At 37.2% G+C, this 57,671-nt stretch carries 61 protein-coding genes, 2 tRNA genes and 1 pseudogene; 22 read left to right on the top strand and 42 right to left on the bottom strand.

The window, feature by feature from the left end:
* Positions 1-418 precede the first annotated feature (418 nt).
* The 4 genes from BQ4443_RS09000 to BQ4443_RS08985 form a co-directional block, all read right to left on the bottom strand.
* Entirely contained in the window at positions 419-736 is a 318-nt protein-coding gene (locus BQ4443_RS09000; RefSeq protein ID WP_023948863.1) for a type II toxin-antitoxin system HicB family antitoxin, read from the bottom strand.
* A complete protein-coding gene (locus tag BQ4443_RS08995) occupies positions 736-954 on the bottom strand; it encodes a toxin HicA (protein ID WP_218118042.1) in 219 nt (72 codons plus the stop codon). Before BQ4443_RS08995 ends, BQ4443_RS09000 begins: the two co-directional genes overlap by 1 nt.
* Before the next feature lie 410 nt (positions 955-1,364).
* Entirely contained in the window at positions 1,365-1,667 is a 303-nt protein-coding gene (locus BQ4443_RS08990; protein ID WP_023948859.1) for a HigA family addiction module antitoxin, read from the bottom strand.
* Positions 1,668-1,678: 11 nt separating this feature from the next.
* The gene (locus BQ4443_RS08985; RefSeq protein ID WP_023948857.1) at positions 1,679-1,957 is read right to left on the bottom strand and encodes a type II toxin-antitoxin system RelE/ParE family toxin; all 279 of its coding nucleotides are present in this window, start codon (positions 1,955-1,957) and stop codon (positions 1,679-1,681) included.
* A gap of 686 nt (positions 1,958-2,643) precedes the next feature.
* Between BQ4443_RS08985 and BQ4443_RS08980 the strand changes: the two genes are divergently transcribed.
* The 5 genes from BQ4443_RS08980 (at position 2,644) to BQ4443_RS08960 (ending at position 4,740) form a co-directional block, all read left to right on the top strand.
* Positions 2,644-3,060 carry a T6SS effector amidase Tae4 family protein gene (locus tag BQ4443_RS08980; protein ID WP_256330967.1) on the top strand — a complete coding sequence of 139 codons (417 nt, stop codon included), beginning with the start codon at positions 2,644-2,646 and terminating at the stop codon, positions 3,058-3,060.
* A gap of 99 nt (positions 3,061-3,159) precedes the next feature.
* The gene (locus tag BQ4443_RS08975) at positions 3,160-3,582 is read left to right on the top strand and encodes a hypothetical protein (RefSeq protein ID WP_023953405.1); all 423 of its coding nucleotides are present in this window, start codon (positions 3,160-3,162) and stop codon (positions 3,580-3,582) included.
* A gap of 282 nt (positions 3,583-3,864) precedes the next feature.
* Positions 3,865-4,107 (top strand): type II toxin-antitoxin system prevent-host-death family antitoxin, encoded by a 243-nt coding sequence (locus BQ4443_RS08970; protein ID WP_023953407.1) that lies wholly within the window; start codon positions 3,865-3,867, stop codon positions 4,105-4,107.
* The gene (locus BQ4443_RS08965; protein WP_023953409.1) at positions 4,097-4,363 is read left to right on the top strand and encodes a type II toxin-antitoxin system RelE family toxin; all 267 of its coding nucleotides are present in this window, start codon (positions 4,097-4,099) and stop codon (positions 4,361-4,363) included. Before BQ4443_RS08970 ends, BQ4443_RS08965 begins: the two co-directional genes overlap by 11 nt.
* A 131-nt stretch (positions 4,364-4,494) precedes the next feature.
* Positions 4,495-4,740, top strand: coding sequence for a type II toxin-antitoxin system RelB/DinJ family antitoxin (locus tag BQ4443_RS08960; protein WP_256330966.1), 246 nt, complete (start codon positions 4,495-4,497; stop codon positions 4,738-4,740).
* 175 nt (positions 4,741-4,915) lie between these two features.
* Here the strand turns inward: BQ4443_RS08960 and BQ4443_RS08955 are convergent, their stop codons facing one another.
* From BQ4443_RS08955 to BQ4443_RS08940, 4 genes are all read right to left on the bottom strand, one after another.
* Positions 4,916-5,977, bottom strand: coding sequence for a restriction endonuclease subunit S (locus tag BQ4443_RS08955; RefSeq protein ID WP_071058602.1), 1,062 nt, complete (start codon positions 5,975-5,977; stop codon positions 4,916-4,918).
* Positions 5,970-7,754, bottom strand: coding sequence for an HsdM family class I SAM-dependent methyltransferase (locus BQ4443_RS08950; RefSeq protein WP_071058601.1), 1,785 nt, complete (start codon positions 7,752-7,754; stop codon positions 5,970-5,972). Before BQ4443_RS08950 ends, BQ4443_RS08955 begins: the two co-directional genes overlap by 8 nt.
* 160 nt (positions 7,755-7,914) lie before the next feature.
* A complete protein-coding gene (locus BQ4443_RS08945; protein ID WP_071058600.1) occupies positions 7,915-8,094 on the bottom strand; it encodes a hypothetical protein in 180 nt (59 codons plus the stop codon).
* Between the two features lie 29 nt (positions 8,095-8,123).
* Complete coding sequence (locus tag BQ4443_RS08940) at positions 8,124-8,480, bottom strand: hypothetical protein (protein WP_023953419.1); 357 nt, start codon at positions 8,478-8,480, stop codon at positions 8,124-8,126.
* Positions 8,481-9,210: 730 nt separating this feature from the next.
* Between BQ4443_RS08940 and BQ4443_RS08935 the strand changes: the two genes are divergently transcribed.
* Entirely contained in the window at positions 9,211-9,465 is a 255-nt protein-coding gene (locus BQ4443_RS08935; RefSeq protein ID WP_023953422.1) for a type II toxin-antitoxin system prevent-host-death family antitoxin, read from the top strand.
* Complete coding sequence (locus BQ4443_RS08930) at positions 9,462-9,716, top strand: Txe/YoeB family addiction module toxin (protein WP_023953423.1); 255 nt, start codon at positions 9,462-9,464, stop codon at positions 9,714-9,716. The genes BQ4443_RS08935 and BQ4443_RS08930 overlap by 4 nt, the downstream gene beginning before the upstream one ends.
* Positions 9,717-9,775: 59 nt before the next feature.
* Here the strand turns inward: BQ4443_RS08930 and BQ4443_RS08925 are convergent, their stop codons facing one another.
* The 3 genes and pseudogenes from BQ4443_RS08925 to BQ4443_RS08920 all read right to left on the bottom strand — a co-directional run bounded on the left by BQ4443_RS08925 (position 9,776) and on the right by BQ4443_RS08920 (position 11,504).
* Entirely contained in the window at positions 9,776-9,958 is a 183-nt protein-coding gene (locus BQ4443_RS08925) for a hypothetical protein (RefSeq protein WP_023953425.1), read from the bottom strand.
* Positions 9,959-10,059: 101 nt separating this feature from the next.
* Positions 10,060-10,359: pseudogene (locus BQ4443_RS12785) on the bottom strand (nucleotidyl transferase AbiEii/AbiGii toxin family protein); the annotation flags it as partial.
* 30 nt (positions 10,360-10,389) lie between these two features.
* Positions 10,390-11,504 (bottom strand): IS3 family transposase gene (locus BQ4443_RS08920; protein ID WP_143000581.1). Its coding sequence is split into 2 segments (ribosomal slippage): positions 10,390-11,252 and positions 11,252-11,504, totalling 1,116 coding nucleotides; the frame shifts between segments, so codons are not numbered across the junction.
* 37 nt (positions 11,505-11,541) lie between these two features.
* On the opposite strand from BQ4443_RS08920, the gene BQ4443_RS08910 reads away from it, so the two are divergent.
* Complete coding sequence (locus BQ4443_RS08910; RefSeq protein ID WP_023950569.1) at positions 11,542-12,114, top strand: PAS and helix-turn-helix domain-containing protein; 573 nt, start codon at positions 11,542-11,544, stop codon at positions 12,112-12,114.
* Positions 12,115-12,426: 312 nt separating this feature from the next.
* Here the strand turns inward: BQ4443_RS08910 and BQ4443_RS08905 are convergent, their stop codons facing one another.
* Together BQ4443_RS08905 and BQ4443_RS08900 are read right to left on the bottom strand one after the other, a co-directional pair.
* Positions 12,427-13,932 carry an aldehyde dehydrogenase family protein gene (locus BQ4443_RS08905; protein WP_023950567.1) on the bottom strand — a complete coding sequence of 502 codons (1,506 nt, stop codon included), beginning with the start codon at positions 13,930-13,932 and terminating at the stop codon, positions 12,427-12,429.
* The gene (locus tag BQ4443_RS08900) at positions 13,929-14,810 is read right to left on the bottom strand and encodes an NAD(P)-dependent oxidoreductase (protein ID WP_023950565.1); all 882 of its coding nucleotides are present in this window, start codon (positions 14,808-14,810) and stop codon (positions 13,929-13,931) included. The genes BQ4443_RS08905 and BQ4443_RS08900 overlap by 4 nt, the downstream gene beginning before the upstream one ends.
* 119 nt (positions 14,811-14,929) lie before the next feature.
* On the opposite strand from BQ4443_RS08900, the gene BQ4443_RS08895 reads away from it, so the two are divergent.
* Positions 14,930-15,823 (top strand): LysR family transcriptional regulator, encoded by an 894-nt coding sequence (locus BQ4443_RS08895; RefSeq protein ID WP_023950563.1) that lies wholly within the window; start codon positions 14,930-14,932, stop codon positions 15,821-15,823.
* On the opposite strand, the gene BQ4443_RS08890 is transcribed toward BQ4443_RS08895, so the two are convergent.
* A complete protein-coding gene (locus BQ4443_RS08890) occupies positions 15,801-17,111 on the bottom strand; it encodes a DUF3100 domain-containing protein (protein WP_071058597.1) in 1,311 nt (436 codons plus the stop codon). The two genes, BQ4443_RS08895 and BQ4443_RS08890, sit on opposite strands and share 23 nt — an antisense overlap.
* Before the next feature lie 305 nt (positions 17,112-17,416).
* Between BQ4443_RS08890 and BQ4443_RS08885 the strand changes: the two genes are divergently transcribed.
* Complete coding sequence (locus BQ4443_RS08885) at positions 17,417-17,860, top strand: hypothetical protein (protein ID WP_023949320.1); 444 nt, start codon at positions 17,417-17,419, stop codon at positions 17,858-17,860.
* Positions 17,861-17,936: 76 nt separating this feature from the next.
* Here the strand turns inward: BQ4443_RS08885 and tehB are convergent, their stop codons facing one another.
* Positions 17,937-18,542, bottom strand: a complete 606-nt coding sequence (gene tehB / locus BQ4443_RS08880; protein WP_218118041.1) for a tellurite resistance methyltransferase TehB — start codon at positions 18,540-18,542, stop codon at positions 17,937-17,939.
* A 381-nt stretch (positions 18,543-18,923) separates the two neighbouring features.
* Between tehB and BQ4443_RS08875 the strand changes: the two genes are divergently transcribed.
* The 4 genes from BQ4443_RS08875 (at position 18,924) to BQ4443_RS08860 (ending at position 22,066) form a co-directional block, all read left to right on the top strand.
* Positions 18,924-19,001: transfer RNA gene (locus tag BQ4443_RS08875), tRNA-Arg, on the top strand.
* A gap of 36 nt (positions 19,002-19,037) precedes the next feature.
* A tRNA-Arg gene (locus tag BQ4443_RS08870) sits at positions 19,038-19,115 on the top strand.
* A gap of 359 nt (positions 19,116-19,474) precedes the next feature.
* Positions 19,475-21,145, top strand: coding sequence for an AMP-binding protein (locus BQ4443_RS08865; RefSeq protein WP_023949603.1), 1,671 nt, complete (start codon positions 19,475-19,477; stop codon positions 21,143-21,145).
* Positions 21,146-21,439: 294 nt separating this feature from the next.
* The gene (locus BQ4443_RS08860; protein WP_371128786.1) at positions 21,440-22,066 is read left to right on the top strand and encodes an IS66 family transposase; all 627 of its coding nucleotides are present in this window, start codon (positions 21,440-21,442) and stop codon (positions 22,064-22,066) included.
* Positions 22,067-22,664: 598 nt separating this feature from the next.
* Here BQ4443_RS08860 and BQ4443_RS08855 read toward each other — a convergent pair.
* Genes BQ4443_RS08855 through BQ4443_RS08835 form a run of 5 tightly spaced genes read right to left on the bottom strand, consistent with a single transcriptional unit; the run spans position 22,665 to position 27,588 of the window.
* Positions 22,665-23,978 (bottom strand): ABC transporter substrate-binding protein, encoded by a 1,314-nt coding sequence (locus BQ4443_RS08855; RefSeq protein ID WP_023952028.1) that lies wholly within the window; start codon positions 23,976-23,978, stop codon positions 22,665-22,667.
* Between the two features lie 4 nt (positions 23,979-23,982).
* Positions 23,983-25,062 carry an ABC transporter ATP-binding protein gene (locus BQ4443_RS08850; RefSeq protein WP_023952026.1) on the bottom strand — a complete coding sequence of 360 codons (1,080 nt, stop codon included), beginning with the start codon at positions 25,060-25,062 and terminating at the stop codon, positions 23,983-23,985.
* Between the two features lie 9 nt (positions 25,063-25,071).
* Positions 25,072-25,887, bottom strand: coding sequence for a phosphodiesterase (locus BQ4443_RS08845; RefSeq protein ID WP_023952024.1), 816 nt, complete (start codon positions 25,885-25,887; stop codon positions 25,072-25,074).
* A gap of 17 nt (positions 25,888-25,904) precedes the next feature.
* Complete coding sequence (locus BQ4443_RS08840; RefSeq protein WP_023952022.1) at positions 25,905-26,732, bottom strand: carbohydrate ABC transporter permease; 828 nt, start codon at positions 26,730-26,732, stop codon at positions 25,905-25,907.
* Positions 26,722-27,588, bottom strand: a complete 867-nt coding sequence (locus BQ4443_RS08835) for a carbohydrate ABC transporter permease (RefSeq protein WP_023952020.1) — start codon at positions 27,586-27,588, stop codon at positions 26,722-26,724. The genes BQ4443_RS08840 and BQ4443_RS08835 overlap by 11 nt, the downstream gene beginning before the upstream one ends.
* 379 nt (positions 27,589-27,967) lie before the next feature.
* Here BQ4443_RS08835 and BQ4443_RS08830 point away from each other — a divergent pair, with 379 nt between their 5' ends.
* Positions 27,968-28,885, top strand: coding sequence for a DMT family transporter (locus tag BQ4443_RS08830; RefSeq protein ID WP_023952018.1), 918 nt, complete (start codon positions 27,968-27,970; stop codon positions 28,883-28,885).
* 105 nt (positions 28,886-28,990) lie between these two features.
* Here the strand turns inward: BQ4443_RS08830 and BQ4443_RS08825 are convergent, their stop codons facing one another.
* The 5 genes from BQ4443_RS08825 to cysS are packed head-to-tail and all read right to left on the bottom strand — an operon-like array spanning position 28,991 to position 33,501.
* A complete protein-coding gene (locus BQ4443_RS08825; RefSeq protein WP_023952016.1) occupies positions 28,991-29,323 on the bottom strand; it encodes a zinc ribbon domain-containing protein YjdM in 333 nt (110 codons plus the stop codon).
* A gap of 44 nt (positions 29,324-29,367) precedes the next feature.
* Positions 29,368-30,417, bottom strand: a complete 1,050-nt coding sequence (tilS, locus tag BQ4443_RS08820; protein WP_071058595.1) for a tRNA lysidine(34) synthetase TilS — start codon at positions 30,415-30,417, stop codon at positions 29,368-29,370.
* Positions 30,392-31,354, bottom strand: coding sequence for an acetyl-CoA carboxylase carboxyltransferase subunit alpha (locus tag BQ4443_RS08815; RefSeq protein ID WP_071058594.1), 963 nt, complete (start codon positions 31,352-31,354; stop codon positions 30,392-30,394). Before BQ4443_RS08815 ends, tilS begins: the two co-directional genes overlap by 26 nt.
* A 49-nt stretch (positions 31,355-31,403) precedes the next feature.
* Complete coding sequence (locus BQ4443_RS08810) at positions 31,404-32,045, bottom strand: DNA-3-methyladenine glycosylase family protein (RefSeq protein ID WP_023952012.1); 642 nt, start codon at positions 32,043-32,045, stop codon at positions 31,404-31,406.
* A 7-nt stretch (positions 32,046-32,052) separates the two neighbouring features.
* The gene (cysS, locus tag BQ4443_RS08805) at positions 32,053-33,501 is read right to left on the bottom strand and encodes a cysteine--tRNA ligase (protein ID WP_143000580.1); all 1,449 of its coding nucleotides are present in this window, start codon (positions 33,499-33,501) and stop codon (positions 32,053-32,055) included.
* A 169-nt stretch (positions 33,502-33,670) separates the two neighbouring features.
* Between cysS and BQ4443_RS08800 the strand changes: the two genes are divergently transcribed.
* From BQ4443_RS08800 to BQ4443_RS08790, 3 genes are all read left to right on the top strand, one after another.
* Complete coding sequence (locus tag BQ4443_RS08800) at positions 33,671-34,384, top strand: tetratricopeptide repeat protein (RefSeq protein WP_023952007.1); 714 nt, start codon at positions 33,671-33,673, stop codon at positions 34,382-34,384.
* A 104-nt stretch (positions 34,385-34,488) separates the two neighbouring features.
* Positions 34,489-34,995 (top strand): peptidylprolyl isomerase, encoded by a 507-nt coding sequence (locus BQ4443_RS08795; RefSeq protein WP_245587032.1) that lies wholly within the window; start codon positions 34,489-34,491, stop codon positions 34,993-34,995.
* A gap of 18 nt (positions 34,996-35,013) precedes the next feature.
* Positions 35,014-35,814, top strand: coding sequence for a UDP-2,3-diacylglucosamine diphosphatase (locus tag BQ4443_RS08790; RefSeq protein ID WP_071058592.1), 801 nt, complete (start codon positions 35,014-35,016; stop codon positions 35,812-35,814).
* Here BQ4443_RS08790 and dnaB read toward each other — a convergent pair.
* The 5 genes from dnaB to rpsF all read right to left on the bottom strand — a co-directional run bounded on the left by dnaB (position 35,804) and on the right by rpsF (position 39,072).
* Positions 35,804-37,216, bottom strand: a complete 1,413-nt coding sequence (gene dnaB / locus BQ4443_RS08785) for a replicative DNA helicase (RefSeq protein WP_023952002.1) — start codon at positions 37,214-37,216, stop codon at positions 35,804-35,806. The genes BQ4443_RS08790 and dnaB overlap by 11 nt on opposite strands.
* Positions 37,217-37,570: 354 nt before the next feature.
* Positions 37,571-38,023, bottom strand: coding sequence for a 50S ribosomal protein L9 (gene rplI / locus BQ4443_RS08780; protein WP_023952000.1), 453 nt, complete (start codon positions 38,021-38,023; stop codon positions 37,571-37,573).
* A gap of 11 nt (positions 38,024-38,034) precedes the next feature.
* Positions 38,035-38,310: a 30S ribosomal protein S18 gene (gene rpsR, locus BQ4443_RS08775; RefSeq protein WP_023951997.1), complete on the bottom strand. Its 276-nt coding sequence runs from the start codon at positions 38,308-38,310 to the stop codon at positions 38,035-38,037.
* A 49-nt stretch (positions 38,311-38,359) separates the two neighbouring features.
* Positions 38,360-38,677 (bottom strand): primosomal replication protein N, encoded by a 318-nt coding sequence (gene priB, locus BQ4443_RS08770; RefSeq protein ID WP_023951996.1) that lies wholly within the window; start codon positions 38,675-38,677, stop codon positions 38,360-38,362.
* A 14-nt stretch (positions 38,678-38,691) separates the two neighbouring features.
* The gene (gene rpsF, locus BQ4443_RS08765) at positions 38,692-39,072 is read right to left on the bottom strand and encodes a 30S ribosomal protein S6 (RefSeq protein ID WP_023951994.1); all 381 of its coding nucleotides are present in this window, start codon (positions 39,070-39,072) and stop codon (positions 38,692-38,694) included.
* Positions 39,073-39,481: 409 nt separating this feature from the next.
* On the opposite strand from rpsF, the gene BQ4443_RS08760 reads away from it, so the two are divergent.
* Entirely contained in the window at positions 39,482-39,799 is a 318-nt protein-coding gene (locus BQ4443_RS08760) for a c-type cytochrome (protein ID WP_023951992.1), read from the top strand.
* A 98-nt stretch (positions 39,800-39,897) separates the two neighbouring features.
* Here BQ4443_RS08760 and folE2 read toward each other — a convergent pair whose 3' ends face one another.
* The 4 genes from folE2 to BQ4443_RS12780 form a co-directional block, all read right to left on the bottom strand.
* Positions 39,898-40,695, bottom strand: coding sequence for a GTP cyclohydrolase FolE2 (folE2, locus tag BQ4443_RS08755; protein WP_071058591.1), 798 nt, complete (start codon positions 40,693-40,695; stop codon positions 39,898-39,900).
* 139 nt (positions 40,696-40,834) lie between these two features.
* A complete protein-coding gene (dxs, locus tag BQ4443_RS08750; protein WP_023951988.1) occupies positions 40,835-42,691 on the bottom strand; it encodes a 1-deoxy-D-xylulose-5-phosphate synthase in 1,857 nt (618 codons plus the stop codon).
* Positions 42,692-42,700: 9 nt separating this feature from the next.
* The gene (locus BQ4443_RS08745; RefSeq protein WP_023951986.1) at positions 42,701-43,615 is read right to left on the bottom strand and encodes a polyprenyl synthetase family protein; all 915 of its coding nucleotides are present in this window, start codon (positions 43,613-43,615) and stop codon (positions 42,701-42,703) included.
* A 2-nt stretch (positions 43,616-43,617) separates the two neighbouring features.
* Complete coding sequence (locus BQ4443_RS12780; RefSeq protein WP_143000579.1) at positions 43,618-44,025, bottom strand: exodeoxyribonuclease VII small subunit; 408 nt, start codon at positions 44,023-44,025, stop codon at positions 43,618-43,620.
* A 386-nt stretch (positions 44,026-44,411) separates the two neighbouring features.
* Here BQ4443_RS12780 and BQ4443_RS08735 point away from each other — a divergent pair, with 386 nt between their 5' ends.
* Complete coding sequence (locus BQ4443_RS08735; protein WP_023951982.1) at positions 44,412-45,554, top strand: aromatic ring-hydroxylating oxygenase subunit alpha; 1,143 nt, start codon at positions 44,412-44,414, stop codon at positions 45,552-45,554.
* A gap of 121 nt (positions 45,555-45,675) precedes the next feature.
* On the opposite strand, the gene BQ4443_RS08730 is transcribed toward BQ4443_RS08735, so the two are convergent.
* The 4 genes from BQ4443_RS08730 to BQ4443_RS08715 all read right to left on the bottom strand — a co-directional run bounded on the left by BQ4443_RS08730 (position 45,676) and on the right by BQ4443_RS08715 (position 50,087).
* Complete coding sequence (locus tag BQ4443_RS08730) at positions 45,676-46,638, bottom strand: metallophosphoesterase (protein WP_218118040.1); 963 nt, start codon at positions 46,636-46,638, stop codon at positions 45,676-45,678.
* Between the two features lie 167 nt (positions 46,639-46,805).
* Positions 46,806-48,284: an aminotransferase class V-fold PLP-dependent enzyme gene (locus BQ4443_RS08725; protein ID WP_071058590.1), complete on the bottom strand. Its 1,479-nt coding sequence runs from the start codon at positions 48,282-48,284 to the stop codon at positions 46,806-46,808.
* Between the two features lie 82 nt (positions 48,285-48,366).
* Complete coding sequence (locus tag BQ4443_RS08720; RefSeq protein WP_023951974.1) at positions 48,367-49,203, bottom strand: sulfurtransferase; 837 nt, start codon at positions 49,201-49,203, stop codon at positions 48,367-48,369.
* Positions 49,203-50,087, bottom strand: a complete 885-nt coding sequence (locus tag BQ4443_RS08715) for a DMT family transporter (RefSeq protein ID WP_023951972.1) — start codon at positions 50,085-50,087, stop codon at positions 49,203-49,205. Before BQ4443_RS08715 ends, BQ4443_RS08720 begins: the two co-directional genes overlap by 1 nt.
* Positions 50,088-50,338: 251 nt before the next feature.
* Between BQ4443_RS08715 and htpX the strand changes: the two genes are divergently transcribed.
* The gene (htpX, locus tag BQ4443_RS08710) at positions 50,339-51,229 is read left to right on the top strand and encodes a protease HtpX (RefSeq protein ID WP_023951970.1); all 891 of its coding nucleotides are present in this window, start codon (positions 50,339-50,341) and stop codon (positions 51,227-51,229) included.
* A gap of 633 nt (positions 51,230-51,862) precedes the next feature.
* On the opposite strand, the gene polA is transcribed toward htpX, so the two are convergent.
* Positions 51,863-54,586 carry a DNA polymerase I gene (gene polA / locus BQ4443_RS08705; RefSeq protein WP_023951968.1) on the bottom strand — a complete coding sequence of 908 codons (2,724 nt, stop codon included), beginning with the start codon at positions 54,584-54,586 and terminating at the stop codon, positions 51,863-51,865.
* Between polA and BQ4443_RS08700 the strand changes: the two genes are divergently transcribed.
* Positions 54,585-55,253, top strand: coding sequence for an LOG family protein (locus BQ4443_RS08700; protein WP_071058589.1), 669 nt, complete (start codon positions 54,585-54,587; stop codon positions 55,251-55,253). The genes polA and BQ4443_RS08700 overlap by 2 nt on opposite strands.
* Before the next feature lie 3 nt (positions 55,254-55,256).
* On the opposite strand, the gene BQ4443_RS08695 is transcribed toward BQ4443_RS08700, so the two are convergent.
* The 3 genes from BQ4443_RS08695 to BQ4443_RS08685 are packed head-to-tail and all read right to left on the bottom strand — an operon-like array spanning position 55,257 to position 57,657.
* On the bottom strand, positions 55,257-55,589 hold the full coding sequence (locus BQ4443_RS08695; RefSeq protein WP_023951966.1) for a hypothetical protein: 333 nt from the start codon (positions 55,587-55,589) through the stop codon (positions 55,257-55,259).
* Between the two features lie 17 nt (positions 55,590-55,606).
* The gene (ptsP, locus tag BQ4443_RS08690; RefSeq protein ID WP_023951964.1) at positions 55,607-57,364 is read right to left on the bottom strand and encodes a phosphoenolpyruvate--protein phosphotransferase; all 1,758 of its coding nucleotides are present in this window, start codon (positions 57,362-57,364) and stop codon (positions 55,607-55,609) included.
* Between the two features lie 23 nt (positions 57,365-57,387).
* Complete coding sequence (locus BQ4443_RS08685) at positions 57,388-57,657, bottom strand: HPr family phosphocarrier protein (RefSeq protein WP_023951962.1); 270 nt, start codon at positions 57,655-57,657, stop codon at positions 57,388-57,390.
* Positions 57,658-57,671: the final 14 nt, after the last annotated feature.

The raw sequence follows: 57,671 nt of genomic DNA, 5'->3' as shown, positions 1-57,671 counted from the left end.
GTAACATTTGCTCGGCAAGACAGTATACAAGACAATATATTTATGAAGAGGAAGTATTCTTTTTTTTTAATTTAATATGTTTTCTTTTTTTTAGTTATTCATTTACTTTTTATCTTTATTATTAAGTCACTTTTATTCAATAGAGAGCCACCTTCTTCTTCATAAAAAAAATACGTGATTTTTATTGAATGCTTGAATTAGAAATTTTTTCAAAAAAAAATAGAATTTAAGTTTTTAGTTTTTAATTGAATTAATGCGTTGAAATTTATTTAAAATCTGTTCATTAAAAGCATTTATAGCCTCACTATTGAATTTTTTAAGTGAATTTATAGGAAAGGGGTTTAAAATTGGATTTAAAATTGAATAGAGGGCTTATTTTAGAGTAATAGCAAATATTGGTTGAGTTTTTTTAAGATTATTAAACAGATAATTTTGAGGCTACATACCTATTCATACTAACGCCTTGCTCAGCAGCCGCAATAGCAAGATTACGATGTACCATTGGTGGAATACGTATTCTAAATTCGCCACTATAATTTCGATCGGCAATCGCTTCAGGTATTGATTCATTATTGGCTTTCATATCTTGAACAACTTCATTGACTACTGTCATAATACCAGTTAGTGCGTCAGATGGAGTTTTTGCCAACCAAGATAACGATGGAAACTCAGCACACAGACCAACATATTCTTGATCTTCTACTGACCATGAAATTCTGTAAGTATAGTGTTCCATTACTTAATAACTCCTAATTTTATCAATGCTAGTAAGACTTGCTTAACTTGATAGATTTTAGCCTTACCATTGTCATTCTGAATATTAATTCTCGGATTGCCTTGCCAAGGTGTTTTAAAAATCAGGTGACTTGATCCACTTGAACGAGGATTACCAAAGAATTCAGTACAAACCCTTTTTAATTCAGAAAACCTAATATTAGCAGGTTCATTCTGCATTTTTTCTATTATCTTTTTTGTTGTACCCATGAGATAGTTAATAACTATATAATACCTAAAATGGTATCATTATTGATACCATAAAGCAATATAATTAATTATCTAAAATTAATCTCATTCTTAAAAATAATTAGTTTTCTGAATTTTAATGCGTTGAAATTTATTTAAAATCTGTTCATTAAAAGCATTTATAGCCTTGCTATTGAATTTTTAAGCTAAGGTATTAAAAGGTATCAGTAACACATCAAAAATTGAATAGAAGGCTTATTTTAGAGTAATAGCAAATATTGGTTGAGTTTTTTAAGATTATTAAACAGATAATTTTGAGGCTACATACCTATTCATACTAACGCCTTATAACCGCTTTAGGTGGTTTAATTTAGTTTTTTAAATTTGGACAAGAAAAGCTGTTACGTCATAGTAGGTAACAATGTATTGTGAAAAGGTCGCACTATAGATTTATTATGTTTCTGCTCCGCTTGCCACAAATCATAATCAAGTTGCATTTTAAGCCATGTTTCTGCTTTCGTTGCTCCAAATGCCTCTTCTAACCTAAGAGCCATTTCAGGGGAAATACCAGTCTTTCCATTAACAATCCGTGATAACGCAGAACGAGTAACCCCTAATCCCTTAGCAACCTCTGTCACAGTAAGATTTTCTAAATATTCTTTAAGAAGCAATCCGGGATGAGGTGGATCATACATTCTAGCCATTTTAAAAACTCCTAGTGATAGTCCTGATAATCAACAATATACACATCTTCACCATCAAATTTAAAAGTAATTCTCCAGTTACCATTAACCTTTAATGACCAATGATCTTTTGATTCACCACTCAAAGAATGCAGGTTCCAACTAGGAACATTGGCATCTTCTATATTTTTCATTATATTAAGGATTTGAAGTTGTGTTTTTAATCGTACAGCATGCTTGGCATTAATTCCTTTTATAGAACCTGTATCAAAAAACTTTTGTAATCCTTTGTGTTTAAAAGATTTAATCATAGTTTAAATAATGTGCATCGTTGCTATACACTATACACTATACACTATATACTATTTAATATTAAAAATCAAATAAATCCTAGTCAAATTTAATAGCATATTTAGTAAATTTTCAGACTTAAATCAGCAACTTAAAAATATTAAATCCACGTGAAATCACTCCCGCTTTTACGTGAAATCACTCCCGCAAAAATTTTGGAAAACTCAAATTTTACTAAAAAAATCAAAAGCTTAAAATATAACATTTGCTCGGCAAGACATATTGCAAGACGTATTGCAAGACATAGGTTTATCAGAAAGGAAAGTTGGTTACTTCGCTTTCAATATTTATTATTATTATTTTTTTTTGAATTAATATTTTTTAAAAATTTAGTTTTTATTTAAATAAATTGATGCGTTAAAGTTTTTTAAATATGTTCGCTAAGCCAATTTTTAACCTTGCTATTGAATTTTTAAGTAAATTTATAGAAAGGGTATCAGTAACGCATCAAAAATTAAGTAACGATTGTTTACAAGCTTTTGTTGTCCTACGTCAATGCTGAATTAGTAATTTCGGTGATCATTAAATACTAAATGTAAATAATAATTATTCTTACTCAATAAAATAATACTGAAATACATTAGCGATTACACTAGTAACGTCTATCTAGTTTTTTAGGAGGAATGGCATGAGTAAACCTAATTTTATGAGAATCTGGAATGAGTTTCCAGATCATATGAAATATCCAACGATGAAGGATTTATTTACTTGGCAGGGTGGACAAGCAGAAAGAAATATCTATGCAAAAGGTTTTGGTGCAAACGGTAACACTTGTGCCAGTCGATTGAGTATTGCCTTCAATCGAGGTGGTTGGCCAATTAATGCGGCTGTTGCAGCCTCAGTTGGTGCTCGCACGTTAAAGACAGCTGATGGTTCTCATATTATTTATAACGTAGAAGAACTAGGAAAGTATCTTGCAAAAAGACTTGGAAAATCTAGTAAACCTGATACAACTATACCATTTGACAGTGAGATCAAAGGTAAGCGTGGTATTATTGTGTTCAAAGTAAACTGGAGAAATGCTACTGGTCATATAGCCCTATTTAATGGTCAGACTTATTGAGAGCCGAGTCATGATGATTTTTCACGTTATATCAACTTGGACAATCCTTCAATACGCACTCAAAAAAGCATATTTTTTGAGTTTAACTAGGGAAAAATCATGTTAAAAAAAACTATCATCACGCTAATTTTGAGTCTCCCTTTAAGTGTCTGGGCACAACCTAAGGGAGGAGCTATTGCTCAACAAGAGCTTATTCAAGCACTAAATGCTTTTGCTAATGCCTCTTGCCTTGCTGAACAGAAAGACTCCTATTTGAAGAAGACAGGGGAAGCTTGGGCAAATTCACTTATGGAAGGGAATAGTGAGTTTAATCCTGAAGAAGTGTTGATACCGTTGAGTGAAACAGTTGACAAGGCAATTGCTAATACCACAGCGTATGTTATTCGCTATGAGGCTTCACCTACGGGAGATTTGGAATTACCAATTGCTTATTGTTTTGATGTTATTCATCAACCTAATGTTCAAGCGTTAATTCGAGAGTTAAGCAAAAAATATAGTCGATTAGGTAAAAAACCAAATTAATATAGCGTTAATCAAACTTAACCGCTTTTTTCAGGCGGTTTTTTTTAATGCAAAATCTTGAACTGGTATGGAAATTTTGGACTCCTTGGTGTCCAGAAAATTCATACCAGTTCAAACGAGGATTACCAAAGAATTCAGTACAAACCTTTTTTAATTCAGAAAACCTAATATTAGCAGGTTCATTCTGCATTTTTTCTATTATATTTTTTGTTGTACCCTTTAAAACATCTAATTGTATGTTAAAATTAGAGCATAATTAAATACTAAATATGAGGTTATTTTATGAACTCTATCTATGCTGAACAGTCCATTAGCGTAACCGAATTAAAACGCAATTACGCCTCTATACTAGCTACGGTGGATGCTCCAATAGCTGTACTCAATCACAATAAACCAGAAGCTTATCTTATTCCAGCAGATTATTTTGAAAGAATGATGATTCAATTAGAGGATATGGAGCTAAATATGATTGCAGAGAGACGAAAAGATGACAAATTAATTCAGGTTTCCATTGATGACTTATAAATTATTTTTCACAGAACAAGGCTTAAAGGAATGGAAAAAACTCGATAACAGTGTTGCTTCTTTATTTAAAAAAAAACTAATTGAAGTATTAGAAAATCCGCATATTCCTAAAAATAGACTATCTGGATATACTGGATATCGATATAAAATAAAACTAAAATCTATTGGTTTTAGACTGCTTTATGAAGTCATTGATGATCAAGTAATCGTTAAAGTCATCAGCGTTAATAGACGAGATTCTATCTATAAACGATAAAATATGACTAAGCCTTTATTTCTTATTTTTCAAAAAATAGAATTTAAGTTTTTAGTTTTTTAATTCAACTTGTTTGTAATGCAATATAGCATTACAATATAATTATTGTATTTAAAACTAAAAAGGAGCATATGATGGCAACTCTTAGTATTCGACTTGATGATAAGTTAAAGCAGTCAGCATATCAAGCATTAGAACATTTAAAGATTAGCCCTACCGAAGCCGTGCGTCTTTATTTTCAATACATTGCGGATAATAAGCGTTTACCTATTCAGCAAACAGTCATTTCAGATGATGAGGCTGAGCTATTACAAATAGTTCGTTATCGTTTAGCGAATCCTGAAAAAGCAATTGAGGTAACGTTGGATGACTTATAACCTCTGATTATCCACAGATTTTGTGGATAACTACTCCTAAAACATGACTAAGCCTTTATTTCTTATGAATTTTTAATGATTGCTTAGTATCTATACAACTTCATTTTTAAGAAGTCCATATCTACCTTAGCATGAGATTTAGCTTTATTACTTTCTTAGACCACTTTTCTACCTACTATGCAATAGTATAGATTCTCTCTTTTTCTATAGAGTATAAGTCTTTAACGTAGTTTTCCATATATTCCCAGTCGGGGGTATTGTTGGCGGTTATGGGTAAAAATAGCGATAATTCTGGCAATACCGTGCTTGAAAGTTGGTCATTATAAGCAAAATAACTCATTTGCTTTTTAATAACACTAATCAAAAATAAGGCAATATTGTGGTTTAACTCTGTGTCTTTTAACTTTAAGCAATGAACTTTCATATCAAGGCTGGCTTGATATGGGTGGTAAAAAATCGTTCCAAGAAAAGAGACAGAGATAAAATTTTCATATACTCGGTAATTATCTGATTGGATATTTTTGTAATATCCAACAATTCCGTTATTAAGATTGGTAACGGTAATTCTTGGTACATCACCATCGGTTAAATCTTTGCGTGCAATCAACGCACCTGTTGGCACTTGTCGTTTATTTTTAAAAGACTCAGTTATAAACAACTCACCAATGGCAAACACGCCCCATTTCGCTATATTAACCCTTTTTTCTGTTGCTTGTTCTACATAGCTTGCAACAGCAGAGATACCCTCTCTCTCTCTCGAATATAAGGCTTTGACGTAGTTTTCCATATATTCCCAGTCGGGTTCATCGCTTGCGGTAATGGGTAGTTTTATCTTTTCTTGCCTAATTGAATTAGAACTCCCCATATCGTTATATTCATAAAGTTTGCTTAAAGTTTTTCTTAAAATCACACTTATAAATATGCCGTTTTTTTCATTCATATTATCGTTATATAACAAAATAATTGAACTACCACCACCACCACGGCCAAGAAAATCTACCGCTTGATAAAAACAACTTCCATCAACAGGGCTAATGGTTATACAATTTCCTTTATCCAAAACTTCATCAGCCAATGGCGTTACAAATTTATCAATGCCGTTATTAAAATTGCCTGATGATACAAATGGTACAGAACCATCTTCATATTGTTTAATACTTCTGCTTTCAGGGCGTTTAATCTCAAACAATTCGCCAATAACAAACTCTTTCCAACCCGAAATATCTAATTTATTCATTACTATCCCTTTGTAGATTTAATACCAACTTATCGTTTTCAATCTCGGATTGATACAACACTTTATTAAGCAGGTTGTCGTTAAAAGTTTTCACATCTACACCGTCTTCAAACAGGATATAGTCCAAAATCACTTTTTTAAAATCTTCTTCAAAAATTTCAAATGCTTGCTGTGGTTTTTGATACGACAAACATTCGTTTGGGTCTAGCCATTGGTGCGTTTGGTATTTTGCATCGGTTTTGGTCAATACCACTTCAAGCCAATAGCGTTCAATCTCGCCCCAACGGTTTTTAATATCGTGCCGTCCTTGATTTTTCACACGCTCCAAGCCGTCATCTTCCATATAGCAAGCGAAGATTTTGCGGTTATTTTGGGGTTTGCCTGTTTCAAAGATAAAAATACTGGTAGTAACCCCTGCATCAAATAGGTTTTCAGGCAGCTTAATAATGCTTTCTAGCGTGTGTTTTTTCAGCAGTCCGCCCATTTTGTCTTTTTCTAGCTTTTTATCAGGCAGGATAAAGGCACATTTTGTCCCATTTGGCACATTATTGAGTACATTTTCTACAATTTGCTTACAGCCGTATTTGCGTTCATACGGAGGGTTCATCAGCACTTTGCTGATATTTTTGGCTTTTATCCATTCGCAGGCTGCTTTTTCTCGTGCGTCTAGCTGTTCTAGGTTGGTTTTGCCGTCTTTGTGAATCAGCATATTGGCACAGGCAAGGGCGAAAATTTCTCGGTCAAATTCAATGCCAAAAAGCTGATTTTTCTTGATATTTTCGGCTTCTTGGGTATTGATACCGCCCACTTCTTTGATCATATTCGCCATTGCCTTGACAAGAAAACCGCCACTTCCGCAGGTCGCATCAAGCACTCTGTCATTATGGCTAACACCGATTAAATCGTACATAAACGAGGTAATATGTTCAGGGGTAAAGACTTGTCCGCTTTCAGATTTTTTCTTATAGCGGTTAAATTCGTTAAAGAAAATCCCCATGACATCTTCGCCATTCCAGTTATCTGAATTAACGGAATGGGAAATATCAATCACGCAATCAATAAAGGTATTGATGTCGTCTTGATTTTCTACGATATTCATTTTGATTTCGCTATACACTTCAAGCAAAATCCCAATTTTAAGATTTTGTTGTTTATGCTCTTCTAATGATTTGGCAAGCGTGTTGTAAATTTTGTTTTGGAATGGTGCATAGCCGTTGTTTTTAATCGCTTCCAAATTACCGCCAAAGCGTTCAACCACTAATGCCGAAGCCGTAAAAATCATACGATGATACAGATTTTTAATACCAAATTTGAAATGTAGTAAATCATTGATTTTTTTAGTTAGTGCATAGATTCTGTTTTTATCTATGTGATTGTCTTTGAATAGATCTATATAGTATTGCTTGTTTTGTAAGGTTTTGGCAGTCGCAATCAGGGTTTTGTTTTTATATACCGCCACATCATTGCCATTGTAGAGAATACCAATGTTTTTTTTGTATTTAGTGCTAATAATATCGATATTTTTAAATAATTCATCAATAAATACTTGTTTACCAATATCCTTATCTTCGGCCTTTGTTTCAAGAATAATAGCAACATCATTGACATTATCGGACAAATACCAGCCGTCTGGTTTATCGCTAATGCCTTTAAAGCCTAGCTGATTAAAGGTGGTAATTTGTCCTGCCCCTTGTTTGATACCTTTTTCTTTTTTGTTAAAACCCAAAATGGTTTTGGCATCATCTCGTACTTCGTCTTCTGTTCTAAAATGGATCACATCAACCCCCAATAACTTGCAGGGTTAATAGCGATAGCATTACACTGTCTGTCTGTCTGTCTGTCTGTCTGTCTGTCTGTAAAAGCATGTGTTTTCCTTAAGCCTAAGTCAAGAGTTAATTTCAAAAATCAACTATTTAAAATGTAACAATGAGAGTACTTTAATTAAAAAGGTCATCTGGTATAGCCGTTCCGTGCTTTTTCCAAATTTCTAATGTGTTGATAAAGTATTGCTTATCTTTTACTATAGTTTTTAATTGGTAGAGTTCTTTAATAAACTCTTCCTCATTTTTAATTTTAATATCTGCTACTTTATTCAGCAAATAATAATCAGAATTCATTTCTTGGTATGTGTCATAAGCAAAATAAACTAAATGATATCATCTATATCTGCATCACCAGCCCACGGTGGCGGTACATAGTTGCTCTTTTTACGCTCTGTAGCTGCTTGAGGGTTGGCTTGTTGATGTTTGCTAGTTGATTCTAGTCCTGCTTGACGAGGTTGTGTTTGAGATTTTTCAATTTTCGTATTAGTAAAATGCTTCTTACAAAATACAGTGATTGATTTTAATGAGACATTTACTTTATGGATACTTAAAAACTCTTGAATCTGCTTATAAGTCATTCCAGCCTCTCTTAATTCGGAAATTTCAGCCTTCCACGGAGTGAGTTTACCCTTATGGGATGTTTTTGATTTTGCTTGTTCTATAAATTCTTTTACGTTCATTTGTTCACCAATTTTATACCAATAAATAACCTAAAAAATAAATTTTCTATAACCTATAAATAACCTTTATTATGAACTATTTGTTAACTATTTTATAACATATAAACCAATAACATAACCATAATATACTATTTATAACCTATGTATAACTTATAAATAACCTTTTTAATAATCTAAATTTACCTAAAAAATATCACCACATTTATAAAAACCTATTGCCAACTCATTATCCTTCTTTTCAGACAATGGTTACTTTCTAAAATTTACCAGTATTTACCAATTTTATACCAATAAATAACCTAAAAAATAACAATTTCTATAACCTATAAATAACCTTTATTATGAACTATTTGTTAACTATTTTATAACATATAAACCAATAACATAACCATAATATACTATTTATAACCTATTTATAACTTATAAATAACCTTTTTAATAATCTAAATTTACCTAAAATTGATGAAACAACCCTCAAAAACAAAAAATACGAAGCAAAAACGGTAAAATCAGGGAGAAAAAGCCTAAAAATAGCTAGATGCAGGATAGGCTGTCGCCGTTAAAAGTGGACGCTTTTACGATCGCCAGCCACCTGTTTTTGCAAGCAAAAAAGAAATTCTGCTATCGCAGAAACGCCCTTTGGGCTATTTTTATTCCAGCATAACTGGAAACGCTATCGCTATTCCAAAGTTGTACAATATGTTGTACAATTAAATTTTAGGAGAAAATTATGCGAGCCATTACTTATAGCCAAGCTAGACAACACCTTGCTGATCAAATGCAAACTGTAGTGGATAATCACGAAAGCGTACTCATTACCCGTACTAATGGTGATAATTGTGTTCTCATGTCAGAGGCACTATTTAATTCATTAGAAGAGACGGCATACCTTTTGCGATCTCCAGCAAATGTAAAACATTTACTAGACTCTATTAAAGAATTACAACAAGGGCGTACTGTAGTATTTAAGGAGTTAGAGGATTGAAAACCCTTTTTACTTCCTCGGCATGGGATGACTATATTAATTGGCAAGAGACTGATAAACAGACATTAAAGCGAATTAATAAACTTATCAAAGAAATCCATCGTACCCCTTTTGAAGGTATTGGGAAGCCAGAGCCACTTAAATTTAATCTTTCAGGCTTATGGTCAAGAAGAATTACAGAAGAGCATCGTTTAGTATATGAGATTAAAGACGATACCCTTTTTATTATTTCTTGTCGCTATCATTATTAATAGACATAAAAAAAGCCAGCCCCTTTCGGAGCTGGCTCTTATTGTTTGATGAGATAATATTAAAAATCTATCGAAAAATCTTTATCTATATATTGATTTACCATTTCAGTAGCCATCTGATTTAACTTTAATGAAACTATTTCAACATCCATTACGTGACTTAATAAAGGATCATTTTTAATATCTTCTGCATATCGAATCACTAGGTTAGCTATATCCTCAGAATACTTTTCTAATCTCACAGCTTGTTCATAGGTAAAATAATCAGTGTAATTTTTAGCTAAAAAATGTAAATCAAATAAATCTCTACCCTTACTTCTTATGTTTTCACCATCAAATCCTGCTAATTATCAATAAGCTTGGTTATAGTAAACATAGAAATATTATTTTTAATTTGAATATCAGTTCTTTTTGGAGGATTTCTATATGAAATTTCTAGTTTTAACGAATCCTTATGATTCAGAGATGGAACATGATAATAAATAATATATCTACTAACAGTATCCGTATCTTTTTTTAGATTTATGTTTTGAATAGAAATATCCAAACTGTTAGCATTTTTTATTCTATTAATCAGATTTATTTTCTTTGGAGAATCAAAATCCAAATCTTCTGAAAATCTATTTAGATTGTAACCTAAATAAAGAGCAGTCCCTCGGTAATCACCCCATTTTTAATAGCAGTTGGCAGTAGAATTATTTAATGTATGTTGATGTAATTTTTGCCTCGGTGTGATGCCACCTAATGCCATGTTGGGGCGTTCGTTATTGTAAGTCCAGAGCCAAGCAGTCGCTCCGTGCTGAACTTCTTCTAAACTCTCGAAGAGATTCTGGGTTAACCAGTCATAACGTACCGTCCGATTATAGCGCTCGACATACGCGTTTTGTTGTGGATTACCGGGCTGAGTGTGAATCAACGTGATATGCCGCTTAGCTGCCCACTCTAGGAGTGTTTTACTAATGTATTCCGGCCCATTATCACACCGTAAGCACGCAGGCTTGCCTCGCCACTCGATGATTTGATCCAGCACTCTCGTGACTCGCTCTGCAGGCAAAGAGAAGTCCACCTCTATGCCCAAACCCTCACGGTTAAAGTCATCAATCACGTTAAAGAGACGCAAGCAGCGACCGTCAGCCAGTTGGTCATGCATAAAGTCCATTGACCATACTTGGTTGATCGCAGTGGTTGCACCGAGCGCCTCAGGACGCTCACGTATAATTCGTTTCTTAGGTTTGATATGCAAGTTTAACTCGAGCTCGCGGTAGATTCGATAGACTCGTTTGTGGTTCCATTTAAAGCCCTTAATATTACGTAAATACAGGAAACATAGGCCAAAGCCCCAGTTACGTTGAGCGGTGGTTAATCGAATCAACCAGTCAGCAATGACCTCATTCTCACCGGCTTGTCTAGGCTGGTAGTAATAGCAGCTTTGGCTGATGCTAAATACCTCGCATGCCACTCGTATACTCGCTCTAAATTGCGTGACCGCGCGTTGCGCCATCTCTTTGCGTCGAGATGGCGTTACCACTTTTTTTCAATCGCCTCGCGAGCAATCTCAGCCTTTAGACGTTCTTCGGCATACATCTTTTTAAGGCGCTGATTCTCCGCTTCAAGCTCTTTAAGGCGAGACATCATGGAGGCATCCATGCCACCGTATTTAGCACGCCACTTGTAGAAAGTAGCGCTGCTCATGCCATGCTCTCGGCAGAGCTCTGGCACTGGTGTACCAACTTCGGCTTGTTTAAGAATGGCCATGATTTGGCTGTCGGTATATCGTGATCTTTTCATTGAATTTCCTTTATAAGAAATTCTACTTCTAATTGCTATGGTTTTGTGGGAGGATTACCCCTCTTACTCTGCCGAAGAACTGATTTATTTAGGCTTTAAATATTCTCCTAGCGCTCAACTTATCACTAGCAATCGTTTTATTATTGAATATAATTTGGCATTTGCTGAGCTTTTCGGATATGACTTAAATGAATTAAAGGGGCAGTCCATTTTACGACTATATCCTACCAACTTAGACTTCCAAAAAAAGGGGGAAGTATGGGGAAAGGCATTACAAAAAAATCCTGTTTACCAAGACGAACGCTTTATGTTGCATAAAGACCAGACTGTTTTTTGGGTCAACTTTACTGGTCGAACATTAAATCAAGAGAATCCTTTTGAATTGGTGAGCTGGACAGTTACAAAAATTTCTCATAACAAAGCAAAAATTCTTACTAAGAGAGAACAAGAGATTGCTTCTTATATGGCTAATGGCTTAACAAGCAAAAAAATAGCTAATGAGCTCGGACTTTCTCCTCGCACTGTAGAAATCCACCGGAGTAAAGTCATGAAAAAATTAGATGCTAAAAATATTCAGGAATTAGTTTCTAAATTTATTCAAACCTCATAGTAAATACAGGAAAAATTACTATAAAACCGATTATTTCCTTTGATACACAAGCTCGCTTCCAGCTTAGTTCAGAAAACTATTTTAACTGAGTTAAAATAAATAGTTCATTAACTATAAATGCACTACAAACACTATCTTTACTACACTTTCGCTGAGTGTATTGTCCCAATTAACCCTCATTAAAAATGGACACCCTAATATAAACTAACCTCATATATTAGGGTGTTCTTATCGCAACCTTCTTACTATTATCATCAGTAGGTATATAAATAAGATATTTAAAATTTCCTTTCTTTTTCAGAATAGAGTTACTTATCCGCTATACCCAAACACATTAGACGACTGCTTCGCTGTTTCTACCCAGACGCTTTTGACTTGACTATAAGCTCTTAATGCTTCAATTCCAGATGATCGACCATAGCCACTTTCACCATATCCCCCAAAAGGCGAACTCACATGAATAGTTTTATAGCCATTAATCCAAAATGTGCCTGCGTTTATTTTTTGTGCAATTCTATGTGCTCTTGCTACATTATTTGTCCACACAGCACCAGCTAATCCATACTTGCTATCATTAGCTAATGCTATCGCTTCTTCTTCTGTTTCAAAAGGAATCGCCACAACCACAGGACCAAAAATTTCTTCTTGTGCACATTTCATTTGATTATGCCCAAGTAATACAGTTGGATTCACGATATAACCAGTATTTTGAGGAAGCGGATTAGCATTTTCAGGAGGAACGGTCGCCCCATCTGAAAGTGCCTTTTCAATCATTTTTTTGACATGTTGGTATTGTTTTTCATTATGTATTGGAGCAATCTGGGTAGTTGCTTCAATCGGATTACCCACGATAAATTTCTTAGTTGCCCTTGCTAAATCATTAGTAAACCTTTCGTAAATACTTTTTTGAATAAGTACACGTGAGCCCGATACACAGCTTTGCCCAGTTCCACTGAAAATAGCGCTCTGAGCCCCTTTCAACGCTGCATCATAATCACAATCATCAAAAACAATATTTGCTGATTTTCCCCCCAATTCTAAAATTGAAGGAACGCCTTTCTGTGCAGCAGCAATAGAAATTTTTTTACCCGTCGCTGGAGAACCAACAAAAACGACTTTTTGTATATCACATTCATTAATAATTGCTTGACCAATAGTATGTCCGTAGCCTGCAACAACATTAATCAATCCTCGAGGTATCCTAGCTTGTTCAGAAAGAAATGCTATTAATAATGAAGTAATCGGTGTTAGTTCTGAAGGTTTCAAAATTACACTATTACCTGCCGTAATGGCTGGAGCAATCTGCCAACCCGCCGTAAAAATAGGAGCATTCCAAGGAGTAATTTGAAATACAACGCCTAATGGCTCTAATAATGTGTAATTTAAATGTGTTGTGGGTACAGCAATGACATCACCATGTAATTTATCTGTCCAACCAGCATAATACTCGAACATTTCCGCTACTTTTAATACCTCCACTTTTGCATCACCTAAGGCTTTATTGCTACTAAGTGACTCAATTTCCGCTAACTCAGGAATCCATGAGCGGATAATAGCGCCTAATTTAAAAATCCTACGTCCTCTCTCTGCTGCCGTTAATGATCGCCATTCTGACTGGGCAAGCTTTGTACATTTATTCAAAACAGAAATAATATTTGTATTCGCATCTGAATAAGCAAAAATCTCTTGTTTATCAAATGATGACTTAACCGAAATACGTTCCTGTCCTCCTACTACCCATTCCCCATTAATATAACTAGCAATTTGTTCAAAACTAGGAGCAATTTTTTGAATTAATTCACGCAATTCAACTTTCATTTTTTGTCCTTATTCATCATTGAATTTAAAGTCACTATCTTATTAAAATCTTGTCTATCCTCAAGATAATTCTTACTCAACTCCCATTGACTAACGGCCGCATTGCTTACAGGCAAATCCAAATTTAACTGTGTCAGTAAGTCTTTTGCCAATTGAACATCTTTACGCATTAACCCCATTGTAAAACCTGAATCAAAAGCATTATTTAAAATCCATTTTTCATAATTGACTTGTGACACAGCACTACGACCAGATCCTTTATTAACCCCAAGAATGAGTTTTTCTGGTTTAATGCCTGCTTTTTCTGCCATATGCACTGCTTCAGACATTGTCAATAAATGCATCGCTACTAATAAATTATTTGCTATTTTGACAATATTACCTGCTCCTACCTCTCCCACAAGAATTTGTTCTGCACTCATCAATTTCAACAAAGGCAACACTGCATTAAAATTAGCATCACTGGCACCAATAAACATAGTCATTGTTCCACTACTTGCCCCTAGAGGCCCCCCTGTGACAGGAGCATCAATAAAAGCAATGCTTTTTTCTTCGGCTTGCCGTGAAATTTTTTGACTAACTTCCGCCGTAGATGTACTTGTATCAATAATATAAATTTTGCCTCTCGCAAGGCTAAGAATACCCTCTGCCCCCAAACATACTGTCTCAACATCACCTGCTTTTGGTAAGGATAAAATTAGATAATCATTTTGATTGACTATTTCATCCAATGATGTTGCTATCTGAATCCCTTTTTCTTTAGCTCTTTGCTGTGCTGTAACTGAAACATCCAACCCCATAACCTCAACTTGTTTGGATTGTAAGTGACTAGCCATACCCAGCCCCATATTACCTAAACCAATAACACCAACCTTCATTTTTATTCCTTAATAAAGACAATTACAAAAAAGTTTAAAAAAATAATTGTTGTTATTCAAGCACATGAATTATAATTATTGTTGCCTATTAAGCAACAAATTAGCATGGACGATCTAAGATGTTAAATAATCAACGATTAAGGTATTTTTATAAAACTGTACAATATCAAGGCATTCGCGCTGCCGCTGAGGCACTAAACATTGCCCCCTCAGTCATTAGCAGACAAATTGCACTACTAGAAAAGGAACTAGATATACCTCTTTTAGAACGGGGAATGCGTGGTGCTGTACCTACTGAGGCTGGGGAAAAAGTAGTTACTTTTTATATGAAACAGCAAGAAGCTGAAAACACCTTAAAAGATGATATTTTTTTATTAAAAGGAATGCACACTGGAAAAATTATTCTAGCAACTGGTGTGGGTTACTTACCTATTGTCGAGAAAGTAATCACCTCCTTTTCAAAACAATTCCCCGGGATACATATTAAACTTACCACTGCTAATAGTAACGAGATTATCTCTAAAGTAGCCGACAATAAAGCCCATATAGGCATTATTTTTAATCCACCTTCACATCCTAGCATTAGAGTGCATAAAGAATTTACCCATCCCTTAAAATTATTTTGTAATCGTCAAAGCCCTCTGGTAAATAGTTCTATGGTACCAATTTCATTCAAAGAGCTTATTAATGAACGAGTAGCTCTACCGGATCATGCACACGGTATCCGTCAGATTATTCAACGAGCTGAACAAGAAGAAGAAATTTATTTCCAACCCAGTTTAATATGTAATCATCTCCAATTATTAAAGCAATATACCTTAACTGGAGGTATTACTTTTCTTCCTGCCTTTATGTTAACAGACGAGGATAAGGCACTAATTGATGCACTAGAACTTCAACAATCTTTTTTGAATCAAACAAAAACACAAATAATAAGTCGCAGGGGAAGAAACCTTACACCTGCGACCCAATTACTACTTAAAGAAATTATTAAAGTAATGCCTGAGCAATAATAGCAGAACCTACAAATGTACCTACAAACGTCAATAATGCGACGATAGCAATTTTAAAACCAGCTGCTTTAAACAATCTAATTTCCATTTTAGAAATAGCCAAACCAGCATATGCAAGTACAGGCGTAATCATTGGTAATAGCCCTATCTTTGAGGTATAAGCAATTACTTCTTGACTAAATGGAAATTGTGGAATGGAAAAAATAATAGCCACAATAGAAATCCAAGCCACCGCAGGAACACCAATTTTGACATATTGATAGATAACATAGCCAAGGACGCTACATAACCAGAAAATAGCCATACCAGGTAAACCGTCAATAAAAGAAACCCCTGTACTAACCCAATTAACAATTAATGCAACCACACTGACCATAACTAATGCCATAATTGTCTGAATAGACGAAAATGACACTTCTTTTTCTTCTGTATATTCACTTCCATTAGATGAGGTAAGATCAGCTAACTCTTGATTTGCAGCGCTTGATTCAGAGCCACGAAGTTTTTTCAAAATACGGTAAAAAAATTCTGTAAAAGGTAGCGCAATAAAAGCACTCACAAATAAACCAGTAGCATAAGTTAACAGATTAGATGAAGCAGCAAAAGCAACAATTTCATCTTTTAATGTAGGCAATGTTTCACTCAATGCGGCTGAACAAGCACCCATCATACTACCGCTACCAACACCACAAGCCATGGCTAAAGCACGGTAATCAAAAATATCCCAAGAAGCCAATAAGGCAGCCATAATAGAGAAAAAAATTGTACCAAATAAAGTTCCCATTACGTAAACGCCCATCACACCGACACCTTCAGAACTTTTTAACCCAAACTTATCAGCAACTAAGGCAATATTAGGTTCACGAGCAATAGAGTGTGTAGCACCAATAGCTTCACGCCCCATTTTAAATATTAATACAGCAACAGGAAGCGCAAATAATGCCGTTGCAACATTACCAATCTCTTGTAAGAGTAAAGCAGGTCCCGCTGCAATTAATTTATCCATATTTGGGCCTATCCCTACGCCAAACTTTGCAATAAACGGCATAATGCCTATCAGAACCCATTGACTAGCTGTAGCACTACTATGTTCTCCTAAATGCTGACCTATAGATGGAATAATATTTTCATTAAAAAACAGCGCTAAAATAAAGGCATATAAAAGGGGTAAAAACAAAATTACCCCTATGCCCGTTTTGATTTGCTGAATACCAATTAACTCAGCAATTACAGATATTAAAATTACGACAAAATGAATTTTCCAATTTGTTAATACGCTAGTTTGCATATCAGCCTCCCTTATTTATTTTTCTCAATACTAAGAAATTTTAAAAAATTATAAAAAAACTCCTATATCTCTCACAATACTTAACGAAATGTTTTTTGTTGCTTATTAAGCAACAAAAAAATATAAAACTTAGTCTATTTAATCTATAACATAATAATAAATTACTTCTCACACATGCTATACATTAACCATTTTGAATTTTTCAATAATAAACTCATACTTAAACTTTTAACTATTTTTTCCTAAAAATGATAAACTAAACACATTATTTACATATCTAAACATGTTTTATACATATAATCCATATGATTAATGTTGATGATTTTATTAAACAAAATAATCCTAACCGTTCTGTACTAGCTCGTTTTCATGACGATATTGCTAAGCTGCGTGCGGCAAAGATGTCTTATCAAAAAATTCAGGAATATTTAGAGCTTAATGGCGTAAAGACTCACATGAATAATGTGCGTGGGTATTGCCAACGTCATATTGAAAACAAAGTAGATAACAACGCAATATCCTCTACTGACAAGCTATCTACTCTTGCGAAGCCTAAGAAAAACGTATCATCTACATCAAAATCAGCAAAGTCTTCGAAAACATCCTCTGCTAAAACATCATCTCGTAATGCTACGGCTAAAAGGCCAGCGGCTAAAAAAATAGCCAAAAAACCAGCTATTAAAAAGTCACCTAATAAGAGAACAGATATTAAAAAACTTGAACAAGACAAGCAGACTTCATTGTTTTAAATGAAATCTGCATTTGTTTTAAGCCATAACAAAATAGTTTTGGGACTAAGAATAACGCTTAATAATATGAATCTTATTAAGACATTGGTTTTTGGGCTAGCATAGTGACAAATCTAAGCTGGATTGGATTACCATTAGCATCACGTGCATGCATTGAGCCAATTTCTTCTTTATAGTCAATCAACGTCCAACCAGCATAATAATTTTTTAACTCATTTTCTTTAAACGTAAACGAAAATGGCATATGGCAAGGGTAATCCGCTGTATCCATCGCTGATACGATCAAATTATAACCTCCCGGATTTGTACGCTCTTGCATATTTGCAATAATACTGGGGACTCGCTCTTTCATCAAAAACATAAAAACAACGGTAGCCACCATAAAATCGTAATTCTCACCTATAGCCGCTACGTTCATATCATATGTTTCTGTACGGATAGCTAAATCTTCTGCTTCAGCAATATCCTCAATGACTCGCATCCCACTAGGATTATAATCACTAGCAGTGACATCAAAGCCTTTTAACGCCAAAAACAAGGCATTGCGTCCTTGTCCACACCCTAAATCAATCGCCTTGCATGGTTTTACAGTGTCCATAGCGGCAACAACAGCAGAATGCGTGGCAGTCATACCATATTTTTGCTGAAAATAAGTCGCTGCATTATCCATCGTGTATTTCACCCCTTATCCATAGTGATCTAAATACCCACTATACTAGGCATAATTTTATGATGTGACAATAAAAGCATTATTAGTTTTACGCCTATATTATTCTTAATCAATCATTACTCGCTAAAAGAAAATAGTCAGATATGGTCTCAACAATCAACAAAGAAGCACTTTTAACGCACCAATGGTTATAGCGATGCATAATCATTTATTCTTTCTAGAAGACTAACCTTAAAAAAATTGCCTCGCAAACTTAAGAAATGGTTATAAATAACAAACCAAGAAAAATCAGACTACTCTTATCATTTTTACAACGTTTTTATAGAAAAAAGGATAAAGCATAAGATAATCCTTGCCTATTTTGCCAAAACATATCATAATTACACTCTTAACGCGCCCGTAGCTCAGTTGGATTAGAGTACTTGGCTACGAACCAAGGGGTCGTGGGTTCAAATCCTGCCGGGCGCGCCAGTTATTCATAATAATCTCCTTTATATGATGTTAAGAGCGCCCGTAGCTCAGTTGGATTAGAGTACTTGGCTACGAACCAAGGGGTCGTGGGTTCAAATCCTGCCGGGCGCGCCAAGATTAAACGGACTTAAGTTTTTGACTTAAGTCCGTTTTTCTTTCCCCTATTTCTTTTCATCCTCTTTTGGTGTCAATTCACTTTATTGCTTTACCATTTATTAATCAAAAAAGTCATCTTGCATCTGCTCCTTTTCTTCGATTTTCTTTCTATTTATTACCTTGTTCTTTTCACACCATCCTTGTTAGCTCTCCCCTACTTTTCCTTTCCTACTTTATTCCCTCATATACATGCTTAATATTACTTTGAGACGACTTTCAATTGCATTGTATTAAGTATGAACACTAATAGTTATTCTTACCTTACTGCGACTATAATTAGAAAATTAATAGTAATAAAACAAAAGGAGACATTTGAAATGACCCAACTAAGCTACGTACATGGGGCATCTGATAAACCTTTACTTGGTGAAACCTTAGGCCAAAATTTTGACACTGCTTCTGAACAATATAAAGATTTACTAGCACTTGTTTCTCGCCATCAAAATATTCGCTATACCTATGCTCAACTGCGCGAACAAGTCGATATTGTTGCTTGCAGTTTATTGCGTTTAGGTTTTAAAACAGGTGACCGTTTGGGTCTTTGGGCAACTAACTGTGCCGAATGGACAATTATTCAATATGCCTGCGCTAAGACTGGTATTATTCTTGTCAATATGAATCCGTCTTATCGTCGTACTGAGTTAGAGTACTCTCTTAATAAAGTGGGTTGTACTGGCTTAGTGATTATCTCAACCTTCAAAGATAGTGACTATGTCAAAATGGTTTATGATGTTGTACCAGAGCTCAAAACAGCTGAAATTGGCCGTCTCCGTGCGGATCATGCTCCAACGCTTCGCTATGTGATTAATATTAACGATGATAAAAATCCTGGCATTCTAAATTATTCTGCCCTCTTGCAAACACCTACCACAAAGGAACTAGCACAACTTCAACAGATTAATCAGCAATTGCAATTTGATGACCCTATCAATATCCAATTCACATCAGGTACTACTGGCAACCCTAAAGGCACTGTACTAACACATCACAATATTTTAAATAATGGTTACTTTATTGGTGAAACAATTAAATTAACACCTGATGATGCTGTTTCTATTGCCGTACCATTATTTCATTGCTTTGGCATGGTAATTGGTAATATTGCCTGCATTACTCATGGCTCTACAATGGTGTATCATGACCAAGTGTTTAATCCTTTAGAGAACCTCAAAGCAATTACAGAGGAGAAATGTACCGCTGCTTATGGTGTTCCAACAATGTTTATCAATATGTTGGAACATCCTGACTTTGCTAAATATGATATGAGTAGCCTTCGTACTGGCGTCATGGCTGGGACGATTTGTCCTATGGAAGTCATGAAAAAAGTGATTGATAAAATGAATATGTCAGAGGTCACTATTTGTTATGGTATGACGGAAACTTCACCTGTAAGTATGCAATCACATGTAGATGATCCTTTAGAAAAACGTGTAAGTACTGTTGGTCGTATCCATCCTCATGTAGAAGTCAAGATTATTGATGCAGATGGTCGCATTGTTCCTCGTGGCACACCTGGTGAATTATGTACTCGGGGTTATTCTGTAATGCAAGGCTATTGGCAAGATGCCGTAAAAACGGCTGAAGCAATTGACCAAGCTGGTTGGATGCATACTGGCGATTTGGCAACAATGGATGATGAAGGTTATTGTGCTATTGTAGGACGTATCAAAGATTTGGTAATCCGTGGTGGAGAAAATCTTTTCCCTCGCGAAATTGAAGATTTCCTCTATACCCATCCTGATATTCTTGAGGCTCAAGTCGTTGGTGTTCCAGACGAACGCTATGGTGAAGAGTTATGTGCTTGGATTAAACCACGTGATGGTAGTACATTATCTGAACAAGATATTCGTGATTTCTGCGACGGACAAATTTCTAGACAAAAAATTCCTCGCTATATCCGCATTGTAGAAGAATTCCCAATGACAGCAAGTGGTAAGATTCAGAAATTTAAAATCAGAGAAATGATGAAAGAAGAGCTTGGTAATTAAGTAAGACGTAATTCTCTACTCACTTTCAGTATCTCTTATAACATGCCCTCCAAAGAATTTATTTTCTTGGAGGGCATTCTATCAAGAATAATTCATAATAGACTTTATATGATAGCGACTACGTCTTCCCCTTTGGAGTGTTTGACGTGCAATCTTTCATCCTGAAAGCTTGCACGCCTAAATAAAACACTACAAAATCAAAATCCATTATGAATACCTCATAATGGATTTCTATTGATAGCAACTACTTCTTCCTCTTTGGTTTTTTTGACGTACAATCTTTCATCCTGAAAGATTGCACGCCTAANTTACGCCGGTTATAAAGCCCTCTTTGCCGATGAGCAAGTGATTGAGGGGGGATGTTGGGCGCATGCGCGTCGCAAATTCCACGATATTTACCAAGCCAACGGCAGCTCAGTGGCTGAACAGGCCTTACAACAAATCCAACGACTTTATCACTACGAGGCCGAGGCCAGGAACTTAAGTCCACCGGAGCGATTAGCCCATCGACAACGCCACATGGAGCCGGCACTTAAGCAATTAGAAAGGTGGTTGCGTAGTCAGTTTGAGCTGGTGCCGCCGAACTCGGCGATCGCCAAAGCCATTCGTTACAGCCTGAACAATTGGCTTGCCTTGACGCGCCTCTTGGAAGACGCTCAACTGCCGATGGATAATAATGCGGTAGAGAATTTGATACGTCCACTCGCGATTGGTCGCAAGAATTGGCTCTTTGTAGGTTCAGAGAAAGCGGGTCGACGTGCGGCTGCGGTGATGTCGTTAATTCAATCGGCTAAGCTCAATGGCCATGACCCTTATGCTTACCTTAAGGATGTGTTGGAACGATTGCCGACACAGAAAGCGAAGGACATTACTGAGCTTCTGCCTCATCGTTGGCAAGCGCCAAACGACACCAAGAATTAACACAATGCCCCGACAAAATCGGGGCATTGAACATTTAAAAACGGAAGTCAATCGGAGTTCACCGGACGCTTACCGCCTAAATAAAATCCTACAAAATCAAAATCCATTATGAATACCTCATAATGGATTTCTATTGATAGCAACTGCTTCTACCTCTTTAGTTTTTTGACGTACAATCTTTCATCCTGAAAGATTGCACGCCTAAATAAAATCCTACCTCTTTAGTTTTTTGACGTATTATCTTTCATCCTGAAAGATTGCACGCCTAAATAAAATCCTACAAAATCAAAATCCATTATGAATACCTCATAATGGATTTCTATTGATAGCAACTGCTTCTACCCCTTTAGTTTTTTGACGTACAATCTTTCATCCTGAAAGATTGCACGCCTAAATAAAATCCTACAAAATCAAAATCCATTATGAATACCTCATAATGGATTTCTATTGATAGCAACTGCTTCTACCCCTTTAGTTTTTTGACGTACAATCTTTCATCCTGAAAGATTGCACGCCTAAATAAAATCCTACCTCTTTAGTTTTTTGACGTATTATCTTTCATCCTGAAAGATAATACGCCTAAACACAACAAGAAAAATTACTCCACACTTAAAGCAGTTTTGTCTTGATAAGGTTTCATCAGCTCATCTGCTTTTTTCTGAGCTTCATTAGCCGCATCTTCAACTGATTTTTTCTCATCAGATACAACTTGAGCTAAGGCATTTTCCATTGCTTGACGAACAGGTACTGTTTCATACATCGCATACCATGGATGAGCATATTGCAATTGATCTAATGCTGTTTTTGCAGGTGGATAGCTAGCAATATATTCTTTCATTTCTGGTGTATCATATGATGCCTTACGAGGTGAGAAATATCCAGAGAAACGGCTCCAGCTACCATTCACTTCTGGGCTAACAAGATAGGTTAAAAACTTATAAGCCGCTTTTTTCTGTTCTTCACTAATGCCTTTAAAAGTAACAAGACTTGCACCACCGATAATCACTGCATTACGTACTTTTTTAGGTAAGAATGCTACATCAAAATCAACATCTTTAGCATTTTCTTTCATGAATCCTAGAGAGCCTGTACTTAATAATACAATACCCACTTTATTTGATAAGAAGCCAGCTGTGATTTGTTTTGAGTTTAAAACACCTGAAGGCATTACTTTATGTTTAAACACTAAGTCTTTATAAAATTGTAAAGCACCTTTTGCTGTAGGCGAATTATAGTAAACCTCTCCAGCATAGTCAGGGTTATTAAATTGACCACCATTTGCATGCACTAATGCCGATAAAATCCAACCACCATAGTCATTATTAGTAGATGGCATCATGATACCCCACTGACCTTTTTCTGTATTTGTTAATTTTTTAGCGGCATCTACTAACTCTGCCCATGTTTTCGGTGCCTCCTTAATGCCAGCTTCTTGGAATAATTTTTTGTTGTAATACATAATTGGCGTTGAGTTATGGAATGGAATCGCATAAGTCACACCATTATATTGAGCATTTTTATGCATTGGTTGCCAGAAATTTTTCTCTAGAAAATCATTAGCTGATACTTTATCTTCGCTATATTTAAACAGTTCATCCATAGGAGAAATCATATCGTTAATAGCTAAATCAACAGTATAGTTAGCTGACATGATAACTAACGCAGGAGCCTGACCAGCACGCACTGCCGCCTCAGCTTTCATTTTAGTTGTATCATAATCACCTGTAAAAATTCCTCTTACTTCCACGTCTTGTTGAGACTCATTAAAATGTTTAATCACTTTTGTCATCTCTTGTGTAAATTTACCCTCAACTGGAGAAGGAAACATAAAATCAATGGTTTGCTTTTCAGCAAATGCATTAAAAGATGCGGCCGCTAAGCTAATGCCTAAAACAGTCTTAATGTTAAACACTTGATTACTCCTTAGAAAGATTCTGTTGTGTTTTTGGTGAGAAAAAATGTAAATAGCTTGGTTCAAAATACAGAACGATTTCAGTATTCATGTTGGGAATATTCCCCAGATTAGGGATTCGGCATTGAAGAACACCATAATCGGTTTGTACTTTTAATAAATAATCAGAGCCATAAAGCTCTTTCTGAATTAACCTACCGGAGAGACTTAAGGCCTGTTCTGATAAGCTTGTGTTACTGATATATAAATGCTCAGGTCTAATTCCCAACAAGACATTATGTTCATCATAATCACGGCATGGTAGTGCTATTTTTTGTTCTTCAAGAAGCACATACTGCTGACCATCAACAGGTACATCAATAATATTCATTGTTGGATTGCCAATAAACGTTGCCACAAAAAGATTATCAGGATGCTGATAAAGTTGGGCAGGAGTCCCAATTTGTTGAAGCTTACCTTGATTAAGTACTACGATACGATCTGCCATTGTCATTGCCTCGACTTGATCGTGGGTAACATAAATTGTCGTTGTTCTTAATTTCCTGTGCAAATCCATCACACCATCACGGACTTCAACTCGTAATTTGGCATCCAAATTCGATAATGGCTCATCCATTAAAAATAAAGATGGATTTCTAATAATGGCTCTCGCCATCGCCACACGTTGACGTTGCCCCCCTGACAGTTCTTTGGGTTTACGTTTAAGTAAGGCATTAAGTTGCAATAAATTTGCTACCTCTGCTAATCTACTCGCAAACTGGCTTTTATCTTCCCCTCGAATTTTCATGCCAAATAGAATATTTTGCTCTACGCTCATATGTGGAAATAAAGCATAATTCTGAAAAATTAAGGCAAAATTTCTTTTACCCGCAGGGACATGATTAATACGTTCGCCATTTAACAGAATATCTCCCTCACTAGGCTCTTCTAGCCCAGATAAGATTCTTAATAAGGTACTTTTTCCACAACCAGAAGGACCAACGAGGACTAAAAACTCACCCTTTTCGATGGATAAATCAACTCGTTCCAGAACTTTTGTACTACCAAAATTTTTTTGTATATTGACTAAATCTACTCTCGACATATCCCAACCTTATTTAAAACAACTAATTTGTGGGTTATATAAATAAGAAGGTGATTTGGTCTGTAAATGCACACAATAAGAAACCAAGCCTACATTATCCATATGACGATGCATTAATATAGGTCCAGCTTCTTCTGAATATCTATCAGTTTTATCGGTATAACTATAAGGAACCTGATGAGTAGTCCCTGATACTGAGGCAATAATCGCTTGCTTGTATTGCGCAAACATGACACGATGCACATGTCCACAAAAAATTCGTGTGAAATGCGTGTATTTATCAACAAGTTTAAGAAGCTCAGCGCCATTACGACAGCCTATCTCATCCATTTGAATATTACCGAAGGCAATCGGAGGATGATGAAGAAAAACATAGCTCTCTTTCTCATTTTTTGCCAATTCTTGGTCTAACCATTGCAAGGTTTCTGCGCTCAACTCACCATATGATGCGCCAGGCACAACGCTGTCAATGAAATAAAGTCTCGCCTGTGGGAAATCCACAGAGTAGTGCATTTTGCTAGGGTCATCACCTAAAAGAGGACAAATGTCTTTAAACGCCTCTAAAAAGTATTCTTTATGATCATGATTACCTGGCACAATATAAACTGGCGCATTCAAAAAACCTAAAATGCGTTTTGCTACGATATATTCTTCTTGCATTCCACAATTGACAATATCACCTGTAATCACAATAGCATCTGGTTGTTCTTCTAATGCATTCAGATGGGCAATCACATTGGCATTTTTTTGATTTACATCAATAAAGTCATATAATTTTTGCCCTTGTGGACGAAAATGTAAATCAGAAATATGAGCTAATAACATAATTATTTAACCTTAAACTATTTAATACCTGAAAAGCCAAAACTTTTAAGGAAATGTTTTTGAAAGAAAATAAACATAATGAGAAGTGGCAAACAAATCATAATGGTTCCTGCACTAATAACTCCCCACTGTCCTCCTGACTCTGCCCCGGCTGCAAATGACACAAGACCAACAGTAAGTACCTGCTTGCTTGGATCACTTAATGTCATTAAGGGCCATAAATACTCATTCCAATGGTAAGTAATACTAAATGTCGCAAACGACAATAAGGTCGGCTTAACCATGGGAATTAACACGTGATAAAGCGTCTGATACCATGCACATCCTTCCATGATGGCAGCATCTTCTAATTCTTTTGGGATAGATAAAAAGGCTTGTCGCATTAAGAACACGCCAAATGCTGAAGCAAAATAAGGCAACATAGTTCCTAATAACGAATTCAGTAAACCAAAATCACTTAAGGTCATCATGTTAGGTATCATCAATACCACGGGCACAATCATTAATTGCAACAACAGCAAATAAAACAGAAAAGTCTTGCCTTTAAATTGATGGTAGGCGAATACATACCCTGCTGTGGTAATGGTTAGCATTTGTACAAAGAAAGTACCAAATGCAAAAATAATGGTATTTTTATAGAGATTAATCCAATCTGTACTTTCCCATGCATCTATAAAGTGTTGAAAACTTAACGGAAAACTGGGTACTAATGATGCCATTTCAGGCCCAAACGTTGTGGCACTAACAGACGCTGAAAACATCCAAATTAAAGGAGTACACCACAATAATGCCGCTACAAGTAATAATAGACTTAAGGTAACCCCTGTTCCTTTTCTAGTATTCATAGTGTGTCCCCTTTTCTAGCACTCTAAGATTAATAACTGAGAAAATAAACAGTGCAATGAGCGATACAAATGTTGCTGCCGATGCTTTACCTAAGTCATGTGAATTAAGTGCCAAATCCTGAATATAGTGTAAAAGAACGGAGGTAGAATGATTAGGACCACCATTAGTCATAACGACTACATGATCAATTTGTGTGACACCATAGATAATGGCGGTAATCAAAACAAAATTAATCGTCGGTCTTAATAAAGGTAAGGTAACTTTAAAAAAGATTTGGTACTTGTTTGCCCCTTCCATAACAGCCGCTTCTCTCACATAATCAGGAATAGTTTGTAACCCTGCTAAGAAAAACAGCATATAGTAACCTGCGAACTTCCAGACACCCACAAACGCTAGCGCATATATTGCCGTATCACTAAAACCCAAAAAATTATTGTTCATATTGCCAAAAATTTTTGACAAGTAATAATCTAATAACCCTAAATTAGGCGTAAAGATAAAAATCCAGACTGTAGCAGCACTCACTAAAGGTAGTAAGGTTGGCATAAAAAATATTGAGCGCAGAAAACGATTAATACGTTTATTCTCATTTAAGGCGACAGCCAGCAATAAAGCTAAGACGACACTTGGAATAACCGTCAATAAGATATAAACAATATTGTTAAGTAACGCTTGCCAGAAAATATCATCTGCAAATAAACGCTCAAAATTTTTTAAGCCAACAAATGGTTTTGATTGATCCGTTGTATAGCGGAAATCATAAAAGCTATCTCTTAGGGATCGAAATAGCGGGAAATAGGTAAACAGTGCCAAAAAAACAAACGTTGGCAATAAGATTAAGTAACTTTTTCTCATTGATGCTTCTCTAGTAAAACCAGATTATTCTAGCGATTCATCATGACAAGAAAATTACAAATTGAGTAAAAATATAAGCTAATAGCTTTTATCCAAGCGATTCTTAAATTTAAACTTAAAATAAATTAATTTAATTGTTGTAAAAAATACATAGTACTTTCACTACCACCTTTTACACTTAATTTTTTCTTTTTAGTCAATAACGCAAGCCATTCTTATCTCACTAAAAATCCAATATATTGAGCGACGTTAAATAGCTCATGACTTTTTTCTTTTTAACGATTTATTTTGAAATGTTCAATTCATAAAGAGACACTCTTATAATAGAATACCTATCAGTTTATTAATAATAGTTAGACTTTTTTGCGTAGTTTCTACCATGACACAACAATCCTCTTCTCATATCGGCATTCATTTACGTTTAATTGGTATGGCAATTTTATGGGGGACGTCATGGGCATGGGGACGAGTTGTTGCTCAGCATATGCCTCCTATCACTGGCTCTACATATAGATTTATTATTGCCAGTCTTTCATTGTTAATTTGGCTATACAGCGTTGATCGTTTTAAATCTATCAGAGATTTAACAGCTAAACAGTGGTTAGGATTAATAGGCACAGGTGCTACGGGCATCTTTGCCTATTCCTTGTTTTTTATGACTGCCCTACAGTGGCTTCCCGCAGGGAAAGCCTCAGCAGTCATCGCACTTAATCCTGCATTTACGTTGCTATTAGCTGCATGGCTTTTTAAAGAAAAGCTTAATCTGCAAATTCTTCTCGGTATAGGATTAGCGATTTTTGGCTCTCTCTATGCCATCTCGCAAGGCAACCCTTTAAAATTTCTGTCTGGTAATGTTGGCTTAGGCGAATATTTATTATTAGGTTGCGTCCTTAGTTGGGTCAGCTATACACTCATTGGCAGGGCTGTGATTGGAGGTATTCCTGCCTTAACAGCAACAACAGTAGGTACTTGTGTAGGAGCTATTTTATTATTTATAACTAGTATTTTTGTCGATGGCGCTGAGGGTTGGCAACGCGCTATCCATGCACCTTTTGTTGCACACTTTTCTGCTATCGGTATGGCATTAGGGGCAACTACGCTAGCATTTTCTTGGTTTTTTAATGGGGTAAAAACCTTAGGTGCTGGTAATGCCGCCGCTTATATTGCCCTCGTTCCTGTCTTTGGTATTTTAATTTCTGCTTTATGGCTAGGTGAACCTTTACATTCATCTTTAATCATTGGTGTACCACTCGCCATTACAGGGATGATGATTATGAACAAGGGACAAAAGAAATAAATCGCTGATGGACTCGTTTAGATATTATTTACCATTTGGAACGGATTCCGTAGTGATAAATAATAATACAGCACCATCTTTGCAACAGTAATCAGTAGTTATTATTTAAGACGTCGCTTTTTTTAGAAATTCTGATTTAAGTTGTAATTTACCGCATTCCACATTGTGATCACCAGTTACCAACCGGATATTTTTATATTTTGTACCTTTCTTAAGTATTTCAGATGAACCCTTGAGTTTAAGGTCTTTAATTAAAATCACTGAATCACCATTAACCAATAAATTACCATTGCTATCTTTGACCACTATTTGCTCATCTGCGAGATCATCATTAGCCTGTTCAGACCATTCATGTCCGCAATCAGGACAGATAAATTGTATGGTGTCGTGATAGGTATTTTCGCTTTGGCATACTGGACAATTAGGTAAATTTTGCATATAAATAATCTCTTGATGAAATTTAAATAAAGAATTGTTGTAGTCTATTGTGCAATTTTCTTATTATCACTCAGTATTACTTTCCCTTTTCGTACATAAATAATCCATTGTTCATGCTCCAATTTCACCTCACGATCATAGCCTAACTGATGTACTTCTCTTAATTGCTTTAACCATTGCTGTAAGCGTTTATCCGTTGGCATTTGTAAACCAAGCAATGCCAACCAATAACGCAATACATTGCTCTGCCGATAAGGTGGCAATTCACGCCAAGCTTTTAAACAAAAACTGTGTTGATCTTCACTCACGGATAAATGTTGGAAATCTAGCACTGCCATATCATCCATAATAGCTTGTGCTTCATCCATTAAGCGTGCATGACGTGCTAAGTTTTGTTTCCAACTCGGCCAATATTGATTTAACGCCGGGCTTAATGTTACCCGTAAAGCACCTCGTTTATACTGCGTATCATAATTACTTTCATCTTGTACCGCTTGCCACCCCGTCTGTGCCGCAAACTCTTCTGCTAAATCTAAAATTAGCTGACGCTCACACCCCAACCAAGGACGATGAAATACCAAACCATCTTTTTTAGATATAGATGACATACCTCGCATACCCTTAATACCACTGCCCCGCAATAAGCGTAGTAATAAAGTCTCAGCCTGATCATCCAGATGATGTGCCAATAAAAAATGGCTTATCTGATGTGCTTTTGCATAGTCAGCAAACGCTTGATAACGTGCTTCACGTGCCGCACCTTCAATACCTAAACCACTTTTTTTATCAACTGTGACATAACTAACACTAAATGGGATAGCTAAATGTTCACAGAGCTGCTGACACTGCTCTACCCATTTATCTGCATTACTCATTAATCCATGATGGATATGCAAGGCATATAAACGAATATCATAATCCTTCGCTAATTGACTAGCACATACAGTTAGCATGGCTGAATCAGCACCACCACTAAATCCTATTACCAGAGATTGATGGCGCAAAGTAGCAAATAATTCAGCCAGCGGTTTATACAAACGGCTGGCTTTATCATTTGACCAAAATGTATTAATCTTTTTCAACGATTCGACCATAAGCCATTAGGCGTTCTAAACGACGATCGATTAATTCTTGAGTAGAAAGACCTTCTAACTGGCGAACAGCTTCACTAAGAGCTCGTTTTAACGACTTACTCATTGTGATAGCATCACGATGAGCACCACCAATAGGCTCTGTAACAACCTTATCAATAAGACCTAGCTCTAATAACCGTGGCGCAGTAATTGCTAACGCTTCTGCCGCAATTGGGGCTTTTTCAGCACTTCGCCATAAAATTGACGCACACCCTTCTGGAGAAATCACTGCATAAGTAGAGTATTGCAACATTTGCACGACATCCCCTACTGCAATCGCTAAAGCACCACCAGAACCACCTTCACCAATAATAGTCGCAATAATAGGTACTTTAAGCTCTGCCATTGCATAAAGATTATGACCAATGGCTTCTGATTGACCTCGTTCCTCCGCACCAATACCTGGATAAGCACCCGGTGTATCGACAAACGTAAATACTGGCAACCCAAATTTTTCAGCTAAACGCATTAAGCGTAAGGCTTTACGATAACCTTCTGGCTTAGGCATACCAAAATTACGCTTTGCACGCTCCTTAGTATCACGTCCTTTTTGGTGACCAATAACCATACATGCTTCACCATTAAAACGTGCTAACCCACCAATAATAGATAAGTCATCAGCATACATACGATCACCATGTAACTCGTGAAAGTCAGTAAAAATTTCTTTTACATAATCCATGGTATAAGGACGCTGTGGATGACGAGCAACCAAAGCTGTTTGCCAAGGTGTTAATTTTTCATAAATGGTTTTTGTTTGTGCTTGGCTTTTTTGCTGAAGGCGACTAATCTCCTCTGAAATATCTACAGCTGAGTCAGAAGACACATTACGCAATTGTTCTATTTTTTGTTCTAATTCTTCGATGGACTTTTCAAATTCTAGAAATGTATTTTTCATATGGGTTATGCACCTTACATTTAAAAGCGACTTTTATTTAGACGAGTTATTATACCTGATTAGACTGTAGACTACACCATAAATACCATGTTGCTACTGTACTCCAAGGCTGCCAAGTTCGTGCTAACTCTCTGATTTCAGAGCGAGAGACTGGTTCACCACTAAAATAATGCTGTGATATAGCCTGTATTAAACGGGGATCGTCAATCGGTAATACGTTTGGACGCTGCAAATGAAAAATTAAAAACATATGTGCTGTCCACTCACCAATTCCACGAATAGCCGTAATTTCTTTGACAATTTGTTCATCACTCGCTCTAAACCATGCCTGAGGATTTACTGATTTATCCAAGAAATGTGTCGACATATCTAAGAGGCACTCACTCTTGCGTTTAGTGATACCTACCTGCTTTAATTGTTCAATCGTTAATGTCTGAATAATGGCTGGCGTAACAGTTCCTTGGCACAAGCTAAGCAAAGCTTTCCAAAGTTTCTGAGCGTTATCTGGTTTCATTTGTTGTGAAATCAACGCTCGTGCCAAAGAAACAAAAGCTGTTTGTTTAGATGCCAACCAATCATTCTGATGTAATGGAATAATTTTTCGCAAAATCCTATCCTTAGCGAGTAAATACTCCACCGCTTCGTCCCAAAATTCAGGCTTTGGACTAATCGTAATAAGACTATTATTCATAATTATTCTAGAGCCTGCGCCACTGAGTTAAACCGCCCGGTTTATCCTCAAGCTCTACGCCCACCTCTTTCAATTGCTGACGAATATGATCAGCTTTAGCAAAATCTTTTGATTGTTTCGCTTGTTTACGCTCCTCAATCAAGGCATTAATTTGTTCTTCACTTATCGCACTAGCATCGCTGGTTTGATGACGGGTATAACGCGTAGGTGACTGCAAGTAAGTAGCAGGATTTTGTTGTAATAATCCTAATACCCCTCCTAGTGCACGTAGCTGGCTAGCTAATTTTTTTGATTTTTCTCTATTGGCTGCTGTATTAAGTTCAAACAATACCGATACAGCTAATGATGAATTAAAGTCATCATCCATAGCCTCTGAAAATTCTGCCGCATAGCAACTTGTCCAATCAACCTCTACCTCATCATAACCAACATTATGCAACGTTTGGTAAAGTCTATCGATAGCTGCTTGCGCATCAAATAAATTATCGGGGGTAAAGTTTTGTGCACTTCGATAATGATTACGAACGATAAAGAATCTCAACATTTCAGCTTCTCTAACATTGACGTCATATGTAGCTAAATCTTTACTTGCTGTTTCACTACCAATTGTTTCCCGAATAGTGCGAAAATTACCTAACGATTTAGACATTTTGTCATTATCTACCATTAATGGTCCGCAATGCATCCAAATATTGGCTAATTCCCCACCATAGGCACCTTCAGTTTGCGCTATTTCATTCTCATGATGAGGAAATTTCAAATCAGGACCTCCCCCATGAATATCAAGTGGTAATCCCAATAGTGCTTTACTCATCGCTGAACATTCAATATGCCAACCAGGTCTTCCCCAACCATAAGGAGACTCCCATTTTGTATCTGCAGGTTCATCTACTTTCGCTGATTTCCACAGAACAAAATCTAAAGGGTCCCGCTTACTATCAGAAATGGCAATGCGTTCACCTGCCCTTAAATCATCCAATGAACGTCCTGATAATTTTCCATAGCCTGGGAATAAACGTACCGCATAATTTACGTCTCCGTCTTCACCTTGGTACGCCAGACCTTTTGCTTCAAGATCTTGGATAATTTGTAACATACCAGGCACATGCTGAGTTGCTCTTGGTTCATGTGTCGGTGATTCTACTTGCAATGCTTTTTCATCCGCATGCATAGCATCAGTATAAAAAGCCGTCACCTCTTGTATAGGTTTATTTGTAGCAACGGCCTTTTTAATAATTTTGTCATCAATATCTGTAATATTACGCACGTAAGTGACTTCATAGCCTTTCACTTGCAGCCATCTTTGTACCACATCAAAACTCACTAACATACGGGCATGACCAAGGTGGCAAAAATCATATACCGTCATTCCGCACACATACATACGAACTTTCTTTTCTTCTACTGTTTTTAAGGGATCTTTTTGTCGTGATAATGAGTTGTAAATCAGCATAATGAGTTCTCAACAGAGCGTTTTTTTGTATTTGGTAAAAGATTTCCTCATGGAAACGGATACTTTTACCATATCGCATAAAAACTAAGGATAAAATAATAAAAATTAAGTATAACAATCCGCAAGCAATTATATATGCTTTATGCGGAAGATTGAATGAATTGGAGTATTTGTGAAACGATTAACTTTATCGGTATTCGCCTTATTAGTTAGCCAACAAATAGTAATGGCTCAATTTGTTCCTATTACTGATTTACCAAGCGTTCCAGACTCTATTCCTGCAACAGGATCAGAGTCCGGATTTGGTGCTGCTGATAACAATTATGTGACAGGATTTGAGCCCCCACCAGAAGGAGGCTCCGAGACTGTTGCCAATTTCTTAAAAAAATTAGAGCCTTCTGTTGATACTCGTCTACCTGAAAGTAGCGACCAAGCAACTACAAGGATTAATAGTCTACTAACGGCGGGTAAATTCGATAGTGCTTTAATCGAAATTGCAAAACTCAAAAAGCCTCAGGGGAATATCACTCAACCCACGGTCAATGTACAATTATTGTTTTTAGAAGCTCGTGCTTACGCAGGTAAGGGTGATATTCAAAAAGCGATGAGTATTTACCGAGATATGACTTCTAAATACCCTGAACTTGCCGAACCATGGAATAATATGGCAGCGATTCAGATTAATATTGGCTCTTTGGAAGAAGCACTAGAGTCACTCAAAATGGCTATCGCTATTCGTCCCAATTATCCTATTGCAAATCAAAATATTGGACTTATCTATACGGCACTTGCCAAACAATCTTTTGAAACAGCAGCTCGACAAGGGATAAAAGGTGCTAGTATTCGTGCTCAACAAGCACAAAAAATTATTACTGGTGGCAACTAATGAAATTATTTAAACAATGCATCAGTAGTCTCTTAATCGCAGGTATTTTTGTTCTGCCGATAAGTACTACGCAAGCACAAACTCAAAAAAAGGAATCAATAACTATGACAGCTCCTCGCGTTAAATTAGAAACTAACAAAGGCGTTATCGTTTTAGAACTTAATGCAGAAAAAGCCCCTGTAACTACTGCGAATTTTCTATCTTATGTAAAAGATGGTTTTTATGACGGCGTGATTTTCCACCGTGTTATCAAACGCTTTATGATTCAAGGTGGTGGATTTTTACCAGGTCTAAAACAAAAAGAGACGAAAGAACCAATTAAAAATGAAGCTCAAAATGGTTTAACTAACGACAAATACACTATCGCTATGGCTCGTACTAGCGACCCTCACTCTGCTAGTGCTCAGTTCTTTATCAATACAAATAACAACGACTTTTTAAACCACACTGCACCTAATGCACAAGGCTGGGGTTATGCCGTATTTGGTAAGGTAGTAGAAGGTACTGATGTAGTTGATGCCATCGAAGGTGTACGTACAGGCAATAAAGGCTTCCATCAAGATGTACCAACAGAAGATGTCATTATTGAAAAAGCAACGATTGTTGAATAATTTTCTACTCAACTATTTGTGAAAAAACTACCTACACTTTCTTTGTCAGGTACTTTATATGTGGCCTCAGATATTCATTTGGGGCCATCCATTCCCTTGACTAATCAAGCCTTTTTTGACTTTTTAAAGAAAGCTAACCAAGAAGCAGATGTCCTGTTTTTGTTGGGAGATGTCTTTAATGCTTGGTTTGGTGATGATCTAGCCGATTATTCTGATGAACCATGGTTACGTGATAGTATCAACGCCATAGCAGAATGTGCTCAACAAATTCCCACTTATTTTATTCGTGGTAATCGTGATTTTTTGGTTGGTAAAAAATTAGCGAAACAACTCAATTTACACATACTACCAGAACAAATTATTGTCCATTCAGATGCCGGTCATCTATTCATGAGCCATGGTGATGAACTATGCACGCATGATAAAGGCTATATGTTGATGCGACACCTTTTCCGCTGGAAAAAACTTCAACAATTATTTTTACGACTACCTTTAAAGTGGCGCTATAAAATAGCTGAATATTTACGTAACCAAAGTAAAAAAAAGCATCGGCAAAAAGATAAGCTTTATCATCAACAATATGATATTAATCCAACCAGTCTAGAAGAACTTATCCGTACAAATCCCGATATTGATTACGTCATACATGGACATACGCATAAAGAAGCTATTCATGTAATTAATTCGACAGACCTAGAATCAGGAAAAATCAGGTATCGTTATGTACTAAGTGATTGGGATATAGATCACACTCCTCAGCATCAAGGCTTTTTAATCATTAATGCTAATGGGCTAAATTTTCAGCGCCTTACTCGCTAACAAAAGAATCCCCTGCCCCTGCATAATTAAGGAACTTAGTATATTCGCCTGCAAATGTTAGACGAACAGTGCCTATTGGACCCGCACGTTGTTTACCAATAATAATCTCAGCTAGACCTTTATCTGGCGATTCAGGGTTATACACTTCATCACGATAGATAAACAAAATAACGTCCGCATCCTGCTCAATCGCTCCAGATTCACGCAAGTCAGACATAATGGGACGCTTATTAGTGCGTTGTTCTAGACCACGATTAAGCTGTGATAAAGCAATAATTGGACATTTTAAATCGCGTGCTAATTGCTTTAAAGAGCGACTGATTTCAGAAATCTCAGCCGTACGATTATCATTTCGACCAGAGCCTGACATTAATTGTAGATAGTCCACAACTATTAATCCTAATTCGCCTTCTTTGCTTTTCAAACGTCTAGCACGTGCGCGCAAATCAATAGGTGTCAACGCTGATGTCTCATCAATATAAATCTTAGCTTTTTCAAGTAATTTGACAGCAGTCGTTACACGTGGCCAGTCCTCTTGGAGTAATTTACCTGTACGCATACGCTGTTGATTAATTTTACCTACAGAGCCTAATAAACGATGCCCTAATTGCACCGCATCCATCTCCATACTAAATACAGCAACAGCTTTTTTCTCATGAATAGCCACATGCTCAACAATATTCATGGCAAACGAGGTTTTACCCATTGCTGGTCGTCCTGCCACAATAATCAACTGACCACTATGCATACCGGCTGTACGAGAGTCCAAGTCTTTGAATCCTGTACTAATACCAGTCACATCAGAAGCATCCTGACGAGATGATAGTTCTTCTAAATCATTTAACACTTCTACCAAAACATTTGGCATAGCATGAAAATCAGTTGCACCATCACCATTTTCTTGGGCAATTTTGAAAATTTTAGATTCTGCTTCGTCTAGTAACTGCCGTGCTCGTCTCCCATCTGAATGATACGCCATCGCATTAATTTCATCAGCGGCTTTCGCTAATAAGCGTAGCATAGCCCTTTCACGCACAATCTCAGCATAACGCACTATATTGGCAGTTGAAGGAGTATTCATCACTAATTCATTGAGATAAGCAACACCTCCTACCTCATTGTCTTGATTCGCTAAACGCAAAGACTCTGCTACCGTCAATACATCTGCTTCACGATCTAAACTAACCAGATTATAAATATGTCGCCAGATGATACGGTGTGTTCTACGATAAAAATCATCCTCTGATAAAAAGCTACTAATCTGATCAAACCCCTTATTATCAATTAATAAGGCGCCTAATACAGACTGCTCCGCTTCAATAGAATGAGGAGGCAACTTTAGTTGGCTAAGATCAAGGCGTGAATCGCTAGGAGGAGCATCAAAAATAGAATCGTCTGACATCTTTATTATTATCTATCATTATCTCTATGGGTAATCTTTTATTTTATCTCAATTTACTACTAAACACCTATGTAGTTCTTAAATTTTTATTTTGTACTGATGACAAAATAGTTATACATAAAAAAACCTGTATCCTAGAAGTTTTTTAATACCCGTTTAGTGTAGAAATAAAGAGGTTTTCATAAAATTTTTTACCGCTTAATAGAAAACTACCGAACATAGACCTAGCTTAATTTTTTGATAGTATCAGCCCTATTTTCCATACCAGTTCAACACTGAACCAAAAGAAAACCCTCATAAGCTATGCATAGCTTATGAGGGTAGTTCGAATGAAACTAAGCGATTCGCTTTGAATTAAGCCATTTCACCTTGAACTTGTACAGTGATATCTGCATCCACGTCTGCGTGTAAGTGCAATGATACAGGATATTCACCAACAGCTTTTAACGCACCTTCTGGTAAACGAACTTGCTGTTTAGTCACTTCGAAGCCAGCAGCAACTAATGCAGCCGCAATGTCCATAGATGTTACTGAGCCGAATAAACGACCATCAACACCAGCTTTTTGAGAAAGAACTAAACGATAACCGTTTAATTTATCACCAATTGCTTTAGCCGCTGCTAAACGCTCAGCTTGTGCTTTTTCTAATTCAGCACGACGAGCTTCAAAGTCAGCAATCGCTTGTTCAGTTGCACGGCGAGCTTTCTTTTGAGGGATTAAATAGTTACGTGCAAAACCGTTACGAACTTTAACGATTTCACCTAAATCACCTAGCTTACCGATTTTTTCTAATAGAATAACTTGCATTTGAGTAATCCTTATTTGTGGTTATCGGTGTATGGAAGTAAAGCTAAGAAACGAGCACGTTTAATTGCTGTATCTAATTGACGTTGGTAATTAGCTTTAGTACCTGTTAAACGAGCTGGAATAATTTTACCAGTCTCAGTGATGAAGTCACGTAATGTGTCTACATCTTTGTAATCAATTTCTTCAACACCTGCTGCTGAGAAGCGGCAGAATTTGCGACGTTTGAACAATGGATTTTGCTGCGTAAATTTGCTGCGTTTTTCCTTGCCTTTTTTCATGAAAGCCATGGTATTTGCCTTTAAACTTTTGGGGATATTCCCCGTAACTTGTAAACTTTTAGACCAACACTTTACTTGGTACTTGTCGAGCAAACTGTGCAGATTGAATATGAAGCACAAGTTTACTTGAGTTTTTACGAGAAGATGACAAAAAACCTTGAATAGTAATTTCTGTCCCGAGAGCTACTTGTTGTACTTGCTGTGCTATCTCTCCGATAGCTACCGCTAATACTGTAAACTCTACCTTTCTCGTGTACCCTGCTTCGAGAGACTCTCCGCAGTGTTCAAGTAAGAGTTCTTGAACCGGTATTCCAGCCGGAGTAAATCGTAAGGGTTTTACCTCTATCACTCTGGCACGTAAATTTAACTGGTTCAATTGATCCTTCTCAATTATTCTTCGTCTTGCTCAACAACTGCTTCTTCAGCAGCCACTTTGCGAGACTCTTCACGTTCTACAGCTTTCATCATGATTGATGGTGCTGTTTGAGCTGCTTTAGCTTTGATCACTAAGTGACGTAATACAGCATCGTTATAACGGAAAGAATGTTCTAATTCGTCCAATGTTGCTTGATCACATTCAATGTTTAAGCAAACATAGTGAGCTTTTACTAGTTTTTGAATTGGGTAAGCCAATTGGCGACGCCCCCAATCTTCTGAACGATGGATTTTACCACCGTTAGCTGTTACCATAGACTGGTAACGTTCTGTCATGGCAGGAACCTGTTCACTTTGATCAGGGTGCACAATAAACACTACTTCGTAGTGACGCATATTAACTCCTTATGGATTAAAAAGCCCGCCAATAGATTAATAAACTATTAGTCGAGCAAGAAACTATCAATTTTATTCTTTTTTTACTAATAAATCAAATATTTAAATAAAAAATCGAAATCCTAACAGTGTTATTGTTTGTTTTTAGCTATTTTTATCTCACCCAAGTTACTCTTCAATGCATTAATACTTTAAAGTTTAACTTATAAATAATGACATAATGATTCTTTTTGTCTTATTTTATCGTCAATATCTTAATATTTGAGTATTTTTCTCAAGAATTTTGCTATTTATCAATTCTTTACCCCATTTTTATTTCATCCTTTATCAAGTTATGGTAGATTACTCTTAACGACCCCATTATCGTTAAACGTATTTAATTTCCTATTTATTTTGGAGGGTTAATCATATGAGCTTAATCATTAAATCTTTACTTACAGCTGGTGTATTAATGACAGTTATGTCTTCTGCTAACGCACAAGATGCGCAAGCTTTGGCAAACGCTAAAGCCTGTATGGCCTGTCATAATGTAGAAGCCAAAGTTATTGGTCCTTCATATAAAGATGTTGCAGCTAAATATGCCTCTGATGACAAAGCAATTGATTTGCTTGTGGCTAGTATTAAAGGTGGTAGTACCGGTAAATGGGGCTCTGTTCCTATGCCACCAAACCCAGTAACAGATGACGAAGCTAAAACATTAGCGACTTGGATTCTGTCTCTAAAATAATTTAATCAAATTAATTTTTTGATTAAATTAAATGAAAAGACCTACACTTTTCGTGTAGGTCTTTTTTATTAACAAACCTTTTTGTTAATATTGGTAGCCTATCCCTCAATAACCGCATAGGCAGAATGATTATGAATAGATTCAAAGTTTTCTGCTTCAATTTTGTATCGCTGTATGCCTGGAAGTGTTTTGATAGCCACTGCAACATCACGAATCAAATCTTCCACAAACTTAGGATTATCATAAGAATATTCAGTCACATATTTTTCATCAGGTCGTTTTAACAGCCCCCATAATTCGCTTGATGCCTGCTTTTCAATCAACTTTATTACATCATCCATAGAATAAATCTGTTCGCTAACCACTTCTACAGTAATATGAGAGCGCTGATTATGTGCTCCATACGCTGAAATAGCTTTTGAGCATGGACATAAACTCATCACAGGCACGACCACTGTCATAACAAACTCAATGGACTCTTTGGAAGCATTAGCCTGCCAAGTTACTTGGTAATCCATTAAGCTTTCTACCCCTGACACAGGCGCTTTCTTATTAATGAAATAAGGGAAAGTTACTGTAATATCCCCTTTTTCTGCATTTAGCAGAGTTAACATCTCATTAGCCATTTGTTTAAATACCGAGACATCCATCGCAGTTTGTCGATAGTTAGCTAGCAAAGACACAAACCGTGACATATGCGTGCCTTTCTCACTCTCTGGTAAATACACCGTTAATGTCCACTCACCAACACTGGCTTGCACTTGCTCAGCCTCTTGTTTTATTAACAATGGTGATTTTACTTTTCGAATTCCAACTCTCTGAATTGCAATCTGACGAGGATCATAACTGCTTTGTACATCTGGCATAACGGCTAGATTGCTAAAATTCTCACTCATTAATTTATTACCTATTTAAAAAAAACAGTGCAGATAAAAACTACCATATCTGCACTCATGAATATTTCGATTATTTGATTGTAAGCTAAATTCACTTAAAATTTAAATTTAAAATATTAAGCAATGCTATTAATTAAATTTATAACCCTTGTTTCCAAGTTTGGATACTCTTTAAGATTCCAGTTTTATCTAAGCCAAGACTCGATAAAATTGCTTGTTGTTCACCATGATCAATAAACATATCGGGTAAGCCAAGTTGTAATACTGGTTTACATATTCCTTGAGAGTATAGATACTCACTGACTGCACTTCCTGCACCCCCCATGATACAGCCCTCTTCAATTGTCACAAACGCACGATGAGCCTGCGCTAATTGCTTGATTAAATCAGTATCCAGTGGCTTAACAAAACGCATATCAACCACAGTAGCACTTAATTCTTTAGCCGCCTCCATGGCTGGGTAAAGGAGAGGTCCAAATGCTAAAATGACAATTTCGTTGCCTTCTTGCCGTACCACCCCTTTACCAATAGCAACAGTATCTAGGGTTTTCTTAACTACCTCACCAATGCCAGACCCTCGAGGATAGCGTACACTAGCAGGTCCCTCATACTGATAACAGGTGCTTAATAATAAGCGACTTTCATTTTCATTTGAAGGAACGGCTACTATCATATTAGGGATACATCTTAAAAAAGCAATATCATAATTACCTGCATGCGTTGCACCGTCCGCACCCACAATCCCCGCTCTATCTAAAGCAAACGTCACATCTAAGTTTTGGAGAGCCACATCATGGATAAGTTGATCATACCCACGTTGCAAAAAGGTCGAATAAATCGCCACGACAGGCTTATATCCTTCACAAGCAATCCCTGCTCCAAATGTTACGGCATGCTGCTCAGCAATTCCTACATCAAAATAACGCTCAGGAAACCGTTTTTCAAATTCAACTAAGCCACTTCCCTCACGCATTGCAGGTGTGATGCCTATTAAACGGTGATCCGCATTTGCTTGATCACAAATCCACTCACCAAAAACTTGGGTAAACGTTGGTTTACTTGCTCCTGTTTTTGCTTGAATACCTAAACTAGGATCAAACTTACCTGGTCCATGGTACAAAATTGGGTCAGCTTCTGCGAGTTTATATCCTTGCCCTTTTTTGGTAATCACATGCAAAAATTGTAAGCCACCCAATTTTTTAAGATTTTCTAAGGTAGGAATTAAGGCATCTAAATCATGTCCATCAATAGGACCTGAATAATTAAACCCTAATTCCTCAAATAAAGTCGCGGGACCTAGCATACCTTTGGCATGACCTTTGACTTTGCGAGCAATATCCATCAAAGGACTTGGCAACTGTTCAAGAACGGCTTTACCTAGGTCATGAGCATCTTTAGCAATACTACCAGACATTAATCTAGTTAGATATTTATTTAATGCACCTACTGGAGGAGAAATAGACATATCATTGTCATTCAAAATGACTAATAAATTAACTCCTGGCGTAACACCTGCATTATTAAGTGCCTCAAACGCCATACCCGCTGTCATTGCACCATCACCAATCACGGCGATATGTTGTCTAGGTGTATTGCTATTTCGTGAGACTACGGCCATACCTAATGCAGCAGAAATAGAGGTAGAAGAATGTGCTGTACCAAACGCATCATAATCCGATTCACTACGCTTAGGAAACCCAGAAATACCACCCGCTTGTCGCAAGGTTGACATTTTTTCTCTACGTCCCGTCAGAATTTTGTGCGGATAGGATTGATGCCCAACATCCCAAATAATTCTATCGTGTGGCGTATTAAAAATATAATGTAAGGCAACCGTCAATTCTACGGTACCTAAATTGGATGAAAGATGCCCTCCTGTCTTCGCAACCGATTGAACAATAAAATCGCGCAACTCGTTAGACAAGGTTGTCAGCTGTGCACGTGAAAGTGCACGAACATCTTTAGGTGAATGAATACTAGATAATAGTTGCGTCATAAAATCTCATTAATAATTTCTGCGGATAATAAAATCAGCTAATTCTCTTAAACGCTGCGCTTGATACCCCAAAGAATCAATAGCGACCAAGGCCTCATTATATAACTGATGAGCAAATGCTTTAGAAGCCTCTAATCCCATAAGGGAAACATAGGTAGGTTTATTATTTTGTGCATCTTTACCTGCTGTCTTACCTAATGATTGTGTATCTGCTGTTGCATCCAATATATCATCAACTACCTGAAATGCTAAGCCAATAGCTACAGCATAACGATTCAATTGCGCCGTCAAATCATTATTCGCTCCAGCGGCAATAGCACCTAAGCGAACACTTGCTTCAATCATAGCACCAGTCTTCATCTGATGCATTTTTTGCAATTGAGACAATTCCAATAAATTACCTACATTTGCGACATCAATCACTTGACCACCGACCATACCACGACTACCTGCCGCCTCAGATAATACCCTAATTGCTTGAACAATTGATAGTGGATCGATATGCATTTGTGCTAATTGGTCGAAAGCCAGTGGTTGTAAAGCATCTGCCGCTAACAAAGCCATCGCTTCCCCATATTGAATATGGGTGGTTGGACGTCCTCGACGCATATCATCATCATCCATACAAGGCAAGTCATCGTGCACCAAAGAATACGCATGTATCAGTTCTACAGCTGCAGCTGCAAATGATAAATTCTGCTTCTGCTGTTCCTCAAGCATGGCTGAGTTCATACACGCTAAACCCGAGGCATATACGAGTGCAGCCCTAATTCTTTTACCTGGTCCCAACACGGCATAACGCATCGCTTCATGCAACACTTCAGGTAATACATCAACTGCAGGCATATAATGCTGTAAATGTTGCTCAACTGATGATACAGTCTCGCTTAACCATGACGAAAAATTAAGTGTTGAACTATTCATAATTAAAATGGGATATCGTCATCAAGATTACCAAGATCACCCCCTACAGGAGCACTTACCTTGCTTTTTTTAGGCTTTTGAGGTGCAAACAGAGGTGGGGTATCTACATCATCTATGCCATCTTCATCACTATCATCAACATTAACAGTAGAATTTACCTGTTTTATATCCTCTTCGTCCTCTCCATCATTATTCAATGGTTGAAGTAAATTTTTTTGTAAAACCAATACTTGTTGATTTGCTGCATCTAGTTTTTCTTGACAAACTCTCGCTAAAAACACACCTCTCTCGTAAGCTTTTAATGACTCCTCAAGCGTCAGGGTATTATTTTCCATTCCCTCAACAATTTGTTCTAATTCAGCCAGTGCATCTTCAAAATTGGTCGGTGCCTTGTTTGCCTTAGACATCATACACTCCAAATTATGATTCTCAGTATAAAAGAGTTATTTTACGCAATCTCACATAGGATTGGCACAAGATAATCTAAAATAATAAATTAATTTCTGATAAATTAATTCCAGATTATTAACTATCTCCATATGTATTTTGACGTGCAGGTTTTTTAGTCCAATCACCAAGAACGCTATCCTCTCAAGTCCATGGTAAAAACCTGCACGCCGAAAGGGCTACTTGAGCCAACATCAGAAATTAATTTCTGATAAACTAATTTTTTTATTTTTTATAAAAATTAAAATAAGATCTTGAATTAACTATATAATTATCCCTTTTCAACCTTGCAACTCATGACCCTTGGTGAGTTGCCTTCTTTAACTTTTAAAAGCGGGGGGCTTCTAAAATGTCCGACATCGGTAAAAAACTACATGTCACACCTGGCGCTACTCAACTTGCAGTAAACGCCTACTTCGATGAAGAAATCTTTGCATTAGAACAAGAATTAATCTTCAAAAATTCCTCTATTTACGTTGGTAACCAAAAATCAGTTCCTGAAATTGGTGACTGGCGCACGTTAGCGCAAGAAAATGCAGGCCGAGTGCTTGTGCGCAATCAAGGAGGCGTAGATCTCATCTCGAATGTCTGTTGTCATCGTCAGGCGATTATGCTTGGCGGTCAGGCAGGTAATGTTACCGATCCCTCAACGAATCACGGTAATTTAAGTAGTACAGGAGGCAATATTGTCTGTCCACTTCATCGCTGGACTTATGACAATACAGGAGATTTATTAGGAGCTCCACATTTTGAAAGCAAACCTTGTAAACGCCTTGAAAAATTCCCTCTAAAAGATTGTCATGGCCTTTTATTTGAAGGGGTTCGTGATCCTGCACAAGATATGGCAACGCTTTTCAAGCAAAGCAATTTTGATTTTTCAGACTATGTGTTAGATCATGTTGAAATCCATGAGTGCAATTACAACTGGAAAACCTTTATTGAGGTCTATTTGGAAGACTATCATGTTGAACCTTTCCATCCTGGTTTAGGTCAATTTGTCACTTGTTCTGACCTAACATGGGAATTCTCAGACTGGTTCAGTGCTCAACGTGTTGGTGTACATCAGGCTTTGGCCAATCCCGGCTCTGATGTATACAAACGCTGGCATAATGAGTTATTAAAATTCCGTCAAGGTGAAACTCCCGACTTTGGTGCTGTATGGGTAACTTATTATCCAACACATATGATTGAGTTATATCCTCATGTATTAGTGCTTTCAACCCTTTATCCTGTTAGTCCTCAAAAGACAATGAATGTTGTGGAATTTTATTATCCAGAAGAAATTGCTGCATTTGAGCGTGATTTTGTGGAAGCACAACGTGCTGCTTATATGGAAACAGCCATTGAGGATGATGAAATTGCTGAGCGCATGGACGCCGGTCGTTTAGCTTTATTAAATCGTGGTACAAATGAAGTGGGGCCCTATCAGTCACCCATGGAAGACGGTATGCAACATTTCCACGAGTGGTACCACCGTTTGATGACTAAATAAGTTATCGACAAATCATGCTATACACTAAAGGCACGCCCAATATAGGGCGTGCCTTTTTTGCTTTTTTGCCTTGTTACTCATTATTCGTTAATTCAAGCCTCTTAATATTTACTCACTAACATTATTGATGCCGTAATGTTATGAGGGTAATTTCCGAAGGTACGCCTAAACGAATGGGAAAGCCATTCCATAAACCGGTACCATTACTAAGATATAACCACCCCTCACCCACTTTATATAAGCCAGAGACAAAGCCACCATTAAAAAATTTAACCAATTGTTGAAAACCAATAATCATGCCACCATGTGTATGCCCAGAGAGCTGTAAACTCACTCCTTTGGCAATATGTTCAGCCACTTCTTGAGGTCTATGGGCGAGTAACACTGTTATGGCATTATCGGGCCTATCAGCTAATGCTTTATCAATCGCTGGACCGGGTAATTTAAACCGCAGTGCTGCCTCATCAGTCAAACCTGCCACAACAAACGGTTCACCTTGTGGGTAAATCACCCGATGCTCATTCGCCAGCATCTCAATACCAAGTTCCCCTAATGCTTTAAACCATTTCTCACCATGATAGTAATATTCATGATTACCCATGATTCCAAAAACACCATATTTTGCTTTTAGTTGTTTGTATGCTTGGATATCTGACCATCTATCAGAAACCTCTCCGTCAATAAAATCACCCGTGATTAAAATTATGTCAGGATTGAGTTGATTCGTTTTCTGTACAACCTCATTTAACCAAGCATCACGGAATAAGTGGCTAATATGTAAATCAGTCAATTGAACAATAGTTAATCCATCTAATTTTTGAGAAAGATTTTTAATCGGGATTTCTACTCGTTTCACATCTGGTACGCGAATCGCGGCTTGTACCCCAATGATAGCTAATACTATTGTGGCTAAAAAAATAACCACCCTTTTACGTGTCGACCAATATAAGCTATGTATACTAAAAATACGTCCAATAAGCGAGACAATATCACTCAGCAAGGTAAGCATAATTAACAGGCTAAATCCCGCAAATAAGCCACCTAAAATAAGCACAACATTGTGAGGTAGTTCGGGTGAAAACATTGACCCAAAAAACCACAGCTGAAACCATCTGTACTGCGTGATAAGTAATAATACAAATGCTAAAAAGGCTCGGCTATAACGTGAAAGTGGTAGTGGTATGATTAATCGCCAAACCGTATAAAGGTAAAAAGCAAAAACAAATAAATGAAATAGGTACATTAGATTTTCTAATCAATAGTTTTCTCTAATTCCTGAGCAATAGTAAACTGATCCTGTAATACAAAACGAATATGCTCCTCTGCAACCAACGGGCTCAAAATAACTACTCTTAGAAAAACTAATTCTTGCTCATCATAGTTGGCAAATTTTCGTTTACTACGTGAAACAAAACTCTTACCATTTGCTCGCTGTATTTTTTGCAAGCGCTGATTAAAGTCATTGATAACGACATTATCTTGTGGGCTTAACGTTTTTCCGCGATAACGTTCAGGAATATAACGATACCCTAGAATATTAATGGTTGGTGCGGATAGTAGTTCAAAGGCAGGATTGTCACCAATCAACCGTGCCATACAACGAATATTTTCCATCGCCTTATTAAACAATTCGTTGTATCCTTGTTTACCAATTAAATGTAAACAGGCATGCAAATAAAGCATATTAGCCGGTCTAGTACCCTCAATCGTAAACCGTCCTTGATCTAAAGACGTTTCTCGTACAGCATAAGGAGCTGTATGCCGAATTACTTGCGAATCAATAGGATTTTTAAAAAATAACATTCCCGTACCAATTGGCATCAACATTTGTTTATGGCCATCAATGGTAATGGTATCTGCCTGTTCAATATGATTAAGTAAAGCACGATTATCTTTACTCAACATAAACGCCCCACCCCAGGCAGCATCAACATGTAAATGAATATGACGGTCTTGTGCCAAGCTAGCAATTTGATCAATCGCATCAACACTACCAAAATCAGTTGTCCCAGCGATTGCCACAATACATGCCACGCCAATATCTTTCTGCTGGCAAGCATTGCACTGTTGTCTCAAACTCTCAAGATTCAAGCGATTATGTTCATCCACTGGTAAGCGTACTAATTCAACTCCTAGCAAAGCAGCGGCTTTATCAAAAGAATAATGCATTAACTCAGAGCCTACAATCATCCATTTTTTGACTTGCGGCGAATGAGTACGAGCTTTTTTTACCGCCACCCATAAGGCTGTGATATTTGCCATTGTCCCACCGCTAGTAAATATACCAACTGTCTGACTAAAGTCTCTTAAATAAGGTGTATAAAATGATTCCTCAAAAGAATACACTTGCTGATGAATAATTTTTAATAACTGTCTCTCTAACAACGTTAAACCACGACTGGTTTCCATCTTTACCATATTTTGATTTAACGTTTGGATTAAACGTCCAATTTCAGGGATAAAATGAGGTAAAGGACTGGTCATATGACCAAGATAGGTAGGGCTTGCTAGATGTGAACATTGAGGAAGAATTGTTTCATCCACCATATCCATATAATCATCTTGACTCAATGGCTGTTCAGGAATAGAAAGACTCGATAATTTATCTAATAATTGTCGTTGATCAAACTCAGCAACATCATCTTTTTCAGTATAAAAAGCTTGCATTCCACGACTAACACGTTCAGACAAAGCAACACTGTCTTGTGTAAATAAATCTATAATCGACAAAACTATTCCTTAACTAAAATTATTCTTCAAAAAATTTCCTAATAACCCATACATTGACATAGACTAAGCAGTCAATATCCTATTACTCACCTGTCGCTACGGGTCTTGTAGAATCGGCAACCCACTCACTCCAAGATCCAGGGTATAAGGCATAATCATGTAAACCTGCCACTTCCATTGCTAAGATATTGTGGCAAGCTGTCACACCAGAGCCACATTGATTAATTACCAAGCCTTTTTGAGTATAGGGTAAAAAAGCGTCTCTTAGTACTTGCGGAGATTTCATTTTTCCATCAGCCTCCACATTTAAGGCAAATGGATGGTTAATGGCACCAGGGATATGACCAGCAACAGGGTCCATAGGCTCAACCTCGCCACGATAGCGTTCAGGGGCTCTAGCGTCCAATAGCACAAATTGTTGTGATTGAATATTTTTCAATACTTCATCGGCAGAGACTGTTTTTACAAGACTCTCTCTCAATGTCCAAGTAACTGGTGGTAAGGCTGGAGCAATACCCTCTTCCACGTCACCACCTACCACTTGCCATGCTTTAAATCCACCGTTCAGAACCCATACATTAGCAAAACCCATCCAGCGCAACATCCACCATACATGTGCTGCAAACATCATATTATCAGCATCATATACGACAATATCATCATCAATATGGATGCCTTTTGCCATTAGTACGTTGGCAAAATCTTCTCGCTTAGGTAATGGATGACGACCATTCTTACCTGTTTTAACATCACATAAGTCTGTTTCATGGTTTAAAAAAATAGCCGTAGGGATATGTGCCTTAATATACTGCTCTGTTCCTAATTGATGATTGACTAAATCATGTCTTGCATCAATAAAACGAAAAGCGTTCAACCCTTTTTGTAAAATTTCTTCTGCTGAAATTAATACTGATGTCATCATTTACTCCTAGTTCTTTTAAAAATATGTTCTGACAACCACAATTTCTGGTCAATAACCACTACTAAAATACCAGCAATAATAATCGTAGCCATACCCACCCAAGCAATAATATCTGGAACATTATTCCAAAAAACCATACCTAAAATAGTTGAGAAAATAATAGTAGAATATTGTAAAACAGCGGCAATCACAGCCGATCCATGACCATACGCTTCTGTCATAGCTAATTGTCCAAACTGCCCTAGTAAACCTGCTAATACTAATAAACCATACGCCTGCCACGATAACTGAAACAACTCATGATAATCCATCATGACGAGACCAGAAAAAATAACCATACAAGAGAAATAAAAAACAGTGCGCCATACTGGCTCACCCAATTTCCCTAAGGATTTTACCTGAAACATGGCAAATGCAGAAAACAACCCTGCCAGCATCCCTGCACCAGCACCAAACCATTGCCCTTCACTAATACTAGGTTTCAAGACTAATACAATCCCCCAAAAACCTAATAAAATAGCAATTAGTTTAGGATAATCTTTATGAAATTGTGATGAGAAAAACACCACATATAAGCCAATAAATAATGAAGAGGTATAACCTAAGCTAGTACTTGTTGCTAAAGGTAATTGACCCAAAGCGTAAAAACTAAACCACATCGATGTAGTACCCAGCACATTTCGCTTGAGGTGAGCAACAGGATATTGCGTTGCTAAGGTATTTTTGGTCAACATCGCCCAGATTGCAATACAGATAACTGACGGTAACCCCCTGAAAAATATGACAATTGGCAGTGAAACACCATATTCAAGAGAACCTTTTATTGCTGCACCCATACCTGCAAAGAAAAAAGATGCTAGCAACATCCAAAGCGATTGCATACTGATAACACTATTAAAATCTGAATAATCTTACTATTTTAGTCATTTCCTATTTTTCGTCAATCATTTACAAAGATTCTTACCACACTAAATCTTCAAGTTATAAACCTTTTGCCATCAATATAAAGCATTAGTTATAACAAAACTTAACAAAATCCGTTTAATTCTAGCATTGTGATTATACGAAGTACCCTTATATATTAAAATCAATGAAATCACTCTATTGTTTTACCCTACAAAAGGATAGCTAAATGAAGCGTATTTTCTTATTCTTAATGACCAACATGGCCGTTTTACTGGTGTTAAACATTACACTAACTGTTACGGGGGCTAATCGTTATCTAACAGAAAACGGTATCAACTACAGTCAATTATTGGTCTTTGCTGCAATTGTTGGGTTTACTGGATCCATTATTTCTCTATTTATGAGTAAACAAATGGCGAAAATGAGCATGGGTGTACAAATTATTGATCCTAATGCCCCTGCTTCTCAAACAGAGGCATGGCTTGTGGATACTGTGCATCAACTTGCGGATAGAGCGGGTATTGGGCGTCCTGAAGTCGGTATTTATGAAGGAGCACCAAATGCCTTTGCAACAGGTGCTTTTAAAAATGAATCCTTAGTGGCTGTCTCAACAGGACTTCTACAAAATATGAATGAAGAGGAAGTAACCGCTGTACTTGGTCATGAAATTGCTCACGTTGCTAACGGTGATATGGTCACTCTGACCTTAATTCAAGGAGTAGTAAATACCTTTGTCGTATTCTTTGCTCGTATCGTTGCTGTCTTTGTTGATCGTGCTATCATGAAAAATGATAATCGTGATGGCGTGGGCGTTGGCTACTACCTCACTTCAATGGTCTGTGAAATTGTCTTTGGTATTCTTGCCTCTATTATTGTGGCATGGTTCTCTCGTCAGCGTGAATATCGTGCTGATGCTGGCTCTGCTCAATTATTAGGTTCAACCAAACCAATGGAAAATGCGTTAGCAAGACTTGGAGGATTAGAGCCTGGCGAACTTGCTAAAGGAATGCAAGCTTTCGGTATTACAGAAAAAGTTAATAATATGATGGCACTATTTGCCTCCCATCCTCCGATGGAGAGTCGTATCCGTGCATTACAAAATCTCAATATGCGTTAATGAATAATTGGTGTTAACAAAAAAATCACTACCTTAATTAATCCCTCCAAGTATATAAGAGACAGATTAAAGAGGTAGTGATTTTTTATGCGCTTCCTCCGTCTTCGCATCACCGAAAACTCTACTCACTCTCTCTATTTAATTTTGGTGATGCGTCGCCTTCACCCTCTATATAGTTGATGTCATTCCTCCATTAACTATATATTTTTGGTGATGCGTCACCTCCGTCTTCGCATCACCGAAAACTCTCCCCATTCCTCTTTTTATATTTTTGGTGATGCGTCACCTCCGTCTTCGCATCACCGAAAACTCTCCCCATTCCTCTTTTTATATTTTTGGTGATGCGTCACCTACGTCTTCGCATCACCGAAAACTCTCCCCATTCCTCTTTTTATATTTTTGGTGATGCGTCACCTCCGTCTTCGCATCACCGAAAACTCTCCCCATTCCTCTTTTTATATTTTTGGTGATGCGTCACCTCCGTCTTCGCATCACCGAAAACTCTCCCCATTCCTCTTTTTATATTTTTGGTGATGCGTCACCTACGTCTTCGCATCACCGAAAACTCTCCCCATTCCTCTTTTTATATTTTTGGTGATGCGTCACCTACGTCTTCGCATCACCGAAAACGCTTTAATGTGCCTGTTCCCAGTTTTCTCCTTCACCGACTTCAGCGAGAAGTGGGACTGCTAATTGGGCTACGCTAGCCATAAGTATTGGTAGTTTTTGGCGGACTTGGTTTGCTTCTTCGTTTTTCACTTCGAGGACTAATTCGTCATGGACTTGCATAATTAGGCGGCTTTGTAGTTGTTCTGTATCTAGCCATTGCTGTACAGCAACCATTGCTTTTTTGATCAGGTCGGCGGCTGTTCCTTGCATCGGTGCATTGATAGCTGCCCGTTCGGCTGCTGCTTTTCTTGGGCCTTTGGCTCCTTGTATTTCTGGTAACCACAAGCGTCTACCAAATACTGTTTCTACATAGCCTTGTCTATTCGCTTTTTCTCGAGTTTGTTCCATATACTCCGCAACACCAGGATAACGTTGGAAATATAAGTGGATATAATTTTGTGCTGCCTCTCTAGTAATACCTAAATTACTCGCTAATCCAAACGCTCCCATCCCATATATCAAACCAAAGTTAATGGCTTTAGCTGCGCGACGTTGTTCAGCAGTGACATTATCAACGCTTATGCCAAAAACTTCCGCAGCTGTTGCCCTATGAATATCCTGTCCTTGAGCAAAGGCTGTTTGTAAATTCTTATCCCCGGAAATATGTGCCATCACTCTTAACTCAATTTGAGAATAATCGGCTGACATAAGATGATATCCGTCCTCAGCAATAAACGCTCTACGAACACGGCGTCCTTCTGCTGTACGAATCGGGATATTTTGTAAATTAGGATCTGATGATGATAAGCGTCCTGTCACTACAGCGGCTTGTGCATAATCCGTATGTACACGCCCTGTTTTAGGATTAATCATTTTAGGTAATTTATCTGTATAAGTGGACTTAAGTTTAGCCAAACTCCTATAGTCCAATAATAAGGCAGGTAAGGGATAATCCTGTGCCAATTTTGTTAAGGTTTCTTCATCTGTTGATGGTGCCCCTTTTGATGTTTTACTCAGCACGGGAAGTTTTAAGCGTTCAAATAAAATTTCACCTAATTGTTTTGGAGAATTTAAATTAAAAGCCTCACCCGCCATTTCATAGGCTTTTTCTTCTAACTTATGCAAAACATCACCTAATTCATTTGACTGTTGTAAAAGCTCTTGCTCATTTAATTTAACACCATTGTGCTCCATACGGAATAAAACAGGCCAAACTTGCATTTCTAACGCATAGGTATCAATAAAACCTCTTTCTTGCTGTAATTTTTTCTCTAATACACTAGCCAGTTGAAAGGTAAAATCAGCATCTTCGCAAGCATATTGAGTCGCCTTATCTAAAGGTACTAGATCAAAGGTTATTGCATGAGCACCTTTACCACAAATTTCCTCAAAGCTTAATCCTTTTCGACCTAAATATCGCTCAGATAAAGCCTCTAGACTAACTTTAGAATTAGACACCAATACATAGGCCATCAACATCGTATCATGCTTAACACCCTGTAAGCTGATCCCCTCATTTGCTAATACATGGGCATCATATTTGGCATTTTGCATCACTTTAATCAGCTTGGGAGACTCTAACCAAGGTTTTAGTAAGGCTAGCGTTTTTTGCTTATCCAGTTGTTCTTCCAGTAAACCAGCACTATTATGTGCCAAAGGAATATACCAGGCTTGACCTACGGCTACCGAGAGGGATAAACCAACAAGCTGCGCTTTCATACCATCTAGGCTATTGGTTTCTGTATCAAGTGCTACGACTTCTGCTTGGGTAATCGTCTCCAAGCATTTTTGTAAGGCCTGCTCTGTCGTAATCATTTCATAGTGAATAGTAGCTGGTGCTGGTGGCAAATCATCAACCTTGCGTGAATCCTGCTCTGGAATCGCTTTATCATCACCACTAACCTCTCTTAAAAATGTTTTAAAGCCAAATTGATTGTAAAGCTCAACCAACTTATCCTTGTCTTGAGGTTTTGGCAATAAATCATCTAACTGATGATAAAAACCTGTCAAATCACAATCTTGTTTGATCGTAATTAATTCTCGAGTCAATCCAAATTGTGGAATAGCGGCACGAAAATTTTCTCCTACCTTACCCTTGAGTTCATCTGCATGCTCAATAAGCTTTTCTAGTGTTGAATATTCTTGTAACCACTTAGCCGCTGTTTTATCTCCCACTTTATCCACGCCCGGGACGTTGTCCACTTTATCACCAATCAACATCAAGTAATCAATAATCTGTTCAGGATAAACCCCAAACTTAGTTTTAACGCCTTCCCGATCAAGACGTTCATTACTCATCGTATTAATAAGACTGATATGATCATTAACCAATTGGGCTAAATCCTTATCACCTGTAGAAATAATTGTGTTGACATCATTTTGTCGTGCAATTTCTGCTAAAGTAGCAATAATATCATCCGCTTCAACACCTGGTTGTGCAATAATAGTCCAACCTAACGCTGTAATCGTTTGATAAATAGGTTCGATTTGTGCACGTAAATCATCTGGCATTGGTGGGCGATGACCTTTATAATCAGGGTATAAATCATCACGAAACGTTTTTCCAGGGGCATCAAAAATGCAAGCCATATAATCTGGACTAAAATCTTGATGAATTTTACGCATCATATTAATCATACCGAATATAGCACCCGTGGGTTCCCCAGCCTTATTGCGGAGATTAGGCATGGCATGGAATGCACGGTATAAATAACTAGAACCATCTACAAGTAATAAGGTTTTTTTCATGGCAAATTTAAGAGCAACAACAATCCAAGGTCAAATTAAAGAAATATCAGAAGAATTAGCAAACGCAGCAGCACATTTAACCGAAGTGACAAAAGCAGTAAGTATTTTTGGCAGTGCACGTATAAAACCCGACTCTGAGTACTATTCTAAAACAATTCAGATAAGTAAGAAACTTGTTGAGGCTGGTTTCAGTATTATTTCTGGTGGTGGTCCCGGTATTATGGAAGCAGCAAATAGAGGCTGCTATGAAGCCGGTGGCACAAGTGTAGGTTTAAATATCAAATTACCTTTCGAGACATCAAACAATCCTTATCAATCACATAGCATTGATTTCAAATATTTTATGCCTCGTAAGACGACTTTCTTTATGAACAGTTGGGCATATATTATTTTGCCTGGTGGCTTTGGAACATTAGATGAACTCTTTGAGGCTCTCACCTTAATTCAAACAGGCAAAGCAAATAAAGCACCGATTGTTTTTGTGGGTAAAGCGTTCTGGCAAGATTTAATTCTTTTTTTTGAAAAAAATCTTCTAGGCCATGGCTATATTTCACCTAAAGATTTAAATCTTTATTCGCTCACGGACTGCCCAGATGAGGTAGTTAGAATCGTCACCGAAGGCTATCTAAAGAATCAAGAAGCAGAGCATTGTTTAGGACTCTGTTGATGATTACTTACCTTCTGCCTGCTGATTTACTGCTTGTTTAGCACTCGGGATAACATCTGCTTTTTTGGCATCCACCTTTGGTGTACCTTCTGGTTTTACATCTTTAGGTACATCAGGACGACACAAGACAATAGCCTTGTTGCCTTTAACTTGGCTATCAATGGTTTTCCCTTTTTTAGCACATTCTGCCTGCATTCGTTGCAAGGCTCCATCACATGTACCTTCTTTAACTGAGCATTGTTCCATAAAATGGATATCAGTGTTCTCATATAAAATCGTTGTACAAGCACTGATACCACTTACCGCAAAAGAAAGGAGTAATAATTGAATCTTCATAAGCTATTCTATAGTTGTTAGCTCGCATTAACCTCATCTAAATCAATGGCAATAGCATGATTAAGTGTTTTGGCTACTTTTGTTCGTAATACATTAGTATGGGCATGGCGCACAATTTGTTTAATGTCCGGAATATGCTGAGGATGCATAGAAAAAGACTTTAACCCTAGACCCAACAATAACCGAGTATATAATACATCTCCCGCCATCTCACCACACACCGCAACATGTTTCCCTGCTTTATCACCTGCCTGAATCGTCATATGAATAAGTCTGAGTACCGCTGGATGAACAGAGTCATACAAATTCACCACTTCATCATCAACACGATCAACCGCCAAAGTATATTGAATTAAATCATTAGTACCTATAGAAACAAAGTCTAACTCTTTAAGGAAAGGTTCTATAGCAATAGCAATAGCAGGAATCTCAACCATCGCCCCTAGTTCAATATTATCATTGATGCTATACCCTTCTGCCATTAGTTCATTTTGTGCTTGCTCCAGATATTGCTTGACAGCAAATACTTCGTGCATATGTGAAATCATTGGAATCAAAATGCGCAATCGCCCATGCACAGACGCCCTTAATAACGCTCTTAATTGGGTTAAGAACATTTCCGGATGTGCTAAGCAATATCTTACCGCTCGCAAGCCCAATGCAGGGTTAACAGCTACAGTTGCTTCATCATTTAAATTTTTATCTGAACCAATATCCAAGGTACGAATCGTCACAGGCTTGTTACCCATTGTTTTGAGCACAGAAGAATAGGCTTCATATTGTTCATCCTCGCTTGGCAACTGCTCTCGATTCATGAATAAAAATTCACTACGATATAAACCTATACCCGTTGCTCCCATTTCTAAGGCTAGTTTAGCTTCTTCGGGAAGCTCAATATTCGCCTCTAATTCAATGTGTACGCCATCAACCGTAACAGCTGGAGCATCCTTTTGAAGCAATAAAAACTCTCTTTCTGTCTCGTATTGCTTTTGTAAGCGACAATATTGACTCAAAATAAGTGGTGATGGATTTACAATCACTAAACCAGCTTCACCGTCTACAATCATCAAGTCTCTATCCTTGACCAACGATCGTACATTTTTCATCCCTACTACAGCAGGAACATGCATACTTCTCGCGACAATAGCCGTATGCGATGTCGGCCCACCAGCATCAGTGACAAAAGCGCCAAAATGCTTATCTCGTAAATTAAGCATATCGGCAGGAGAAATATCATGAGCCACCACAATAAAGGGTAAATCAGTCACTTGTTCTGTTTGAATACTTTTTAAATCAAAACTCTTGACGCCCGATAAAAAAGACAATACACGCTCAATGACTTGATTAACATCACTCGCCCGTTCTCTTAAATACTCATCTTCCATTTGGGAAAATTGTTTAGATAAGACCTGCCCTTGTGTTGTAATGGCCCATTCGGCATTATAGCGATGGTGACGAATAAGATTTTTGGTCTCACTAGCTAATAAAGGATCTGCAACCAATAAACTATGTACTGTCAATAAGGGTGCTAACTCTATTGGTGCATCTGCTGGTAAATTATTCTTGATATACTCTAGATCATTAAACACTGCTCGTAGTGCATTATCTAAGCGTACGCACTCACTTTCAATATCTTCGGGAGCAATTAAGTGATGACTCACCTCTAATAAGGCAGCACCCATTATCACAGCCTGTCCAATAGCAATACCTTTGGCAACTCCCTTACCGTGTAACGCCATGACAGCAGTGACATTATCAGTCTCTTTTTGCTCCATACCCTTTATTCTCTCTTTTTTGTTTAGTCTGGCTCACCAAAACGACTATCAAATAACGCTTTTAAAGCAACTAATGCCGCATCAGCATCTTCACCCTCAGCATCCATAGTGACTGTCATACCTTTACCTGCTGCCAAAAGCATAACACCCATTATGCTTTTGGCATTTACGCGTTGTGATCCTTTAGAGATAAAGATTTCACTTTTAAACGTAGAAGCTAATTGTGTTAATTTAGAGGCTGCTCGAGCATGCAACCCTAATCTATTACTAATTTCAATATCCACTGAAGGCATGTTTACTCCAACAC

Origin of the sequence: Pelistega sp. MC2, assembly GCF_900099475.1 — a bacterium.
GTDB lineage: Bacteria > Pseudomonadota > Gammaproteobacteria > Burkholderiales > Burkholderiaceae_B > Taylorella > Taylorella indica.
Note: the sequence above shows the minus strand (reverse complement) of the source record. Positions and strands in the feature narration are given on the sequence as shown.

Coding starts and splice junctions, on each gene's coding strand:
- BQ4443_RS08760 (WP_023951992.1), top strand. CDS start 39,482: ATGAGCTTAATCATTAAATCTTTACTTACAGCTGGTGTATTAATGACA.
- BQ4443_RS08985 (WP_023948857.1), bottom strand. CDS start 1,957: ATGATTAAATCTTTTAAACACAAAGGATTACAAAAGTTTTTTGATACA.
- tilS (WP_071058595.1), bottom strand. CDS start 30,417: ATGGTCGAATCGTTGAAAAAGATTAATACATTTTGGTCAAATGATAAA.
- BQ4443_RS08720 (WP_023951974.1), bottom strand. CDS start 49,203: ATGACATCAGTATTAATTTCAGCAGAAGAAATTTTACAAAAAGGGTTG.
- BQ4443_RS08990 (WP_023948859.1), bottom strand. CDS start 1,667: ATGGCTAGAATGTATGATCCACCTCATCCCGGATTGCTTCTTAAAGAA.
- BQ4443_RS08890 (WP_071058597.1), bottom strand. CDS start 17,111: ATGCAAACTAGCGTATTAACAAATTGGAAAATTCATTTTGTCGTAATT.
- BQ4443_RS08895 (WP_023950563.1), top strand. CDS start 14,930: ATGTTAAATAATCAACGATTAAGGTATTTTTATAAAACTGTACAATAT.
- htpX (WP_023951970.1), top strand. CDS start 50,339: ATGAAGCGTATTTTCTTATTCTTAATGACCAACATGGCCGTTTTACTG.
- BQ4443_RS08980 (WP_256330967.1), top strand. CDS start 2,644: ATGAGAATCTGGAATGAGTTTCCAGATCATATGAAATATCCAACGATG.
- rplI (WP_023952000.1), bottom strand. CDS start 38,023: ATGCAAGTTATTCTATTAGAAAAAATCGGTAAGCTAGGTGATTTAGGT.
- ptsP (WP_023951964.1), bottom strand. CDS start 57,364: ATGGAGCAAAAAGAGACTGATAATGTCACTGCTGTCATGGCGTTACAC.
- BQ4443_RS08795 (WP_245587032.1), top strand. CDS start 34,489: ATGACAGCTCCTCGCGTTAAATTAGAAACTAACAAAGGCGTTATCGTT.
- rpsR (WP_023951997.1), bottom strand. CDS start 38,310: ATGGCTTTCATGAAAAAAGGCAAGGAAAAACGCAGCAAATTTACGCAG.
- BQ4443_RS08845 (WP_023952024.1), bottom strand. CDS start 25,887: ATGTTATTAGCTCATATTTCTGATTTACATTTTCGTCCACAAGGGCAA.
- BQ4443_RS08695 (WP_023951966.1), bottom strand. CDS start 55,589: ATGAAGATTCAATTATTACTCCTTTCTTTTGCGGTAAGTGGTATCAGT.
- BQ4443_RS08715 (WP_023951972.1), bottom strand. CDS start 50,087: ATGCAATCGCTTTGGATGTTGCTAGCATCTTTTTTCTTTGCAGGTATG.
- BQ4443_RS08735 (WP_023951982.1), top strand. CDS start 44,412: ATGTCCGACATCGGTAAAAAACTACATGTCACACCTGGCGCTACTCAA.
- BQ4443_RS08840 (WP_023952022.1), bottom strand. CDS start 26,732: ATGAATACTAGAAAAGGAACAGGGGTTACCTTAAGTCTATTATTACTT.
- BQ4443_RS08730 (WP_218118040.1), bottom strand. CDS start 46,638: ATGTTTTCACCCGAACTACCTCACAATGTTGTGCTTATTTTAGGTGGC.
- BQ4443_RS08960 (WP_256330966.1), top strand. CDS start 4,495: ATGATGGCAACTCTTAGTATTCGACTTGATGATAAGTTAAAGCAGTCA.
- BQ4443_RS08745 (WP_023951986.1), bottom strand. CDS start 43,615: ATGAATAGTTCAACACTTAATTTTTCGTCATGGTTAAGCGAGACTGTA.
- BQ4443_RS08975 (WP_023953405.1), top strand. CDS start 3,160: ATGTTAAAAAAAACTATCATCACGCTAATTTTGAGTCTCCCTTTAAGT.
- BQ4443_RS08900 (WP_023950565.1), bottom strand. CDS start 14,810: ATGAAGGTTGGTGTTATTGGTTTAGGTAATATGGGGCTGGGTATGGCT.
- BQ4443_RS08965 (WP_023953409.1), top strand. CDS start 4,097: ATGACTTATAAATTATTTTTCACAGAACAAGGCTTAAAGGAATGGAAA.
- BQ4443_RS08825 (WP_023952016.1), bottom strand. CDS start 29,323: ATGCAAAATTTACCTAATTGTCCAGTATGCCAAAGCGAAAATACCTAT.
- polA (WP_023951968.1), bottom strand. CDS start 54,586: ATGAAAAAAACCTTATTACTTGTAGATGGTTCTAGTTATTTATACCGT.
- dxs (WP_023951988.1), bottom strand. CDS start 42,691: ATGACGCAACTATTATCTAGTATTCATTCACCTAAAGATGTTCGTGCA.
- BQ4443_RS08955 (WP_071058602.1), bottom strand. CDS start 5,977: ATGAATAAATTAGATATTTCGGGTTGGAAAGAGTTTGTTATTGGCGAA.
- BQ4443_RS08885 (WP_023949320.1), top strand. CDS start 17,417: ATGATTAATGTTGATGATTTTATTAAACAAAATAATCCTAACCGTTCT.
- BQ4443_RS08865 (WP_023949603.1), top strand. CDS start 19,475: ATGACCCAACTAAGCTACGTACATGGGGCATCTGATAAACCTTTACTT.
- dnaB (WP_023952002.1), bottom strand. CDS start 37,216: ATGTCAGACGATTCTATTTTTGATGCTCCTCCTAGCGATTCACGCCTT.
- BQ4443_RS08910 (WP_023950569.1), top strand. CDS start 11,542: ATGGTTTTGTGGGAGGATTACCCCTCTTACTCTGCCGAAGAACTGATT.
- folE2 (WP_071058591.1), bottom strand. CDS start 40,695: ATGAGTGAGAATTTTAGCAATCTAGCCGTTATGCCAGATGTACAAAGC.
- BQ4443_RS08810 (WP_023952012.1), bottom strand. CDS start 32,045: ATGAATAATAGTCTTATTACGATTAGTCCAAAGCCTGAATTTTGGGAC.
- BQ4443_RS09000 (WP_023948863.1), bottom strand. CDS start 736: ATGGAACACTATACTTACAGAATTTCATGGTCAGTAGAAGATCAAGAA.
- BQ4443_RS08945 (WP_071058600.1), bottom strand. CDS start 8,094: ATGAATTCTGATTATTATTTGCTGAATAAAGTAGCAGATATTAAAATT.
- rpsF (WP_023951994.1), bottom strand. CDS start 39,072: ATGCGTCACTACGAAGTAGTGTTTATTGTGCACCCTGATCAAAGTGAA.
- BQ4443_RS08940 (WP_023953419.1), bottom strand. CDS start 8,480: ATGAACGTAAAAGAATTTATAGAACAAGCAAAATCAAAAACATCCCAT.
- BQ4443_RS08995 (WP_218118042.1), bottom strand. CDS start 954: ATGCAGAATGAACCTGCTAATATTAGGTTTTCTGAATTAAAAAGGGTT.
- BQ4443_RS08970 (WP_023953407.1), top strand. CDS start 3,865: ATGAACTCTATCTATGCTGAACAGTCCATTAGCGTAACCGAATTAAAA.
- BQ4443_RS08850 (WP_023952026.1), bottom strand. CDS start 25,062: ATGTCGAGAGTAGATTTAGTCAATATACAAAAAAATTTTGGTAGTACA.
- BQ4443_RS08935 (WP_023953422.1), top strand. CDS start 9,211: ATGCGAGCCATTACTTATAGCCAAGCTAGACAACACCTTGCTGATCAA.
- BQ4443_RS08830 (WP_023952018.1), top strand. CDS start 27,968: ATGACACAACAATCCTCTTCTCATATCGGCATTCATTTACGTTTAATT.
- BQ4443_RS08685 (WP_023951962.1), bottom strand. CDS start 57,657: ATGCCTTCAGTGGATATTGAAATTAGTAATAGATTAGGGTTGCATGCT.
- BQ4443_RS08815 (WP_071058594.1), bottom strand. CDS start 31,354: ATGAAAAATACATTTCTAGAATTTGAAAAGTCCATCGAAGAATTAGAA.
- BQ4443_RS08700 (WP_071058589.1), top strand. CDS start 54,585: ATGGCAAATTTAAGAGCAACAACAATCCAAGGTCAAATTAAAGAAATA.
- BQ4443_RS12780 (WP_143000579.1), bottom strand. CDS start 44,025: ATGATGTCTAAGGCAAACAAGGCACCGACCAATTTTGAAGATGCACTG.
- BQ4443_RS08905 (WP_023950567.1), bottom strand. CDS start 13,932: ATGAAAGTTGAATTGCGTGAATTAATTCAAAAAATTGCTCCTAGTTTT.
- BQ4443_RS08835 (WP_023952020.1), bottom strand. CDS start 27,588: ATGAGAAAAAGTTACTTAATCTTATTGCCAACGTTTGTTTTTTTGGCA.